This window comes from Streptomyces sp. NPDC052299 (genome assembly GCF_040679335.1).
Lineage (GTDB): Bacteria > Actinomycetota > Actinomycetes > Streptomycetales > Streptomycetaceae > Streptomyces.
The window spans coordinates 1-55,953 of record NZ_JBFAUP010000009.1; the positions used below are offsets into that span (position 1 = coordinate 1).

The window sequence follows — 55,953 nt, forward strand, 5'->3', positions numbered from 1 at the left end:
AAACGCCCGGTTACATTCCGAACCCGGAAGCTAAGCCTTTCAGCGCCGATGGTACTGCAGGGGGGACCCTGTGGGAGAGTAGGACGCCGCCGAACTCCTTTTGGGAAGAGCCCCGTGCCCTTGTGGCACGGGGCTTTTTCGCGTTCAGACCCTCTAAAGTCGTGCCATGCGCTACGAACTTGTCATCTTCGACAACGACGGTGTGCTCGTGGACAGCGAGCCGATCTCCAACACCATCCTGGCCGGCTACCTCACGGAGCTGGGTCACCCCACCTCGTACGAGGAGTCCCTGCGGGACTACATGGGGTCCGCGGTGCACCGCGTCCACGACCTCGTCCAGGAGCGGACCGGGACCAAGCTGCCCGAGGACTTCGACGTCACCCTTCACTCGCGGATCTTCGCCGCGTTCGAGGAGGAACTGGAGCCCGTCCCCGGCGTCGACGACCTGCTGGGCAAGCTGGTCGCCGACGGCGTCCCGTACTGCGTCGCCTCCTCCAGCAGCCACCAGCGCATCCGGGTCAGCCACCGGAAGACCGGGCTCGACCAGTGGTTCGAGGAGGAGTGGATCTTCAGCGCCGAGGACGTCGGCCGGGGCAAGCCGGCGCCCGACCTCTTCCTCCTCGCCGCCGAGCGCATGGGCGTCGCGCCCGAGCGGTGCGTCGTCATCGAGGACAGCCCGCTCGGGGTCGAGGCGGCGCGGGCGGCCGGCATGGACGTCTACGGGTTCACCTCGATGATGCCCGCGGACCGGCTGACCGGTGTGACCGGGTATTTCTCCGACATGAGCCAGCTGCCGGAATTGCTCGCCTGACGCGTCTACCCACGGGTAGAAACTGGCCCTACGCTCGCCGCCATGACAGATGCACGGTTGCGGCACGGCAGGGCGTCCCTCGCGTTGAGCTTCTTCGTGCAGGGGGCCACCTTCGCCCTGCTGGTGACGCGGATCCCCGCGATCCAGGACCGGTACGGGATATCCGACGGCCTGCTGCCCGTGTTCCTCGCCGCCGTCCCGATCCTGGCCGGGGTGGGCAGCGTGCTCACCGAGAAGGTGGTCGCCCGGGTGCGGCCCCGGGTGGTCCTCCGGTGGACGCAGCCCGTCGTCCTCCTCGCGCTCCTCGGCGTCGGCGCCGGCAGCGAGCTCTGGCAGGCCGCCCTCGCGCTCGGGGTGTTCGGTCTTGCCGTCGGCGCGCTGGACGCGTCCATGAACATGATGGGCGTCAGCCTCCAGCGGGCGTACGGGCGGTCCATCATGCTCGGGTTCCACGCCGCGTACAGCCTGGGCGGGATCGCCGGGGCCTCGATGGCCTGGGCGGGGGCGCACTGGGACCTGTCGTTGCCGGCCTCGTACCTTCCGGCGGTCGTGGTGATGCTGCCCGCCGCGTTCGTCGGGAGCCGGTGGTACGTGGAGGGCGCCGAGGAGACACCGGAGAAGGGGGCGACCGGCGGGGCGGTCTCCTTCCGTCTGCTGCTTCCCCTGTGCCTGGTCATGGCGTTCGCGTACATCGGGGACTCGACGGTCTCCAACTGGAGCGCCAAGTACCTCCAGGACGTCCTGGGCAGTTCGGAGCAGCTGTCCACCGTCCCGTACAACGTCTACATGGTGACGACGCTGCTCGGGCGGGCCGTCGGGGACCTCGGGGTGCGGCGGTTCGGGGCGGTGGCCGTGGTGCGGGGCGGGACCGTGCTGGCGGCCGGCGGGTTCGCCGTGGTGGCCGTGGCCGGCGGGGCGTGGACCGGGATGCTCGGGTTCACCCTGCTGGGGCTCGGGCTGTGCGTGATCGTGCCGCAGACCTTCGCGGCGGCGGGGCGGATGTTCCCCGGGGCGAGCGACACCGCGATCGCCCGGCTGAACATCTTCAACTACGTGGGCTTCCTCGTCGGCTCCCCACTCGTCGGGGCGCTCGGGGACGCCTGGAGCTACCGGGGCGCCATGCTCGTCCCGATGGTGCTGGTGCTGGCGACGCTGCTGTACGCCAAGTCGTTCGGGGCGGAACCCGCCCGATACGGTGGCGGGCATGAGCGGCCGCGCACAGTTGATGTGGGATGACGCAGTAACGGGCTACGACTTCGGGGAGAGCCACCCGATGGACCCCGTCAGGCTCGCCCTGACGATGGGCCTGGTGCGGGCGTTCGGCCTCGACCGGGCGGTCGACGTCGTCGCGGCCAAGCCGGCCGGCGAGTCCACGCTGCGGCTGGTGCACCGCCCGGACTACGTGGCGGCGGTGAAGGCCGCCTCGGCCGACCCCCGTTCGGCCGATCAGAAATACGGCATCGGCACCGTGGACGACCCCGCGTTCGCCGGGATGCACGAGGTCTCCGCGCTGATCGCCGGACAGTCCGTGGCCGCCGCCGAGGCGGTCTGGCGCGGCGAGACCCGGCACGCCGTGAACTTCACCGGCGGGCTGCACCACGCGATGCCCGGGGGCGCGGCCGGCTTCTGCGTCTACAACGACCCGGCGCTCGCCATCGCCCGGCTCCTGGAGCTGGGCGCCGAGCGCGTCGCGTACGTCGACGTCGACGTGCACCACGGGGACGGCGTGCAGGCGGCCTTCTGGGAGGACCCCCGCGTCCTCACGATCTCCCTGCACGAGCACCCGCGCACCCTGTTCCCGCAGACCGGCTGGCCGGAGGAGACCGGGGCGGGGAGCGGCGAGGGCGGCGCGGTGAACGTGGCGCTGCCCGCCGGGACCGGGGACGCCGGATGGCTGCGGGCGTTCCACGCGGTGGTGCCCGAGCTGCTGGCGGACTTCCGGCCGCAGGTGCTGGTGACCCAGCACGGGGCGGACACGCACTTCGAGGACCCCCTGGCGCACCTGGCGGTGTCGCTGGACGCGCAGCGCTCGGTGATGGCCGCCTGCCACGACCTGGCGCACACGTACGCCGACGACGGGCGCTGGGTGGCCCTGGGCGGCGGGGGTTACGCGGTGGTGGACGTGGTGCCCAGGTCCTGGACGCACCTCGTGGCCATCGCCGCGCACGCCCCCGTGGACCCGGAGTCGGTGATCCCGTCGTCGTGGCGGGACGAGGTGTACGCGCGGACGCGGCAGTTGGGGCCGGCGCGGATGACGGACGGGCGGACGCCGTCGTGGGCGTCGTGGGAGGACGGCTACGACCCGGCGGACCGGCTGGACCAGGCGGTCCTCGCGACGCGCCGGGCGGCGTTCCCGCTGCGGGGACTGCTGACCTGATCCGGGCGCGGAGGCCCTGATCCGGGCACGACGGGCCCCCGGGGTTACGGGGTTGAGTACGGTTTACGCCGACTGTGGGGCGTAATCGGGCTTTTGGCCCCCGGGCGGGCCGGTTCGGGCAGCATCGGTGGGGTGTTGAGCACCGGAGCGCTGCGTGCGCATCTGCTGGCGGCCCGCCTTGCCGGGCCCGTGGCCACCTCGCGTGAGGTGAGCCTGCGGAGTTATCGGCTGTTCGCGGCCAGGGACCCCCGGGTGACGCTCGGCCTCGACCCCGAACGGGGCTGGGGCGAGCGCGAGTTGCTGGAGCTGATGGCGGACAGGTGCGGGGTCTCGGACGACCCCGCGCATGTGTCCGGGCCCGATGTCATCGATCCGGAGCGGACGGTGGCGGGGCTCGACGCGTTCGCCGTACGGCTGGCGGAGGCGGCGGCCCGGCGGGTGCCGGTGCTGTTCGGCACCGGGCATCCGCACCGGCTGATCGGTTTCTACGCGGCGCTGGCAGACGCTTTGTCGTCGGCGGGCTGCCCCGTCCTCACCCCGGCGCAGGGGCGATGTATCGACATAACGACTCGGTTTGGCGTACGTACCTACCACCTCGACTACGTACGGGGCGTCGCGCTGGTGCGTGAACCCGGCGCGGGGGCGGCCGGTGGTGGCACCGGCGCACACTCCCATTCGCCGCTGCCCGTGCGGGTGGCGCTGGAGGCCGCCGCGGCCGGGCGCGGGCCCGTTCCGGAGCTGGTCGTCGGGGACCACGGATGGGTCTGCGGGGCAGGTCAGCTGGGCATCGAGGCGATCGGACTGGCCGATACGGACGATCCCGCGTTGTTCGTCGGGGAGGCCGAGGGGCGGGTGGCGGTGGCCGTTCCGCTGGACGACGCGGTGCGGTCCGCGTACTACCTGCCGCTCACGCGCTATGTACTCAATCGGGCGTGTCTGTCACAGTAGCGGCCGATCGTCTCTCCTCTTCCCCACTCGCATCACCCGCCCCTAACCTGGGGAGTGAGCGCACAACGACGAAGAGTCACCGGAGGGGAAGCCGGTGCGCGTCTCGTGCGGAAGGTACAGGTGAGTCATGGCTGCTGACAGCGAGAGTCCTCTGAGCGAGGTCAAGTTTCTGACCGTGGCGGAAGTCGCCTCGGTCATGAGGGTGTCGAAGATGACCGTGTACCGCCTGGTGCACAGCGGTCATCTGCCGGCGATCCGGGTGGGCAGGTCCTTCCGGGTTCCGGAGCAAGCGGTTCACGAGTATCTGCGCGAGTCCTTCGTGGGGGTGGCATCGGCCTGACATTCGCCTCGATTACGTCCCTCACGCGGTGGCGGGTAGGCTAGGCCGACGTAGGTCGTGTGGGCCCAGACGCCCCGCACCAGTGAAGAAGAAGTGAGCGAGGGTAGTCGTGGGCTCTGTTATCAAGAAGCGGCGCAAGCGGATGGCCAAGAAGAAGCACCGCAAGCTGCTCAAGCGCACGCGCGTTCAGCGTCGCAACAAGAAGTAAGCGAACGCAGTTCGTGAATCCGCAGCCCTTCCGCCGTTCCCGGCGGGAGGGCTGCGGTGCTGTGTGCGGGGGGTGTCCACCGGTTACGGTGACGTCCTGACCGACCGAACACGGGAGACCGACGGAAGGCGCTGATCTTGGGGAAGGTCGTGCTCGTCACGGGAGCGGCCCGGCAGCTGGGCGGCCGTTTCGTCCGGCGCGTCCAGCGTGACCCGGACGTGGAGCGGGTGATCGCCCTCGACGCGGTCGAGCCGGAACACGAACTGGGCGACGCCGTCTTCGTGCGGGCGGACATCCGCGGGCCCGCCGTCGCCAGAGTGCTCGCCGAGCACGACGTGGACACCGTCGTGCACTTGGACGTCAGCGGTTTCGCGCTCGGGGCCCAGGGGCGTGCGGCGGTCAAGGAGACCAACGTCATCGGCACCATGCAGCTGCTCGGCGCCTGCCAGAAGGCCCCGGCGGTGCAGCGGCTCGTGGTGAAGTCCAGCACCGGGGTGTACGGCTCGGCGCCCCGCGACCCGGCGGTGTTCCACGAGAACACCCCGCCCAAGTCGCTGCCCGGCGGCGGCTTCGCGAAGGACGCGGCCGAGGTCGAGGGATACGTACGGGGCTTCGCCCGCCGCCGGCCGGACGTGGCCGTGTGCGTGCTGCGGTTCGCGAACATCCTGGGGCCCGACGCGGACTCGCCGCTCGCCGACTACCTGTCGCTGCCGGTGCTGCCGACCGTCTTCGGTTACGACCCCCGGCTCCAGTTCGTGCACGAGGACGACGTGTTGGACGTCCTGTCCATCGCGGCGACCGAGCCCAGGCGCGGGACGCTGAACAGCGGCACGTTCAACATCGCGGGCGACGGGGTGCTGCTGCTCTCCCAGTGCGCGCGGCGGCTCGGGCGGCCGACGGTGCCGATGCTGCTGCCCGCGGTCACCTGGGTCGGGCAGGCGCTGCGGGCGGTGGGCATGACGGACTTCTCGCCGGAGCAGATCCGGCTGCTCACCCATGGCCGGGTGGTCTCCACGGTCCAGATGCGCGAGACGCTGGGCTTCTCGCCGCGGTACACGACGGGGGAGACGTTCGCGGCCTTTGCGCGCAGCCGGGCGCCGGGTCTGCTGCCGCCCCGCGTGGTGGGCCGGGCCGTGGACCGCGTGGCCGAGGCCGTGCCGCGGATCGCCGGGCCCGGCTCCGGCGACGACACCCACCCGACCCCGAGCGCCAGGTAGAGGAGCGCAGCGACGATGGCGGATGCCAAGGTCATTCCGTTCGACGACGACCGTTCGCGGTCGGGGGCCGTGCCGCGCGCCGCGCGCCGGCGGCCCCCGGTACGCGGTACGGGGTCGGTGAGCGCCCTGCCGGGGCCCTCGGGCTCCCCGGACGCCCCGCCGGAGCCGGAGGAGCCGCACGGGCCCGACGCGTCCGGGCGGGGCGTCTGGGACCGCCGGATCGCGGGCGGGCTCGCCTTCCTGCGGCGGCGGGTCACCGGTGAGTACGACGTGGACGAGTTCGGCTACGACGAGGAGCTGACCGACCAGGTCCTGATGTCGCTGCTGCGGCCCGTGTACGAGAAGTACTTCCGGGTCGAGGTGAAGGGCATCGAGAACATCCCGGCCGAGGGCGGGGCGCTCATCGTGTCCAACCACTCCGGGACGCTGCCGCTGGACGGGCTGATGCTCCAGGTCGCGGTGCACGACCACCATCCGGCGGACCGGCATCTGCGGCTGCTCGCGGCGGACCTGGTCTTCATGCTGCCCGTGGTCAACGAGCTGGCCCGGAAGGCGGGGCACACGCTGGCGTGCGCGGAGGACGCGGAGCGGCTGCTGCGCCGGGGCGAGGTCGTCGGTGTGATGCCGGAGGGCTTCAAGGGGATCGGCAAGCCGTTCGGCGAGCGGTACAAGCTCCAGCGCTTCGGGCGGGGCGGCTTCGTGTCGACGGCGCTGAGGGCCGGGGTGCCGATCGTGCCGTGCTCGATCGTGGGCGCGGAGGAGATCTACCCGATGATCGGGAACGCGAAGACGCTGGCGCGGCTGCTGGGGTTCCCGTACTTCCCGATCACGCCGACGTTCCCCTGGCTGGGGCCGCTGGGGGCGGTGCCGCTGCCGACGAAGTGGACGATCCAGTTCGGTGAGCCGATCCCGACGGACGGCTATCCGCTGGAGGCGGCGGAGGACCCGATGCTGATGTTCAACCTGACGGACCAGGTGCGGGAGCAGATCCAGCACACGCTGTACAAGCTGCTGGTGCAGCGGCGGTCGGTCTTCTTCTGACGGCCGCCGCCGCACCGGGCGGGCCGGTCAGCCCTTTTCGTTCTCCGCGTCGATGCCGAGACCGCCGATGAGGCCCGGGAGCAGCGGCGGGATGGTGATGTCCGGCGACGGCGTCGAGCTCGGCGCCTCCTTCGACGGGCTGGTCGCGTCCGGGGACGGCGGGTCGAAGAGGCCGTCCGTACCGCCGCCGATCAGGCCGTCCGCCGGGCTGGAGGCGGCGTCCGAGGGGCGCGGCGAGCTGCTGGAGCCCGTACCGCCGTCCTCGTGGCGGGCGGAGGAGGGCGACGGGGTCCGCGTGTCGGTGGAGGGGGCCGCGCCGGTGCCCGTGGAGTCGGAGCGGCCGGACTCGCGGCCCTTCTCCGGGGCGCGCGGGAACAGCGACTGGAGCGGCGCGACCTCTTCGTCTATGGCGTCGAACACCGAACTGACCTGGTTGCCCACGTCGGTCAGCTGGACGGGGAGGCGGTCGCGGAGGCTGCTCCAGGTGTCGCGGTGGGAGCGGGAGAAGGAGTCCAGGGTCTGGATCGGACCGAGGGCGCCGTCCCGTTCGTACGCGGCGTGGAGGAGGCGGTGGCCCTCGGTGGCGTCGTGCGACATGCCGTTGAGCGTGCGCCTGATCTCGCCGAGCTGTTCGTGGTCGAGGTCGCCCGAGCGGGCGCGCTCCATGAGGCGGCGGGCCTCGCCGAGGCGGGTGGACGCCTGGTCGAGGTAGATCTCGCCGCGGTCGGTGTCGTCGCGGGTGAGGCCGAGGTGAAGGTCCTCCATGCCGCGCTTCAGGCCGTAGAGCGAGTCACCGGGGAGGGCGTCGGAGCTGGCCGCGGCCACTCCGCCGAAGGCGCCTGCGGCCACCCCGACGGTGAGCCCGCCCGCGGCAAGGCCCTTGGACCAGCGGGATCTGGGGCGCAGTTTGCGGAGCGGGGAGGCGCGGTGGCTGCCCCTGCTCCGTTGTACGGGCACCGTAGGGTCCGCGGACGCGCTCCCCTCGGCGAACATGGCTTCCATGGCGGCGACGAGCTGGGCTCGCTGCACCACTTTGACCTCGGGGTCCAACTGCGGCTTCGGCAGCTCACCGAGGCCGTTCGCCAGGGCCAACAGCGGTCCTTGGTCGGCCTGTTCGGCCGGGTCCTCGGGCTGTACGGCCGCCGCACCGCGGAGCGACTGCTCCTCCAGGGCCTGGGCGAAGGCGTTCGCCCGCCGGTGTGCCGAAACGTTTGCGATCACTGGCGGCACCTCCTCTCGTCATGACGGTCGACTCCCCTGGGCATCCGGAAGGTTGCACACCTTGAGCGCTTCCACACGAACGAGTGAGTGTCTGCGGACATGGTGTGACGACAGGGGGCCTGCAACCGGCACAACGAGTGGCGCGGCACTTGGGTTACGCACGAAAGATGATCGGACCAGTGCGTGATGAACACGACGCCGGGACCGGCCCGGCGGGGGGTGCCGTCAGCGGGCATCGTCCGGGAGGAGCCGGGCGAGGGTGCGGACGGCGCGGTACTGGAGGGTCTTGATCGCGCCTTCGTTCTTGCCCATGACGCGGGCGGTCTCGGCGACCGAGAGCCCCTGCAGGAAGCGCAGGGTCACGCACTCCTGCTGCTGGGGGTTGAGGCGGCGCACGGCCTGGAGCAGCGCGGCGTTGGAGAGGGACTCCAGGACGGAGTCCTCGGGGCTGCGGGCGACCTCGTTGGCGTCGAGCATTTCGCCGGTGGTCACTTCCAGCCGGAACCGACTGGATTTGAAGTGGTCGGCGACCAGGTTGCGCGCGATCGTGACCAGCCAGGCGCCGAAGTCGCGGCCCTGCCAGGTGAAGGTGGAGATGCGGCGCAGCGCGCGCAGGAAGGTCTCGCTGGTGAGGTCCTCCGCCGTCGCCTTGCTGCCCACGCGGTAGTAGATGTACCGGTAGACCGTGTCGCTGTACTGGTCGTAGAGGCGTCCGAAGGCGTCGGCCTCGCCGGCCTGGGCGCGCTCGACGAGCTCCATCATGCGCGCGCTGTCGCTGTCGGCGGCGGGCCGCCGGACGGGGGCGGCGGTGGTCGCGGCCCCGCGGCTGCCGCGTTTTCCCACCGCCGCGGCGCGTTCAGCCAGGGCGTAGCAGGGGCCGGCAGGTACAGGGGCGGCGAATGCGGGTACGGCGTACGCGGTGGGGACGAAGCCGCGCATGCGTTCGGCTACTGATGCGCGCAGCGTAGCCAGGCCCGAGGCGTCAACCCCGACGTGTGGGTACACGGGACTCCCAGAGGCAGAGCTTCCATCACGAGCAGTGCGAAACCATCACTCGTCGTAGTGAGTGGCGGGTCCGGAATGCGTCTGAGGAGAATAACGCTTCGTACAGGCCGCACTACGCCCAGTTGCACAAATCGCCGATTGCGTCGCTTCTGTGCCTACTTTTCGGCGCATCAAGTCGCAGGGCGTGATCGCTTGTTGATCGAATTGCTTCGGAATCTGTCTGCGGGGGCGACGGGTTGTGGCCGGTGAAAAGGGTGTGCCGTGTTGACGCACGCGGGCGCGGAGAGTCAGCGGTCGCGGCGGGGTCAGCGGCGGCGGCGGTGCAGGGCGACGGCCGCCGCCGTGCCGCCCGCGAGGGCGCCGACCCCGGCGGCGGCCGGGATGCCGACCTTGGCCGCCTTGCGTCCGGTGCGGTAGTCGCGCAGCCGCCAGTCGCGGGCGCGGGCGTACTTGCGGAGCTTGGTGTCCGGATTGATCGCGTACGGGTGGCCCACCAGCGACAGCATCGGGATGTCGTTGTGCGAGTCGCTGTACGCGGCGCAGCGCGCCAGGTCCAGGCCCTCCGCCGCCGCCAGGGCGCGGACCGCCTCGGCCTTCGCGGGGCCGTGCAGGGGTTCGCCGACCAGGCGTCCGGTGTAGACCCCGTCGACCGATTCGGCGACCGTGCCGAGGGCCCCGGTCAGGCCGAGCCGGCGGGCGATGATCGTGGCGGTCTCCACCGGCGCCGCGGTGACCAGCCAGACCCGCTGGCCGGCGTCCAGGTGGGCCTGGGCCAGGGCGCGGGTGCCGGGCCAGATGCGGTCGGCCATGTACTCGTCGTAGATCTCCTCGCCGATGGACATCAGCTCGGAGACGCGGTGGCCCTTGACGATGGACAGCGCGCTGTCGCGGGCGTCCTGCATGTGCTCCGGATCTTCGACGCCGGCCAGCCGGAACCACGCCTGCTGCCAGGCGAACCGGGTGAGCTCGCGGCGCTCGAAGAACTTCCGCTTGTACAGGCCGCGGCCGAAGTGGAAGAGCGCGGCGCCCTGCATCACGGTGTTGTCGAGGTCGAAGAAGGCGGCGGCCCGTTCGTCGCCGACGACGGGGAACTCGGGCTCCTCCGGCTCGCTCTCCTCGACGGCGGATTCGGCTTCCAGCGAGGACTTCCGCGCGGCCTCCGCCGCCGCCTCGCCCGCCAGCACGCTGCGGGCCGTGGCGGAACGCCTGCGGGGGGTGAGCCATCCAAGAGCGGCCATGCGGTCGAGCATAGCCAGTCGGCCCGGCCGTTCCGGTTCCGGCGTGGTGCCGTGGTGTGAACTCCTGGTGTCCGGATGCTCCGGGACGGGGCCGAGAATGAGAGGTATGAGTGCCTTGCTGCGTCGTAGGAAGAAGAATCCCGCCGAGCGCGTGGTGACCCTGGTGGGGAAGCCCGGCTGTCACCTCTGTGACGACGCCCGCGCGGTGGTCCGGGCGGTCTGTGAGGAGACCGGTGCCTCCTGGGAGGAGAAGGACATCACCCGGGACGAGGAGCTGTACCGGGAGTACTGGGAGCAGATCCCGGTGGTGCTGGTGGATAACGAACAGCACACGTTCTGGCGGGTGGACCCCGCGAGACTGCGCAGCGCGCTGCTCTCGTGAGGGAAACCCGGTTACCATCGTGGGCGTTTTGAGTGGTCTCGGGGGCGTAGTCGTGAGGAGTGTGTACCGCTTTGCCCCCTTCGGGCCTGCAACGGGCTGATGCGATCCATGGTTCCTGGATCGCGCGACGGATGTGCGTGACCCCGGTCACTTTGACCGGACAAACCGGACACTATCTTTGTGCACGCGTTCACAAAGACATAGCCTGCATTCGACGGGGCGGTCTTGGGACATACGGCCGCCTAAAGCCCCGCTCATCCCGCAGGAGCACCGTGGCAACTGGCCGAAATCACCGACCGGCGACCCGTAGCCGAGGAATTCCCGAGGCCACCGTCGCCCGACTTCCGCTGTATCTCCGCGCGCTGACCGCGCTCTCCGAGCGCTCGGTCCCCACGGTCTCCTCCGAGGAGCTCGCCGCGGCGGCAGGGGTCAACTCCGCGAAGCTGCGCAAGGACTTCAGCTATCTCGGCTCGTACGGGACACGCGGCGTCGGCTACGACGTCGAGTATCTCGTCTACCAGATCTCGCGCGAGCTCGGCCTCACCCAGGACTGGCCGGTCGCCATCGTCGGCATCGGAAACCTCGGCGCGGCCCTCGCCAACTACGGCGGCTTCGCCTCGCGCGGCTTCCGCGTCGCCGCGCTCATCGACGCCGACCCGGCGATGGCCGGTACGCCCGTCGCGGGCATCCCCGTCCAGCACGCCGACGACCTCGACCGCATCATCAGCGAGAACGGCGTCTCCATCGGCGTGATCACCACCCCGCCCGGCGCCGCCCAGCAGGTGTGCGACCGGCTCGTCGCCGCCGGTGTCACCTCGATCCTCAACTTCGCGCCGACCGTCCTCTCCGTGCCCGAGGGCGTCGACGTGCGCAAGGTGGACCTCTCCATCGAGCTCCAGATCCTCGCCTTCCACGAGCAGCGCAAGGCCGGTGAGGAGGGCGTCGACACCGCGCCCGACCCGGCCGCGCCGCCCGTGCGCGCCACCACCACCCGGAAGGGACCCGACGGGGACATGCCCGCCGTGATGCCGGCATGAGCCTGCTCCTCGTGGGTCTGAGCCACCGCAGCGCCCCCGTCTCCGTACTGGAACGCGCCTCGCTGGCCGCCGACACCCAGGCCAAGCTGCTCCAGGACACCCTGGCCGCCGAGCCCGCCGCCGAGGCCGCCGTCCTCGCCACCTGCAACCGCATCGAGCTGTACGCCGACGTGGACAAGTTCCACGCGGGCGTCGCCGAGCTGTCCACGCTCCTCGCCCAGCACAGCGGCGTCGGCCTCGACGAGCTGACCCCGTATCTCTACGTGCACTACGAGGACCGGGCCGTCCACCACCTGTTCTCGGTGGCCTGCGGGCTCGACTCGATGGTCGTCGGCGAGGGCCAGATCCTCGGCCAGATCAAGGACGCGCTCGCCCTCGGCCAGGAGCTGCACACCGCGGGGCGGCTGCTCAACGACCTCTTCCAGCAGGCCCTGCGCGTTGGCAAGCGCGCCCACAGCGAGACCGGGATCGACCGGGCCGGGCAGTCGCTCGTCACCTTCGGCCTGGAACAGCTCGCCGGCGGCCCCGACACCGCCGCCTGGGCCAAGGGCAAGCGCGCCCTCGTCATCGGCGCCGGCTCCATGTCCTCGCTGGCCGCCGCGACGCTGGCCCGCTCCGGCGTCGCCGAGATCGCCGTCGCCAACCGCACCCGGGCCCGCGCCGACCGCCTGGTCGAGATCCTGAACCAGCCCGGCGGTACGGGGGTGCGCGCCCGGGCCGTGGAGATGACCGAGGTGACCGGCGAACTGACACGTGCCGACATCGCCGTCTCCTGCACCGGCGCCACCGGACTCGTGCTCACCGCCGAGACCGTCGCCGGGGCGATCGGCGTGGACCGCGTGCCCGACCCGGCGAGCGGCCTGATCCCGGCGCAGTCCACCGGACCCGAGCGCCTGGCGCTGCTGGACCTCGCCATGCCGCGCGACATCGACGCGGCGGCCGGCCGCCTCGACGGTGTGCGCCTCGTCGACATCGAGTCGCTCGCGGAGGCGTCGGCCGACGCCCCGATGGCCGCCGATGTGGACCAGGTGCGCACCATCGTCGCCGACGAGGTCGCCGCCTTCGGGGCCGCCCAGCGCGCCGCCCACATCACCCCGACCGTCGTCGCCCTGCGCACGATGGCCGCCGGTGTGGTGGCGGACGAGATCGCCCGGCTGGACGGGCGCCTCCCCGACCTGGACGAGAAGCAGCGCGCCGAGATCACGCAGACCGTGCGCCGCGTGGTCGACAAGCTCCTGCACGCGCCCACCGTGCGGGTCAAACAGCTCGCCAGCGAGCCCGGCGGCGCCGGGTACGCGGACGCGCTGCGCGAACTCTTCGACCTCGACCCGCAGACGGTCGCCGCCGTCTCCCGGGCAGACCTGAACGACCCGAATCGAGGGCGGTCATGACCGACAACTCACCCCTGCGACTGGGGACCAGGCGCAGCAAGCTCGCCATGGCCCAGTCCGGCCACGTCGCCGATGCGGTCAGCGAGGTGACCGGGCGCACCGTCGAACTCGTGGAGATCACCACGTACGGGGACACCTCCCGGGAGCACCTGGCGCAGATCGGCGGGACCGGCGTGTTCGTCGCCGCGCTGCGCGAGGCGCTGCTGAACGGCGAGGTGGACTTCGCCGTCCACTCGCTCAAGGACCTGCCGACCGCGCAGCCCGAGGGCCTGGTGCTGGCCGCCGTGCCGGTGCGCGAGGACCCGCGCGACGCGCTGGTCGCCCGGGACGGGCTGACCTTCGCGCAGCTGCCGTCCGGCGCCCGCGTCGGCACCGGCTCGCCGCGGCGCATGGCCCAGCTCAACGCGTACGCCCGAAGCCACGGCCTCGACATCGAGACCGTTCCGATCCGCGGCAACGTCGACACCCGGATCGGGTTCGTACGCAGCGGCGAGCTGGACGCGGTGGTTCTCGCCGCGGCCGGGCTCAGCCGTCTGGGCCGCAGCGGTGAGGTGACCGACTTCCTGCCGGTCGACACCGTGCTGCCCGCTCCCGGCCAGGGAGCACTGGCGATCGAGTGCGCTGCGAGCAGCGCCGACCTCGCCGCCGCGCTCGCCGAGCTCGACGACCCGTACACCCGGGTCGCCGTGACCGCCGAGCGTGCCCTGCTCGCCGCCCTGGAGGCCGGCTGCTCCGCACCCGTGGGTGCGCTGGCCGACCTCCTCGCCGACGGTCAGGCTGTCAACGAACTGCGCCTGCGCGGTGTCGTCGGTTCCACCGACGGTGCCTCGCTGGTGCAGATGTCCACCACCGGTCCCGTTCCCACGTCGCACGACGACGCGGCGGCGATCGGTCGCGAACTCGCGGCCGAGATGCTTGCCAAGGGTGCGGCCGGTCTTATGGGGGAGCGAGCACTTTGAGCCCCACCGGCCCCGCCGCATCCGATTTCCCGGTCCACTCCGCAGGGCACGTCACCTTCCTCGGTGCCGGTCCCGGCGATCCGGGACTGCTGACCCTGCGCGCCGTCGAGGCGCTCGCGAGCGCGGACGTCCTTGTCGCCGAACCGGATGTTCTCGGCGTCGTCCGCTGCCATGCGCGGGCAGGGGTAAGCACCCCTGAGCTGGCGGTTGTTGACGCGCAGTCAACAGCTGCCGGGGTGCCCGTTCTCAGGGACGCGGCCAATCTTGTCATGGAGGCCGCGAAGGGCGGCAGGCGGGTCGTCCGTGCCGTGGCCGGAGACCCCGGCCTGGACGGGAACGCCGCCGCCGAGATGCTGGCCTGCGCCTCCGCCGGCATCCCCTTCGAGGTCGTCCCGGGCGTCGCGAACGCCGTCGGGGTGCCCGCGTACGCCGGGGTTCCCCTGCGGGACGCGCAGGGCGCGGACGTGCGGTTCGTCGACGCCCGTACGGCCACCGAACGCTGCTGGACCGAGGTCGGCGCGAGCGACGCCACGTGCGTCATCTCGACGTCGCTCGACGCGGTGGCCGCCGCCGCCGGTGAGCTGGTCGCGGCCGGCCGCAAGCCCGACACCCCGCTGACCGTGACGGCCGGCGGCACCACGACGCGCCAGCGCACCTGGACGGCGACCCTCGGGACGATCGCCCAGGTCTTCAAGCAGGGCAAGGTGCTCCCCTCGCCCGAGGGGCACCAGCCGGTCATAGCCGTGGTCGGGGAGCGCAGCTCCGCCGCCCAGCGCGACCAGCTCGCGTGGTTCGAGTCCAAGCCGATGTTCGGCTGGAAGGTCCTCGTGCCGCGTACGAAGGAGCAGGCGGCCTCGCTCTCCGACCAGCTGCGGTCCTACGGCGCCGTGCCGCACGAGGTGCCGACGATCGCCGTCGAGCCGCCGCGTACGCCCCAGCAGATGGAGCGGGCGGTCAAGGGCCTGGTCACCGGCCGCTACGAGTGGATCGCCTTCACCAGCGTCAACGCCGTGAAGGCCGTCCGGGAGAAGTTCGAGGAGTACGGGCTCGACGCCCGGGCCTTCGCGGGGATCAAGGTCGCCGCGGTCGGCGAGCAGACCGCCGCCGCGCTGATCGACTTCGGCGTGAAGCCGGACCTGGTGCCGTCGGGCGAGCAGTCCGCCGCCGGTCTCCTCGAGGACTGGCCGCCGTACGACCCGGTCTTCGACCCGATCGACCGCGTCTTCCTGCCGCGCGCCGACATCGCCACCGAGACGCTGGTGGCCGGGCTGATCGAGCTCGGCTGGGAGGTGGACGACGTCACCGCGTACCGCACGGTGCGCGCCTCGCCGCCGCCGGCCGAGACCCGCGAGGCGATCAAGGGCGGCGGTTTCGACGCGGTGCTCTTCACCTCGTCCTCGACCGTGCGCAACCTGGTCGGCATCGCGGGCAAGCCGCACAACGTGACGGTCATCGCCTGCATCGGCCCCGCCACGGCGAAGACGGCCGAGGAGCACGGGCTGCGCGTGGACGTCCTGTCGCCGGAGCCCTCGGTGCACAAGCTGGCCGAGGCGCTGGCGGAGTTCGGCGCGCGGCGCCGGGACGCGGCGCGGGAGGCCGGTGACCCGGTGACCCGGCCGAGCGAGCGGCGTCCGGGTGCGCGCAGGCGGCGCACGACGACCTGACCGGTGCTGTGACGCGGGGCCCGGCCACCTCTTCGGAGGCGGCCGGGCCCCGCTGCTTTCCCGGCACCTGTGTCGGTAAGAGCCCGGTCCGCGCGGGTCTACGCTCGAAGGATGACTGTGTACGGAAACTTCCCCGGCTCGCGGCCCCGTCGGCTGCGGACGACCCCCGCGATGCGACGGATGGTCGCCGAGACACGGCTCGATCCGGCCAATCTGATCCTTCCCGCGTTCGTCCGCGAGGGCATCGACGCGCCGGTCCCGGTCTCGGCCATGCCCGGCGTGCAGCAGCACACCCTGGACACCCTGCGGAAGGCGGCCGTGGACGCGGTCTCGGCCGGGGTCTCGGGGATCATGCTGTTCGGCGTCCCGCTGGACGAGAAGAAGGACGGCCGGGGCACGGCGGGCACCGACCCGGACGGCATCCTCCAGGTCGCCCTGCGCGCGGTGCGCGAGGAGGTCGGCGACGACCTCATCGTCATGTCGGACCTGTGCCTGGACGAGTTCACCGACCACGGCCACTGCGGCGTGCTGACCGGGGACGGCCGCGTCGACAACGACGCCACCCTGGAGCGGTACGCGGAGATGGCCCAGGTCCAGGCCGACGCGGGCGCCCATGTGGTCGGCCCCAGCGGGATGATGGACGGGCAGGTCGGCGTCATCCGCGACGCGCTCGACCAGACGGGGCACGAGGACGTCTCGATCCTCGCGTACACCGCGAAGTACTCCTCCGCGTTCTACGGCCCGTTCCGCGAGGCCGTCGGCTCCTCGCTCCAGGGCGACCGCAAGACGTACCAGCAGGACCCGGCCAACATCCGCGAGTCGCTGCGCGAGCTGGCGCTCGACCTCGAAGAGGGCGCGGACATGGTCATGGTCAAGCCCGCCGGTCCCTACCTGGACATCCTGGCCAAGGTCGCGGAGGCGTCGGACGTGCCGGTGGCCGCGTACCAGATCAGCGGCGAGTACTCCATGATCGAGGCCGCCGCCGAGAAGGGCTGGATCGACCGGGACGCGGCGATCATGGAGAGTCTGACGGGCATCCGCCGCGCGGGCGCCCAGCTGATCCTGACGTACTGGGCGACGGAGGTCGCGCGGCGGCTGCGGGGCTGAGCGGCGGCCGCCCATTGTCGTACCCCGCCCCTACGATCGGGCCATGAGAGCTTCCGGAACCTTCACCGTCGACTCCTTCGTCCCCTCCGAGCTGAAGCCCGAGCCCGAGGTCGTCACCGCGCTGCCCGTCGGGGTGGCGACCATCGTGAAGACCTTCGAGGGCGAGGTGGCGGGGCGGTCCACGACGGTGTTCACCGCCGCTTTCGACCAGGAGTCGGGGGTCGGTACGTACGTCGCCATGGAGTCCTTCGAGGGCGCGCTCGCCGGGCACGAGGGGACGTTCAACTTCGTGCACTCGGCCGCCACCAGCGGCAGCGACCGGACCCATGAGTTCTTCTCGATCGTGCCGGGGAGCGGGACCGCCGCCCTCGCCGGGATCAGCGGGGGCGGCGGGCTCGCCGTCGACGAGGACGGCACGCACCGGATCTGGTTCGACTTCGAGCTGGGCGGTCAGTAGGTGAGCGCGTCGGCCATCTCGCTCTGCCAGTAGGTGACGAAGCCGTTGTCGTCCCAGTAGGTCCCGGCGGGCAGGGTCAGCTCGACCGGGGAGCCGTTGAGCGGGGCGTCGGCACGGTCGGCGAAGGTGACGCCGAGGTGCTTGCTCGGGTACGGCTTCTGGCCGTTCGGCTCGCCCGTCAGGCCGATCGAGGCGTAGGCGGACCGGCCCGGGGCGAGCGTCACCACCGCCTGCGGCTTGCTGTCCTGGAGCACCCGGAACACCGCCTGCGCGCCGTCGAAGCGGAGCATCGGCGCGTGGTACGCGTAGCAGGGGCGGTCGCCCGTGTTGGTGACCGTGAGCAGCAGGTGGTTGAGCGGGCGGCTCACCTTGGTGACGGTGACCTTCGTGTTCGCGCCGGTGCAGGTGACCGCGGACTTGGGCTGCGGCTTCGGCTGGGGCTTGGACGCCGGCTTCCCGGCGGGCTCCGCGGTCTTCCCGGCAGGCTGCTCGGCGGGCTTCGTGGTGTCGGCGTCCGGGTCGGTGTCCGTGGTGGCCGTCGAGTCCTTTTCCGGCGTGGCCGTCGACGTGTCGTCGGTGGCCTGGACGGACGCCGCGGGCTTCTTCGCGTCGGTGCCGTCGTCCCCGCCGCACGCCGTGAGCGAGAGGGCGGCGAGCACGGCGGTTGCCGCGAGGACGGTGGTGCGGATGCGGTTGCTGCGCATGGTGGTACTCCCCGTGTGTTCGGTCGTGAAGGTGTTCGGTCGTGCCGGCGTGGTCAGTTCCGGCAGATCAGGAGCAGGACGATCGCGGTCGTCACGATCAGCACTCCGATCGCCAGCGCATCGGCCAGCTCGATGCGGAAGAGGGTTCGCACTGGTCGGCCCCCGTTGTCGCTGTGGTGTGGTCCGAGCTTGTGGCACGACGGATTCCGGCCGCAACGCCCGCCACACCATTGGGGATGCTGGAATGCCTGCGCGTACTGTGACCTGGGCAGATTCCACGTCCCTGGAACGGTGATCCGGGACGGACCAGGAGGGGGAACGCCGCAGTGGCGACGCCGGAGGCCGAGGAACTAGCGGGCCTGCTGAAGAAACTGAAGGACCGTTCGGGGCGCAGCTACGGGGTGCTCGCGGGCCGTTTGCACGTCAGTACGTCGACGCTCCACCGGTACTGCAACGGGGATGCCGTGCCGGGTGAGTTCGCGCCGGTGGAGCGGTTCGCGCGCCTCTGCGGGGCGACGGCCGACGAGTTGGTGGAGGTCCACCGCCGGTGGATTCTGGCGGACGCGGCGCGGGGGCGGGGGAGAGCGGAGGCGTCCGCTCCGGCGCAGGCGTCTCCTCCGGCGGAGGCGTCTCCTCCGGCGGCGCCGCCTGCTCCGGCGGAGGCGTCCGCTCCGGCGGAAGCGCCGGTTCCCGCAGAGACGGCCGAGCCCGCGCCCGCGGAGCCGGAGACGGTGGAGCCCGAGCCCGCGTCGGTGCCCGGCACCGCGGCCCCCGAGCCCCTACGCGAGGACCCCGCCCCCTCCCGCTGGCGCCGGGCCTCCGCCCGTACGCGCGTCCTTCTCGCCGCCGCGGCCGTCGTCGCGCTCACCGTGCCCACCGCCGTCGTCATCGGCCGGCTCAAGCAGACCGGTTCGGAGGCGGCCGGGGGCGCCCCCGGTGTCAGCGCGACCGCGGGGGAGACGGCCGACGCGGTCTCCCCGTCCCCGTACAGCCCCTCGCCCTCGGTCAGCGCGTCGAAGCGGCCCAGCGCCTCCGCGACCACGGGTTCGGCCAGTCCTCCCGTACGGACGTCGCCGTCCGCCTCCCGCACCACCGGGGCGCCCGCGGGCGGGCCGGGGCGGCCGCCCACGGTGACCATCAGCTCGTACAACTGGGAGGAGCCGTGCGGGCAGTTCTATCTGCTGGGCCAGGACCCGGCGACCGTGCCGCCCCCGCCGCCGCCCAAGGGCACCCGGGGCTGGGCCCAGGCGCTCGGCGGGGTGGACGGGGGCTCCATGAAGCTGGAGCTGACCGTGCAGGGCACCTCCGCGCAGGCCGTCGTCCTGACCGGGCTCCGGGTGAAGGTGCTGAGCCAGCGGGCGCCCGTGCAGCAGCCGGCGTTCTCGATGGGCGAGGGCTGCGGCAGCGGCATCGAGCCCCAGTCCTTCGACATCGACCTGGACGACAGCCGCCCGATGCTCAAGCCGGTCGCCGGGCAGCAGGGCGACGAGACCGTGCCCGCCAAGGACTTCCCGTTCCGGGTGTCGTCCAGCGATGTGGAGGTCTTCGACCTCGACGCGCACGTGGAGGGCCACGACGTCAGCTGGTATCTGGAGCTGGACTGGTCCAGCGGCGGCCGTACGGGGACCCTGCGCGTGGACGACGGCGGCAAGCCGTTCCGTACGAGCAGCATCGCGGGGCGCCCGGAGTACTACTACCGCTACGACACCTCGGTCTGGGAGAAGCGCTGAGCGGCACGCGACCCTTCCCGGGTCGCGTGCCGCTCAGCCGGGTCAGGCGCGCTTGCGGCGGCGGGCCATGACCACGAGGCCCGCACCGGCGGCGACGACCACGGCGCCTCCGACGGTGATCGGGACCATGTTGCCGCTACCGGTCGTCGCCAGGTCGCCCTCGGGCTGAGAGGGGCTCGCGGACGGGACCGGGGCGCCCGGGGTCGTCGTGCCGGACGGGGTGCCGGACGGCGTCGTGCTGCCGGACGGGGTGGCCGAGGGCGACGGGGTGGTGGTCGCCGGGGGCGTCGAGGAGGGCGTGCCGCTCGGCGTCGTGCCGGGCTTCGGGGTGCCGGGTACCTCGGGCAGGCAGCCGGTGAACGGGAAGTGGTGCGTCTCCGCGCCGCCCGAGCCGTGCAGCGAGGCGACCCACACCGAGCCGTTGACCGGGGCGGCGTTGCCGAGCTCCAGGTGCGCGTACGGAGCGAGCACGCTGCCCGGCCAGGCAGCCTGGCTGTTCTTGACGATCTTCGTGGCGTTCGGGAAGTTCCACAGCAGCTTGGCGCGGATCGCGCCGTCCTGCGCGCTCTGGAGCTTGTCGTCCAGGACGAAGTCCTGACCGCCCGACAGGAAGAAGCCCGTCGTGCCGGCGGTCGCCATGTCGTACGTCTGGCCCGTGACGTTGACGATCGTCGTCGCCCCGGCCGGGACCTTGACGAAGACCTCCTTCGCCTTCTCCAGCTGGGACGCCTCGACCGAGAACACGTTCCGGCCGGTGTCCGTGCCGGTCAGCGTCAGCCGGTCGCCCTCCGGGCTCACCGTGGCGCCGGAGGTCGCCGACTCCTTGGCCAGCGCGTCCGAGTACGACCGGAGCTTCGCGAACTCGCCGTCGAAGTCGATCAGGTCGGCCTTCTTGCTGAAGGTGCCGTTGTGCAGATCCACGGGGCGGTCCTTGACCGTGCCGCCGACGACTGCGTTCCCCTTCATCACGACGGTGTCCGAACCGCCGTTCTCCAGGTTGCCCCGGACGACGAGCGACGCCCGGCCCGGCAGGGCGTCCACCTGGGCGGCCGTCAGCTCGTTGCCGACGCTGAACCCGCCCCTGAAGTCGGCGTTCCCGCCGACCGCCACGGCGCCTTCCGCGTCGGGGGAGTGGACGTCGTCCCCGAGGACGAACTCGCCGTATTTCCCGGCGATTCCGAAGGCGTCGGTGGTGCAGTCCGCCGAGGCGGGGGCGGCCTGGGCGGCCGGAGCGACGGTGAGCCCGAGAACGAGGGCACCGCCGAGCGCCGCGAGTGCGGCGGAGGTCGGTATGCGCATGGTGCGTGGGTCTCCTGCGGAGCAGTTATGAAGGTTCTGTGGCGACTCCGGCCATGATTCTCATACTTGGGGAAATTGGTCAAGACCAATGGGGTCATCGGCCCCCATTGGTTACGGAGTTCAGCGACCCATGTGCCCGGTGAACGCCATATCGCCCCCGTCGCGGGGAAGACGGTCTCTGCCCCGAGCGACCGACCACCCCCGAGGAGCGACGACATGACCAGCGGCACCGACGACAGACCGGAACTGCGGGCAGCCGACCCCGTTGCCGACACCGCCCTCGTGGAGCGCGCCCACCGGCTCAGGCGGCGGCTGGAACGGCTCATCGGGATCGCCGCCACCGAGGGGAACGAGCTGGTCCCGCTGCGGAACGGGGACGCGATCTTCGCCGCGATGCTGGACAGCATCCGCCGCGCCGAGCACACCGTGGACATGATGACGTTCGTCTACTGGCGCGGCGACATCGCGCGGGAGTTCGCCGTGACCCTGGCCGAGCGGGCCCGCGCCGGGGTCCGGGTGCGGCTGCTGCTCGACGGGTTCGGGAGCAGGCTCATAGAGAAGGACCAGCTGCGGGCCATGGAGGCCGCGGGCGTCCAGGTCGCGTGGTTCCGCAAGCCGCTCTACCTGTCGCCCCTGAAGCAGAACCACCGCTGCCACCGCAAGGTCCTCGTGGTGGACGAGGAGACGGCGTACACCGGCGGCGTCGGGATCGCCGAGGAATGGTGCGGCGACGCGCGCAACGAGAACGAGTGGCGGGACACGCACGTCCGCGTACGGGGCCCGGCCGTCGACGGGCTCGCGGCGGCCTTCGCGCAGAACTGGGCCGAGTGCCACGACGAACTCTTCGACGCCCGCGACCGGTTCCGGCACATCCCGCCGCGGGGCGACGCCGTGGTGCAGGTGGTGCGGGGCTCGGCCAGCGTGGGCTGGCAGGACATGCAGACCCTGCTCCGGGTCGTCCTGGAGACCGCCGAGGAACGCGTCAGGGTCGCCACGGCCTACTTCGCCCCGGACGCCTTCTTCGTGGAGCTGATGTGCGCGGCGGCGCGGCGCGGGGTCGAGGTCGAGATCCTGCTGCCGGGCCCGCACACCGACAAACGGGTCTGCCAGCTCGCCGGGCAGCTGTACTACGAGCGGCTGACGGCGTGCGGCGTGAAGATCTACCAGTACCGGCCGACGATGATGCACGCCAAGATCGTCACCGTGGACCGGGTCGCCGCGCTCATCGGCTCCACGAACATCAACCGCCGCTCCCTGGACCACGACGAGGAGGTCATGCTCGCGGTCCTGGACCGGGAACTCACCGCGACGCTCGACGCCCACTTCGCGGAGGACCTGGAAGTGAGCGAGCGGATCGAGGGCCGCAGGTGGCGGCGCAGGTCCGTGGCGCAGCGGCTCCGCGAGACGTCGGTGCGACCGCTGCGCCGCTTCCTGTGAGTCAGCGCGCCATCGCGACGAGGATGACCTTGCCCTGCGGCGGGTGATCGCGGATGTCGGTCCTCTTGGACAGCCGCAGCACCAGGGGCCAGCCGAAGCCCCCGGTGCCCCCGCGCAGGTCGGGGGTCCGCTGCCGCGGCCGGGCGGCACTGGGGTCGGTGACCTGCACGTACAGCGTGTCCGCGTCCGCCCCGAAGGCCAGCGCGGTCACCGCGCCCGCGTGCCGGATCGCGTTCGTCACCAGCTCGGACACCAGGAGCAGCAGATCCTGAATGGTCGTCGCAGCCGGTCGCGGGTCCAGCGTCGCCACGAACGCCTTGGCCGCCGCCCGGGCCTCGGCGGCCCGGGACGGCGGGGGCTCGGTCGCTGTCATCGTGTGCGGCGAGGGAGACACCGCCGCGGAATCGAGGTCAGTCATTTTCTCCCCCGGAGAATGATCGTCGAGCAGTCTGATCCTTCTCCTTCCCCCGGGAGACGGGCGTAGGCGTCGTCCGCCCGCGCGCTCAGAGCCGCTCGGGCGTCCGGATGCCGAGCAGCCCCATGCCCCGGTGCAGGGTGCGGGCGGTCAGCTCGACCAGGAAGAGCCGGTTCTCCACGACCTCGGCCGGGTTGTCGTCGCTCAGCACGTGGCACTGGTCGTAGAACGTCGTGAGGTGCGACGCGAGCTGGTAGAGGTACGCCGCCAGCTTGTGCGGCTCGTACTGCGCGGCCACCTCGGCCAGCACCTCGCCGAACTGGTCCAGGTGCAGGCCCAGCGTCCGCTCCGCCGGGGCCAGCTCCAGCTCCGGGTGCGCGACGGGCTTCGCGTCGCCCGCCTTGCGCAGGATCGACTGGATGCGGGCGTACGCGTACTGGAGGTACACCGACGTGTCGCCGCTCAGCGACACCATCTGGTCCAGGTCGAACTTGTAGTCCCGCACGGCGGAGGTCGACAGGTCCGCGTACTTCACGGCGCCCACCCCGACGTACCGGCCGTTCTCCACGATCTCCTGCTCGGACAGGCCGACCTTCTCGGCCTTCTCCCGGACCACGGCGGTCGCCCGCTCGACGGCCTCGTCCAGCAGGTCCTCCAGCCGGACCGTGACGCCCTCACGGGTCTTGAACGGCTTGCCGTCCTTGCCGAGCACCGTGCCGAACGCGAGCTGGTGCGCCTTCACGCCGTCGCTCAGCCAGCCCGCCCGGCGGGCCGTCTCGAAGACCATCTTGAAGTGCAGGGACTGGCGTACGTCCACCACGTACAGCAGGGCGTCCGCCTTGAGGTTCTGCACCCGGTCCCGGATCGCGGAGAGGTCGGTCGCCGCGTAGCCGTAGCCGCCGTTGGTCTTCTTGACGATCAGCGGGACCTTGTTGCCGTCGGGACCCAGCACGTCGTCGAAGAAGACGCAGAGCGCACCCTCGGAGCGGACGGCGACGCCCGTCTCCTCCAGGATGCGGCAGGTCTCCTCCAGCATGTCGTTGTAGCCGGACTCGCCGACGATGTCGGGGTCGCTGATCTCCATGTCGAGCTTGTCGAAGACCGAGTAGAAGTAGATCTTCGACTCGTCCACGAACCGCTGCCACATGGCCAGCGTCTCCGCGTCGCCCGCCTGGAGCGCGACCACCCGGTCCCGGGAGCGCGCCTTGAACTCCTCGTCCGAGTCGAACAGGGCCCGCGACGCCTTGTAGAGCCGGTTCAGCGAGGACATCGCGGCCTCGCCGTCCTCCTTGCCGCCCTCGTGGTCCAGCTCGTGCGGGTGCTCCACGAGGTACTGGATGAGCATGCCGAACTGCGTGCCCCAGTCGCCGATGTGGTGGCGCCGGACCACGGACTCGCCGGTGAACTCCAGGATGCGCACCATCGCGTCACCGATCACCGCGGACCGCAGGTGGCCGACGTGCATCTCCTTGGCCACGTTCGGCTGGGCGTAGTCGACGACGGTCGTGCCCGCCGCCTTGTTCGCCGGGACGCCGAGCCGGTCGCCGTCGGCGGCGCGCGCCGCCAGGGTCTCCGTGATCGCCCGGTCGGTCAGCGTGACGTTCAGGAAGCCGGGGCCCGAGACCTCGATGTCCTTGATCAGCTCCGAGGCCGGGAGCGCGTCGGTGACCTTGGCCGCCAGCTCGCGCGGATTGCCCTTGAGCTTCTTGGCGAGCGCCAGGATGCCGTTGGCCTGGAAATCGGCCCGGTCGCTTCGGCGCAGCAGCGGATCGGCGGTGCCGGCTTCCGGCAGTGCTGCCGTCAGGGCGTCCGCCAGCTGCTGCTGGAGCGTGGAAGCGAGGGAAGTGACCGAGGCCATGAGCCGGCTGCCGTTTCGGTAGAGGACGAGGGATCGCTCCAGTATCCCACGGGCCGTAAAGCCGTTTTCGTGCTGCGGCCCGCACCTGGGAGAATGGGCGGTGCCCCTACGAGTCCCACACGAGAGAAGGACGTGCCGACCGTGGCTCAGAGTCAGAGCAGCACCGAGACCGACTGGGTCTCCCGCTTCGCGGACGAGGTCATCGCCGAATCGGAGCGTCGTGCGCCTGGCAAACCGGTCGTCGTCGCCTCCGGCCTCTCTCCGTCGGGCCCGATCCACCTGGGCAACCTCCGCGAGGTCATGACCCCGCACCTGGTCGCCGACGAGATCCGCCGCCGCGGGTACACCGTGCGCCACCTGATCTCCTGGGACGACTACGACCGCTACCGCAAGGTGCCGAACGGCGTCCCCGGCGTCGACGAGTCCTGGGCCGAGCACATCGGCAAGCCGCTGACCTCGGTGCCCGCCCCGGCCGGGTCCGCGTACCCGAACTGGGCCGAGCACTTCAAGGCCGCCATGACCGCCTCCCTGGCCGAGCTGGGCGTCGAGTACGACCCGATCAGCCAGACGGAGCAGTACCTCGCGGGCACGTACCGCGAGCAGATCCTGCACGCCATGCGCCACCGCGCGGACATCGACGCCATCCTCGACCGCTACCGCACCAAGAAGGACCCGGCGGCGGCCGGCAAGGGCGGCAAGAAGCCGCAGCAGAAGAAGGTGGACGAGGCCGAGCTGGAGGCCGAGGCCGGCTCCGGCGCGGCCAGTGAGGACGACGGCAGCGGCGGCTCCGGCGGCTACTTCCCGTACAAGCCCTACTGCGGCAACTGCGAGAAGGACCTCACCACCGTCACCTCGTACGACGACGACACCACCGAGCTGAACTACACCTGCACCGCCTGCGGCTTCGCCGAGACGGTCCGGCTCAGCGAGTTCAACCGCGGCAAGCTCGTCTGGAAGGTCGACTGGCCCATGCGCTGGGCGTACGAGGGCGTGGTCTTCGAGCCCAGCGGCGTCGACCACTCCTCGCCCGGCTCCTCGTTCGTCGTCGGCGGCCAGATCGTCCGCGAGGTCTTCGACGGCGTCCAGCCGATCGGGCCCATGTACGCCTTCGTCGGGATCTCCGGCATGGCCAAGATGTCCTCCTCGAAGGGCGGCGTGCCCACCCCGGCCGACGCCCTGAAGATCATGGAGGCCCCGCTGCTGCGCTGGCTCTACGCCCGCCGCAGGCCCAACCAGTCCTTCAAGATCGCCTTCGACCAGGAGATCCAGCGGCTCTACGACGAGTGGGACTCGCTGGCCCGCAAGGTCGCCGACGGCACGGTCCTCCCGGCCGACGCCGCCGCGTACAGCCGTGCGATCGGCACCGCCGCCGGTGAGCTCCCGAGCACGCCGCGCCCGCTGCCGTACCGCACGCTCGCCTCGGTCGCCGACATCACCGCGGGCGCCGAGGACCAGACGCTGCGCATCCTCAGCGAGCTGGACCCGGCGAACCCGCTCACCTCGCTGGACGAGGCCCGCCCGCGCCTCGACCGCGCGGAGAGCTGGATCACCACGCAGGTCCCGGCCGAGGCCCGCACCATCGTGCGCGACGAGCCGGACAAGGAACTGCTCGGCTCGCTGGACGACGAGGGGCGCGAGTCGCTGCGGCTGCTCCTGGAGGGCCTGGACACGCACTGGTCCCTCGACGGCCTGACCACGCTGGTCTACGGCGTGCCGAAGGTCCTCGCGGGGCTCGAACCCGACGCCAAGCCGACGCCGGAGCTGAAGACCGCCCAGCGGTCCTTCTTCGCCCTGCTCTACCGGCTGCTCGTCAGCCGCGACACGGGGCCGCGGCTGCCCACGCTGCTGCTCGCGGTGGGGGCGGACCGGGTGCGCCGGCTGCTGGGCGCCTAGGGCGTGTTTCGAAAGTAGCGCCGTCCGCCCGTAGGGCGGGTCCGGCGGCGTCTGGTGCGTGCGATCGCAAGGCGGAGGGTCGCCCCGATACTGGTTGTATCGGGGTGATCCCGACAACGCGGCGAGCGATGGGGCCTCCCCTGCTCGAACGGAGTTGAGAGCTTGGGGAAGTGCCAGGCGTCGCCGGACAGGCGGGACTTTCGAAACACGCCCTAGCCACGGACGCGCCGAGGGGCCGTCTCCCGTCCGGGAGGCGGCCCCTCGTGCGTCGCGCGCTCACGCGATGTGGTCGGCTTCCAGCTCCTGGTGGTAGCGCTGCTTGAACGCCGGCATCAGCTGCCGGATCAGCGCCTCGCTGCGCGGGTGGCGGACGTTGTGCCCGTCGGTCAGGTGTATGTCCAGCACCGCGACGCTCGGGTAGTCGTTGTTCTCGGCGATGAACGCGGAGAACACCTCGTACGCGATCTCGGCGAACTCCTCGTCCTCCTGCGACCACTGCTGCGCGGTCTCCTGGACGGGTTCCGGCACGGGGATCTGCTCGGGCTGCCCGCCGGGGACGGTGCTGCCGACCGTGCCCACGTTGCCCAGCGGGCGGGTGCGTCCGCCCGGGCCCGTCGGGACCTGGTGCGGGACCGGGACGCCGACCTCGAAGTCCGGGTCGTACGTGCCCTCGTACACCTTGGCGGTCGCCCGCTCCGGGAACCACGGGTTGTCGTTCTCGTCGGCGGCGGGCGCGGGGGCGTGCTGGGAGGGGGCCTGCTGCTCGGGGGCCTGCTGCCATTCCTCCGGGGTCGCCGTCTGCGGCAGCTCCGGGTGCTGCTGGGCCGTCTCCACGGCCGGGGCGGCCTGGGGCAGCGGCTCCGGCACGGGCTCCGGCAGCGGTGCCGGGTCCGGGGCCGGGGGCAGCAGGGCCGGTTCGATGCCCGCGGCGGCCAGGCCCGCGGGGCCGGTCTCGGCGAGCGGGACGCCGTACTTCGCGAGGCGCAGCGGCATCAGGGACTCGACGGGGGCCCGGCGCCGCCAGGAGCGGCCGTAGCGGGCCTGGAGGCGGGCCTGGTAGATGAGCCGGTCCTGCTCCAGCTTGATGACCTGCTCGTAGCTGCGGAGCTCCCACAGCTTCATGCGGCGCCAGAGCCGGAAGGTGGGGACGGGCGAGAGCAGCCACCGGGTGAGGCGGACGCCCTCCATGTGCTTGTCGGCCGTGATGTCCGCGATCCGGCCCACCGCGTGGCGGGCGGCCTCGACGGCGACGACGAAGAGGACGGGGATGACCGCGTGCATGCCGACGCCGAGCGGGTCGGGCCAGGCGGCGGCGCCGTTGAACGCGATCGTCGCGGCCGTCAGCAGCCAGGCGGTCTGGCGCAGCAGCGGGAACGGGATGCGCAGCCAGGTGAGCAGCAGGTCCAGGGCCAGCAGGACGCAGATGCCCGCGTCGATGCCGATCGGGAAGACCAGCGAGAAGTCCCCGAACCCCTTGCTCAGGGCCAGCTCGCGCACCGCGGCGTACGAACCGGCGAAGCCGATCGCGGCGATCAGCACCGCACCGGCCACGACCAGGCCGATCAGCACCCGGTGCGTGCGCGTCAGCTGCATCGCAGCCACCCCCCATCCCCTCCCTTTTCCCTTGTCCTCGTCGCCGGTGGCTTGTTTCCGGCGGGCACAGCCTGGCACATGTGTGCGAGAGGTGTCGCGGGGGGAGGGGGCGGGGCGGCCTCCGGCGTCAGTCCGAGGACTTCGACTTGGCCGACGAACTGGGCTTCTGGGAAGGCTTCTTGGACGATTCGTCGGACGCCTTGTCAGTCGCCTTGCCGGTCGCCTTGTCGGTCGCCTTCGGGCTCTCCGCGCTTGCGGCGTTCGCGTCGGCGACGGCGGCGACCGCGTCCTTGGCCGCCATCGTGGCGCCCTTCAGGATGGTCTCGGCGTCCGGCGTCTTCGAACCGGCGTAACCCGCCCCGTTGTAGTTGACGACCACGACGACGTTCCCGGTGCGGGCGACGATCGTGGTGAACCGGAAGTCCTCGTCCGTCTTGGACTGGTCGTACGCGATCTTCGTCGCCTGGTCGCCGATGCCGCTGACCGACCCGGTCTTGACGTTCTTCGCGCCGTCGGCCCCCTCGGTCTTCTTGACCTGCTTGTCGAACTCCTCGGCTGCGCGGTCCGCCCCGCTGCCCAGGGTCTGGTCCGAGGCGAAGCGGGTGAAGCCGACGTCCAGCCAGCGGTACTGGGAGCCCTTGACGCCCTTGTCGGCCAGCCCGTTCCAGGAGCAGCCGCCGCGGACGGACGTGTCGCTGGACTTGCTGCGCGTGCCGTTCTTGCTCTTGGCCGACGGCACCAGGGACTTGACGGTCTTCGCCTCGACCGCCTTGCAGGGGTCGGGCAGCTCGGCGAACTTCGCCGCCTCGACGGCCGGTTCCGACTTCGTCGCGTCCGGCGCGGCGGAGGCGGAGGAGTCCGCCTCCTTCTTGTCGTCGGAGTCCGACGAGCAGCCGGCGACGACGAGCATCACCGGGACGGCGGCGCAGGCGAGTATGCGGGTGAGTCGCGGGGCTGATCGGTGCATGGTTCCTTCACTCGGATGGCGCGGCGGTCGGGGGACGGTGGTGCGGCGGTAGCCGTGCGGAGACAGGCCGCGGCGCTCGGCCGCCGGTGGCTCCGGAGGGCCACGGTACGACGGACGGCGACCGGATGCCGCCTTCGCCGACGGGCGCGGGGAGCGGGGCGCGGGGGCCCGGGCGGGCCGGGAGGCGGTGTCAGTCGTTGAACGAATCGACCAGCTGACGGGCCAGTGCCTGGGCCTTCTCCTGGAGTTCCATGCTGTCGGGAACCTCGCTGGGCATGGCCGGCTGGGCGGTGTACTCGACGGTCACGATGACGTTGGATGTGCGGAACACCACGCTCACGGTGCGGTGGCGGGCGGGGGCGCCGGCCCGGCTGAGCGCGTCGTCCAGGAACGCGCTGTCGCCCAGCTTGTCGAGCAGCCGGGGCTGGAGGCTGCCGGCGGGGCTGCCGGAGGCGGCGTCGCCGGACCCCTTGCCGTCGTCGGTGCCGGTGTCGTCCGTGCCGTTGCCATCCGTGCCGGTGTCGTCCGTGCCCGCCGCGCCGTCCGGGTCCTCCGTGCCCGTGTCCGGGTCGCCGGAGCCGGACGGGGAGGCGTCGGGGGACTCCGGCGGCAGGCCCGCGTCGGGCAGGTCGGCGGCGGTCTCCTTCTTCGCGTACACCTCGCGGGCGCGGTCGTCGTCGCTCACGGCGGTGTCGTAGGAGACGACGCGCTCGAAGTCCAGGTGGATGCTGCGGGTGCCCTCGGGGGCGTCGGACTTCCAGCGGCAGCCGATCCGCCGGTCGGTGTCGTACGTGACCGTGGCGGCGCCCTCGAACACCTTGTCCTGCTGGGCCTCCGGCATGTCGGCGGTGCCGGGCAGCAGGTCCTTGAGGGTGGCACGCGGGATGGCGCGGCAGGCGTCGGGGAGGGTGCGGTACTTGCCCGGGGGAGCGGACGAGGCGGCCAGGGTGCCCGGCTTGCTGTCGGGTGCGGAATCGCCGCTTCCGGAGTCGCTGGTGCAGCCGGCGGCGAGCGCTGCGATGAGCACGGCGCCGGTCGCGTACGCCATTCGTCGCACGGTCCTGGGCTCCCTTCGTGCGAAAAACGGTTGCCGCCCGATGGCGGCCGGTGGACACAATGTGTATCGCACGCGCCGCTGTGAACGCCGGTCGGCCGACTCATTTGCCGATCTTGGCGCCGGTTTTGCGCTTTCAGACTTTTTCGGGGGAATCGAGGAGCTATGTCGTATGTAGAGGTACCGGGTGCGAAGGTCCCCATCCGGATGTGGACCGACCCGGCGTCGGTCGAGGACGTGGCGATGCAGCAGCTGCGCAACGTCGCCACGCTGCCCTGGATCAAGGGCCTGGCCGTCATGCCCGACGTCCACTTCGGCAAGGGCGCCACGGTCGGCTCGGTGATCGCGATGCACGGCGCGGTCTGCCCGGCGGCGGTCGGCGTGGACATCGGCTGCGGCATGTCCGCGGTGAAGACGTCGCTGACCGCGAACGACCTGCCCGGCGACCTGTCCCGCCTCCGCTCGAAGATCGAGCAGGCCATCCCGGTCGGCCGCGGCATGCACGACGACCCGGTCGACCCGTCCGGCCTGTACGGCCTGGCGGCGGGCGGCTGGGACGACTTCTGGTCGCGGTTCGACGGGGTGGCCGAAGCGGTCAAGTTCCGTCAGGAACGTGCCACGAAGCAGATGGGAACGCTCGGAAGTGGAAACCACTTCATCGAGTTCTGTCTCGATGAGTCGGGTTCGGTCTGGCTGATGCTGCACTCCGGCTCGCGGAACATCGGCAAGGAACTCGCCGACTTCCACATCGGCCGGGCGCAGGGGCTGCCGCACAACCAGGGCCTGGTCGACCGTGACCTCGCGGTCTTCCTCGCGGACACCCCGCCGATGCGGGACTACCGCAACGACCTGTTCTGGGCGCAGGAGTACGCGAAGCACAATCGCGCGGTCATGATGGCGCTGTTCCAGAACGTCGTCCGCAAGGAGTTCAAAAAGGCCAAGGTCACCTTCGAACCGGTCATCTCCTGTCACCACAACTACGTGGCGGAAGAGCGGTACGACGGGATGGACCTGCTGGTCACCCGCAAGGGCGCGATCCGGGCGGGCTCCGGCGACTACGGGATCATCCCGGGCTCCATGGGTACCGGCTCGTACATCGTGAAGGGCCTCGGGAACGAGAAGTCCTTCAACTCGGCCTCGCACGGCGCCGGCCGCAAGATGAGCCGGAACGCCGCGAAGAAGCGGTTCTCCACCAAGGACCTGGAGGACCAGACGCGGGGCGTCGAGTGCCGCAAGGACTCCGGGGTCGTGGACGAGATCCCGGGCGCCTACAAGCCGATCGAGAAGGTCATCGACCAGCAGCGCGACCTGGTCGAGGTCGTCGCCAAGCTGAAGCAGGTCATCTGCGTGAAGGGCTGAGGCCGGGGCCGGGCCGCCCCGGCCCCGCCGTCCTCACGCCGTGCGGTGCACCTTCGAGTTGGACGCCTGGGCCCGGGGGCGGACCACCAGGAGGTCGATGTTGACGTGGCTGGGGCGGGTGACCGCCCAGTTGATCGTGTCGGCCACGTCGTCGGCGGTGAGGGGGGCGTCCACGCCCGCGTAGACCTTGGCGGCCTTGTCCGTGTCGCCGCGGAAGCGGGTGGTGGCGAACTCCTCGGTCTTGACCATGCCCGGGGCGATCTCGATGACGCGGACCGGGGTGCCGACGATCTCCAGGCGCAGGGTCTCGGCCAGGACGTGTTCGCCGTGCTTGGCGGCCACGTAACCGCCGCCGCCCTCGTAGGTGGAGAGGCCGGCCGTCGAGGAGAGGATGACGACCGTGCCGTCGCCGCTCGCGGTGAGCGCGGGAAGCAGGGCCTGGGTCACGTTGAGCGTGCCGATGACGTTCGTCTCGTACATCTGGCGCCAGTCCTGCGGGTCACCCGTGGCGACCGGGTCGGCCCCGAGCGCGCCGCCCGCGTTGTTGACCAGGACGGCCAGGCTGCGGAACGCGGTGGCGAACTCGTCCACCGCCGCGCGGTCGGTGACGTCCAGCGCGTAGGCCGTCGCCTGGTGCCCGGCCGCCGTGATCTCGGCGGCCAGGGCCTCGATGCGGTCCTTGCGGCGGGCGGTCAGCACGACGCGGTAGCCGGAGGCCGCCAGCTGCCGGGCGGTCGCGGCGCCGATGCCGCTGCTCGCTCCGGTGACGACGGCGATGGGGGTTGCGGCCATGGTCGGGCTCTCCTCGGACGGCTGAACGGTACGGTCGAACGGGGTCAGGATAGGCAGGCCGGGCCGGGATCAGTGGTTGCGGGGGGCGTACATGATCAGGGCCATCCCGGCCAGGCAGACCAGCGCGCCGGTCACGTCCCAGCGGTCCGGCCGGTAGCCGTCGGCGGCCATGCCCCAGGCGATCGAGCCCGCCACGAAGACCCCGCCGTACGCCGCGAGCACCCGTCCGAACTCGCCGTCCGGCTGGAGCGTCGCCACGAAGCCGTACGTGCCGAGCGCGATGATCCCCGCGCCGATCCAGGCCCACCCCCGGTGCTCGCGCACGCCCTGCCAGACGAGCCAGGCGCCGCCGATCTCGAAGAGTGCGGCGAGGACGAACAGGGCGACGGAGCGGAGCACGGACATGGGAGCAGGGTGTCACGGGCCGCGTGGGCCCGTGCGGTGACCTGGGGCTTCGTACACTCTCCGCATGCCGCCGAAGCCGTCCCCCCGCCGCAGCGCCCTGCTGGCCGAGATGTCCGTCGTGTCGCGGCGCTACATGGCCGCGTACGCGCTGTTCAACCAGGCCGTCGCCGACCGGCTGGGGCTGCACCCGACCGACCTCCAGTGCCTGAACCTGCTCAGCCTGGAGGACGCGCCCGTCACCACGGGGCGCGTCGCCGAGCTGACCGGGCTCACCACCGGCTCGGCGACCCGGCTGGTGGACCGCCTCGTGCGGGCGGGTTACGTGACCCGGGCGCGGGACACCGCGGACCGGCGGCGGGTGCTCGTGGCGACGGTGCCCGAGCGCATGGCGGAGTTCGGCGCGGTGTGGAAGCGGCTGAACGGCGGCTGGGACGCGCTGTTCGACGCGTACGGCGACGACGAGGTGGCCCTGTTGCTCGGCCACATGCGGCGGACCGTGGAGCTGAGCACGGCGCAGATCGCGCGGCTGCGGGACGGCGACGCCTGAGCCCCGGCCCTCAGCCCGCCACGGGGCCGAAGTCGCGGACCGCTTCCGCGACGATCGCCTCCAGGCGCGCGTGGTGCGCGCCCCGCCAGTAGACCCGCCCGCACTCCGCGCACTGCGCGAACACGTCGTACGTACGGCGCGTCCCGTGCTCCAGGTGCGGGCCGACCGTGTCCTTGTCGGCCGCCGCCAGCGGGCCGTTGCAGGCGGTGCACCGGGTCCACGGGGCGAGCGCCGGGGCGAACCGCTCCAGGACGTCCCGCAGCTGCTCGTCGGGCCGGTCGCTGTAGACGTACGCCCCGGCCCAGATCTCCCGGCGGTGCAGCAGCCCCCGGTCCCGGGAGAGCAGCACGCGCCGCTCCTTCGCGGAGAGGGCGGCCAGGGCCGGGTCGCCGATGTCCTCGCTCTCGTACGCGGCGTCGACGCCGAGCAGCCGCAGCCGGCGGGCGAGGGTGCCGAGGTGGACGTCGAGCAGGAAGCGCAGGGGCGCTCCCGGCACCTGCTGCGGGCGGGTCACGGGGCGGACCTCGACCAGTTCCCCGGCGGCCGGGACGTGCGAGGCGGGGGTGGGGCGGCCGTCCACGAGGAGTTCGCCGGCCTCGGTGAGCGGGATGCCCAGGGACTCGACGACATGGCCGAGCGTGGACGAGCCGTCGGTGGTCACCGGCGTCCGCCCCTGCCGGCGCCCGTGCGCCACGAAGAGCCTGAGCTCGGGGGCGACTTCGAGGTGGATCTCCGGTCCGTTCACCCGGTCAGGATGCCATCGGGGGCGGGCGTGCCGCCTGCGGATTTCAGGGCCGGAAGGCGGCGGCGTGCTCGGCGGCCCAGGTGGCGAAGGTGCGGGCCGGGTGGCCGGTCAGCTTCTGGACCCCGTCGGTCACCTCGGCGGGGACGCCGTCGGTGGCCGCCCAGTAGCCGAGCAGTCCTTCGGCGACCCCGGCGGGCATGTGGGACGCCATGGCCTCCTTCCAGGCGGCCGGGGTCACCTCGTTGACGGCGGCCGGGGTGCCGGTGGCGTCGGCCAGGACGCGGACCTGCTCGGCGGCGCTGAGGGATTCCGGCCCGGTGAGGTGGTGGGCGGCGCCCTGGAGGGCGGGGTCGGCGAGTGCGGCGAGTGCGGCCTCGGCGAGATCCGTCTCGTGGACCGGGCTGCCCTCGCTGCGGGGGTAGGGAAGGTCGACGGGGCGCCCTGAGCGGAAGGCCGCCGACCACCCGTAGGCGTTGGTGGCGAAGGCGCCGGGGCGCAGCAGGGTCACGGTGAGCGGCGAGGCGAGGAGCGCCTGCTCGACCGCGTGGTGCGCGGCGGCGATCGGGTTGGCAGCCGGGTCGGGGACCAGGACCGAGCTGGAGGACAGCAGCACGACGTGGCGTACTCCGGCGGTCCGGGCGGCGGTGACGAAGGCGTCGATGTGCGCGGGCTCGGCGTACAGGAAGACGGAGTCGACGCCCTCCAGGGCGGCGGGGAACGTGCTGGGGTCGCCGAGGTCGCAGTTCACGGCGGGGACGCCGGGCGGCAGGGAGAGCTCGGCGGCGTTGCGCGAGGCGGCGCGGACGGGGTGGCCGCCCTGGTGGAGCAGGGCGGTGAGCGCGGCGCCGACGCGGCCCCGGCATCCGGTGACGAGCGTGAGCATGGGTCTCCTCGTGGTAGATGCGTCGCGCATAGGTTGCGTGACGCAGATAAATATCCAGGAGGTGGCGGTACGCGTCAAACGCATAAACCCGGGCCCGGCTTCAGGCGCCCGCGCGCAGGTCCAGCCGCCAGTCGTTGGTCAGGAGCGGGTGGCCCGGCGGGTACTCGATCTCGCACGCGCCGAGCAGCGTGAAGCCCGCCTTGCGGCAGACGCCGTTCGACGGGCCGTTCTCCACGGACGGATAGGCGTGCAGATGGCGGTGCTTGCGCTCGGCGCGCGCCGCCTCGGCCACCGCGCGGGTCGCGGCCGATGCGATGCCCCGGCCCTGGAACTCCGGCAGGACCGTCCAGCCCGTCTCGTACACCTCCTGGTCCCGCCAGGTCCGCTCCCAGAAGCCGATGGTGCCCACCGCCTCCGCTCCCTCGGCCAGGGCGACGCGGAACATCCGGCCCCGGCCCGTCCGGTCGGCGCTGAGCGCGACGTAACGGGCGTGGCGCGCCCTCAGCTGCTCCTCCCTCTCGGGTCCGCCGAGATGGCTCATCAGCTCCGGTGCGTTGGCCCGGCGGAGCAGGTCCAGGTCGTCGTCGGACCAGGGCTCGATGCGTACGGACGAGCCCGGGGCGCGCTGCGCAGAGGTCATGACCGCACTGTAGGACGCGGCACTGACAGTCAGCGGGTGCCCAGCGCCGTGGGCGGTACGCCGAGCGTCGCCGTGAAGTCCCGTACGAGGTGCGCCTGGTCGCTGTAGCCGAGGTCGGCGGCGAGGGCCGCCCAGTCCACGTCCGGGGCCGCGCCGGCGCGCTCCAGCGCCTCGTGGATGCGGTAGCGCAGGATGACCCACTTGGGGCCGACCCCCACATACGCGGCGAACAGCCGTTGCAGCGAGCGCGCCGACAGGCCCTCGGCGCGGGCGAGTCCGTCGACGCGCAGGATCGTGCGGTCGCTGCGCACGAGGTCCACCAGGGCCATCGCGAGGTCGGCACGGGGGTCGGGCTCGGGGGCGAGCGCCAGCAGATACGCGTCGAGCGCGGCGACCCGGCCGTCCTCGTCCGCCGGGTCGAGCACGGCGGCGGGCGGGGCGGGCGGCGGCCCCAACACGTCGGTCGCGGGGAGTCGTCGCCCCGTCCACCGCGAGACGGGCGCCCCGGGTGCGAAGGGCCGGAATCCGCCCGGCCGGAACTGCACCCCGCAGACCCGCCCGCGCCCCTCCAGCTTCTGCGTGAACAGCCCCAGGCCGACGCCCGCGACCTCGGCGTATCCCGCGTCCTCGTCGCCACAGCCCGCGTAGCGCTCGAAGACGAGGTTGACGCTCGGGTGCGGGACGAGATGCGAGGCGTACGGCTGGGAGAGGTCCCAGTCGATCAGCCAGTAGTGCTCCAGATGGCGCCGGAGCCCGGGCGCGGGCTCGCGGCGCCGGAACTGTACGTGCGCGAACAGCTCGGGCGCGTCGACGATGCCCCGGGTGTCCCGCCGGGGGCCGTGGTGACCGGCCACGACGGCAGATCCTACGAGCGCTCCCGGTCCTCGGCCAGCCCGGCGGCCTGCTGCGTGTACGGGGACGGCGGCGCGGGGTGCCTGCGCCGCCACCAGGTGCTCGCCACCGTGTAGAGGCCGCTGGCGAGGAGCAGCGCGGGGATGGACAGGGTCAGGAGTGTGTCGCCCATGGCAGCCTCCTTCGGGAGGGCGGTGCCTCCTGCATCGGCAGGGCGGGCGGGGCGACTGAAGATCACTCTTCGGCCATTGAGTGGCTGGATGTGGGTGGCCTACAGGTGTCCTTCGAGCGTGTGTGCTTCGAGCACGTCAGTGCCGGTGGGGCGTTGGCGGTGCTCGCTCGTCACCGCCGCCCTCGCGGTCACCGGGGCGCCGGGTGCGGCAGCCGGGCCCCGGCGCGCCGTCAGCAACCGGACGCCGGTGCGGCGCTCAGGGCCTGCGTGCCCCAGGCGAGGGTGCGCAGGGAGGCCTTGGGACCGCCGCCGCCCGACGCGGCGGCGCCGCCCGCCTTGACGCGGACGGTGACGCCGGAGGGGTCGAGGGACACCAGCTCACCGCAGACCGTCCCCTCGCGGGTGTGGACGGTGACCGCCGCGCCGCCCTTCTCGCTCGCGGGCGCCACCCAGGTCGCCAGCACCCCGGCCGCCGTCGCCAGCACCCCGGCAACAGCGAGCCAGCGGGCGAGGTTGACATACCGGGGGGTGCGCGCGAGTTCCCGCTTCTCCCACTTGATGAGCTGGATCTCGTCCGCGTGCTCCAACGCGTCCTTCGGCCGCCCGTGCGCGGCCGAGGCCGCGGTGAAGGCCGACGACAGCAGGGCCAGCAGGCCGACCGCGATGGCGCCGACGACGCTCCACCGGTAGACGGGCGTCAGCTCGGCGACGTTCTCGCGCCCCTTCAGCACCAGGACGGCGGCCAGGAGCGCGGTCGCGGTGGCGAGGAAGTTGCGCCAGCCCTCGGCCTGGTGGCGGGCGATGGCGAGCTGCGACTGGAGCATGTCGTACAGGCGCTGGCGCGCCTGGAGGCGGATCGCCCGCGCGGACAGGCGGGGAAGTCCGGGCATCAGGCGCCCTGTGCCGTGGCGGACCCCGGAACCACCGGCCACCACGCGCCGCAGCCCACCTCCTCCAGACGATCGTCGGGGTGCGTCACCGGGCATTCGCAGTACATCGGGCGCGGCTCGGGGGCCGGAGCGGCGGAACCGCCGTCCCGCTTCCAGGGCCAGCCCTTGGGCACGGCACCGGGAGAGATTTCTGGGAGCGCGAACTCGCTCGGGCCGTGGCAGACCGGACAGGTGCCCGTGAACTCGATGGCGCCGACCTCGCTCATGCGTTCCCGCAGATCGGCGGGCGGCGCGACCTGCTGCTCGCGGTACGGCACGTCCTGGTGGGTGGTCACGTGGGCTCCTTCTCCGTGTCGGTGGTACGGGGTGCCTCTGCGGCGGGGACGCGGAGGCCGAACCACGGCGCGTAGTGCGCCAGGCGGCGGCGGACCTCGGAAACGTCCAGCCCGGTCTCCTCGGCGGCGAGCTCGATGTGCTCGTGCGTCACGTCCCCGGCGAGGACCGGTTCGCTGCCGGTGAGGTGCCGGGTGAGGAGGACGACGTCCAGGTGGTCGGGGGTGTGGTCGTCGTCCGGTGCGGGGTCGTCGGGTGCGATGCGGTCCGCGAACAGCCCGAGCTCCGGGTAGGCGGCGAGGGCGTGGTGGGTCGCGTTGAGGCCGAGGCCGAGGCGTACGGCGGTGATGGTGAGGGCGAGGGGGGTGAGGGGGCCCTCGTTCAGCGGATGGAACTGGAGCAGTTCCTCCAGGGGTGCCCGCACGGCCGGGTCGAGCGCCTGGCTGGGCGCTTCACCGCCGGGTATGTCCGGGGCGGCGGGGAAGGCAGGAGCGCCGAGGAGCTCGTAGGTGCGGAGTTCGGACACCGCTTCGGCCAGCCCGGTGCCGCGGTTGCGGGCGAGAGCGATGACCTCCCTGCGGGTGATCTTGGTCCTCCACTCCTTCACTCGGGGCACGTAGAGGGCCCAGGCCCCGCCGTGAGATGGCCGCAGGGCTCGGGCCTCCTCGGGCACAGGAGCGACATCGATGCCGTAGGGCGCGGCCTCCCGACGCAGGAGGTCGGCGGTCTCACCGACGGTGGCGCCACGGTGAGCCGCCAGGACCACGAGGAACTGAGTGTCGACGCAGTTCGACATGGAGTCGAAGGAGGCCACGAACTGCCAGCTGCTGTGGGGGAAGTCGAGCATCCGGGTGTCGTCGAGCAGGACATTCGGACGGTCTTGGACCGGGGTGTTCCACCAGGTGCGTACCGCTTCCGCGGCTTCGGCGCTCACCACCCCTGCCGCGGCCAGGGCTTCGGCCGCCTCGATGTCCTCCGCCACCGACTCCGGTTGCGGCATGTTCCGCAGGGCACGCAGCACGGTCCAGGTGCTCAACGGGCCGTCGACCGGTTCCATGTCCGGCCCGAGCCTGGCCCACCAGGAAGGAGCCTTGACCGAGGCGAGGGGACCACCCGAAGGATCGTCCATCCGCAGGCGCAGCCTCTCGACGGTCTCGCGTACGGATCGGGCAGTGAATCCCACCGTCGGGTCGCCGCGCCGTGCCGACAGCCGGACCAGCCTCAGAAGGTCGATGGACGGGTAGGCCAGCAGCCCCTGCGTGAGCGAGAAATGTCTGGGGCTCAGGGCGGAACGGTCGCCGTCCAGTATCCGGACCTCACTCGCTTCCTCACTCACCCGAAAGCCCAGGCGTTCGTAACGCCGCGCGATGGCCACGACGTCGGCGGGTTCGATACCCAGCTCCCGGGCGAAGCAAGCAGCGACGAGAGGTGTGACGACTGCGGGCAGCCCATGGAGGTCGGAATCATGCTCGGCATCAAGGACAGCGAGTTCCTGCTGGTCCGGAATGCGCCGGGCGAGTTCGTCGAGTTCCGGTGGCTCGGGGATCTCCGGGTGCAGGATGCGGAGCGGGCGGACCAGCGCGGCGACCTCTTGGATCGTCTTTCCCGCTCGGCCGGCGACGAGCAGGAGGGGCAGGTGAACCGGTGGCCGCAGGGCCTCGGCACGTGCGCCGTAATGGTGCCGCTCGGCGTACGCCTCGAACGTCCGGACCAGCAGTGAGCTGACTTCGATGTCGGCCAGGTGCGGGATGTCGGCCGCCTCGGGAACCGGGACACCGATGACGGCGTAGCGCCGAAGAGCGCGGATCACGGTTCGTAGGCCGTGCCCGCTGTCCGCCGCCGCCCTCAGAGCAGCACTCATGGGGTCCCACTCCCGGGTGGGCATCTCACGGAACAACAGCCCGTCGAGGGGTTCGAAGGCGGGGAATCCGGCGGGGTGGCCGATGCCTGCGCGAGCGGCCGGCAGCCGGTGGCCCGGACCCGCGGCGTTCACGAGCTGGGACCGCCACCAGTGGAAGAAGTGGGTGGGATCGGGATCCTCTTCGGTGTCGTCGGACACGTAATGCCGCGAACCCTTCTCATCGGCAGGGAGGCAGCCGAGCGCAGCCAGGGGCATGACGGTGACCGACGGGTCCGCGGTGTTCTCGTACCAGCCCTCGAACGTGACCCGCGCGTCGTTGGCCAGCAGGTGCCGTATCGCCATCTCGCCGGTCCGGGCATCGTCCGCGATCAGTTTCCACAGCCAGGCGAGCGGGAGGGGATTCCACAGCTCCAGATTGCCGACAGCCCGTGCCAGGTCCTGGCGGACCACGTCGGCTGCGAATCGCTGAAGCCGGTTACGGTCGACCCTGAGCTCCGCGGCGTGTCGGCTGCACAAGTTGATGACGTAGCCGTGGGGCCTCTCGTCGTCCCCCACGAAGATTCCGTCCACCAGACGGGCGCCCTTGTCCCGGACCCACCACGGCCCGTCCGGCGATTCCGGGGGAACAACCGGGGTGATCGACTTCAGCACCCCCGGTTCCCAGACGTCGGGCTCCGACGGAGCGGTGAGGTTGTCCTGCACGGACAGCCGCACCGGCGTGTGCCACACCTGCTCCCGCATGATCCGTACGACCGAGGGCGGCGACTCGGCGAACTCGGGCCGCAGATACAGGCGGACGCGGGTACCGGGCCTCTCCCTGGACCAGTCCCGGGACGAGCGCATCAGCCCGGAGTCCGAGGTCACATGGACGTGGTGGCCCGCCTCGACGCTGCCGAATCCGCTGGCGTTGGCGGGGAGCGTGGTCACCTCGATCGTCTCGGCCAGCATGAAGTAGCTGAAGACGCCGATCCCGAAGCGGCTGTTCAGCTCCGGCCGCACCCCCTTGCGGCGCCAGCGCCGCAGCTCGCGTACGTGCTGCGGCGACTGCTCGAAGCGGCGCCCGGCCCGCGAGAAGAGCTGGTCGAGCTCGTCCTCGGTCATGCCGATGCCGTTGTCCGTGCACTCCAGATAGACCCGTCCGTCGTCGCTGCGGCCGAGGACGAAGGTGACCTCGTACGTGGACAGCTCATTGACGGGCCTGCCGGCGCGCAGGCCGCTCTCTTGCGTGACGGCGACGGTGTACTTCTGGCGGGCATGACGGCGCCGGCAGGCGTCCAGCGCGTTCTGGTACAGCTCGCGGAGGGCGAGCATGTGGTCGCCGTAGAGCTGTGTGCCCATGATGAGCGGCTTGACGCCGTCCTCGGAGAGCTGGAAGCGGGGCGGCGGGGACTTGTAGCTCTCGTCCCGGGGCTCCATGCCGCCGGTGCCGACGTGGCGGGGAAGCCGGGCGTAGAGCGGATGCCTGCGATCGCCGTCGCGGAGTTCCTGCGCGGCGGCGGCCGCGGACTGCGCCTGGCGGTCCAGCGCCACGTGCAGCGCAGGTCCGGGGCACTCGAAGACCAGGCCCCAGTCGTGGTCGCCGGAGGGGGCGAAGCCACCGTCGTCCAGGCCGGCGAGGAGCGTCGCGGGGTCGGTCACGTCGTCGCCGAGGTGGTCGACGACGATCCCGTCCAGCATCCGGGGGTCGATGGCCAGCAGCTCGGCCATGTGCAGCAGACCGGCCAGCTGGGCGGGGCGCCAGGCCGTGGTGTCGGCGAGTGCCAGGCGTTCGGTCAGCTCGTTCTCCCACTTCCTCCCGTCCGGGGCCTTCGTCCCGGGGCGGGTGTGCATCTGGGAGACCACCTGGAGGAGCGCGTCGCTCAGCCGGTCCCGTCGGGTGGGCTTCGACGTGATCTCCAGGAACGCGGCGTACTCGGCGACGTCCGTCATGAGCCGGAGGACGTCCGCCATGCTCTTCAGGGCGCCGATGCTCTTCTCCCCGTCCTGCGACTGGCACCAGAGCTGGTCCCAGTCGGCCGGGAGCCGGTGCCTCAGCCACTGTTCGGCGGCGACCGCCGCGGTGCCCGGCCCGGCGGACCGCAGCCTGAGGCGCTTGGCGTCGATCTGCCGGTAGGCCCGGCGGACGTCGTCCATGTCGTGGGCGAGGTGCTCCCGGTACGTGTCGCCGGAGCCGGGCCGTCCGTGCTCGTCCTCGTCCTCGCCGGGCCCCGCCGGCGGGTACAGCTCCGCCAGGGCCCGGCGGCTGCACGCCAGGGCGGCCTCGCGGACGAACGGGGCGGCCAGCAGGACGACCACCTCGAGGGGGCTCAGCCGCCCCTCCGGGCCATTCGGGACGAGCCGGTCGAGCTGGACGAGCACGCGCTCGGGGAACTGAAGGTCCTCCCAGAGGTCCGGGCCCGCCTTCTGCCTGCGGTCGGCGTCGTACTTGATCCGCAGGACCCGGTCGATCAGGAGGCTGATCCGGTCCTTGAGCCGGCCGGTCACCACCTCGTCGCCGGTCACCCGGGTCCACAGCGGCGAGTCGTGCATGGCCGAGGTCCAGCCGCCGGTGCCGCGTCCGGACGCGCAGATCTCCCGCCGGGAGGGCTCGACCGGAGCGGCCCCCAGGGGACTGCCCAGCCAGGTCACGTCCACCGGGTGCCGGCTCCCGTTGTCCCGGGCGATCTGCTCGGTCCGGTGCTTCACATGGGTGAGAACTTCGGAGACCGTGCGCCACGGAGTGTCCGGGGCCAGCGCCTCGGCCAGCGCCCGGCCCATGAAGCTGCCCTCCTCGGTGCCCATCGCCCGCTCACCCGCCACGCACGCCTGCACCAGCACGACGTTCCGGCGCTCGGGCGACGCCTCCGGCCGGGGCGGGGTCCCGATGTCCGGATCGGCCTCGTCCCGGCAGGCATCCAGACAGAGCATCACGGTGGCGGCGGAACGCAGCTTGCCCAGCAGCTCGTTGGGTGCCACCTTGATCAGGCTGCGCAGCAGCTCCGGATGCGCCTTGGTGGGCACCAGGTAGTCGGCGTCGGCCCTGCGCACCCCGTGGCCGGTGAAGTACACGAGCGCGAAGTCGTCGTCCCGGCACTCGGCGAGAAAGGCATCGAGGGCCAGCACGATCTCGTCGTCGGTCGCCGCCTCCTCCGCGTCCAGCACGGTGACCGCCGATTCCGGGTAACCGGACCGGATCAAGGCGTCCCGGATCAGGGCCAGGTCCCGGCGGACGAATTCCAGGTCCGGCTGAGGGGCCGCGATCAGCAAAGCCCGTGATACGCCCATGACGGAGCGGTCTCCTCCCCCTGCGCCACGGAGCACCGGCCCCCTGGCGCCGCACTGTCGTCAGCGCAACAGTACGACTCGAACCCCCTCCGTCACGGCCAGACCAGGCAGTACGCCTGATGCCCCGCGTCGTGCAGCCGGTGGCTGAAGTCCTGCCACTCGTGGAGCAGCTGGTAGACGTTGAACGCGTCGCTCGGGCCGCCGCGGTCCGGGACCGTGGACCAGATGAAGGCGGCGGCGCCCACCGACTCCTCGCCGATGCCGCGCAGCGGGTCGACCACGGTCATGGGGAGCTTGACCACCGCGTAGTCGGGGTGCAGGACGACCAGTTCCAGCGGGGGGACCTTGTGCAGAGGTATGCCCTGGATGCCGGTGAGGACCATCGCGGCCACCGTCTCCGGCTTGATCTTGGTGAACATGCCACCCATGCCGAGCTCGTCGCCGCCGAGCTCCTCGGGACGCATGGAGATGGGCACGCGTGCCGCGGTGGCTCCGTCGGGCGCACCGAAATACTTGTAGGTCACCCCCACCCGGCCACCACTCCCGCTCCCGGCTCCGCCGCCTGTCTGCGTCTCACCGGCCTGTATGCCCTGCGTGTGCTCGGTCTCGCGCCGCCGGTGCCGGCCGCGCCGGGCAGGCTCGGGCCCCGGGCCGTCCGTCCCTTCGCCCACTCCGCCACCGCGATGCATATCTCATCCACCCGACTACTCACTGGGAGGCACAGCCCCCGCCGTGCAACCCGATCATCGTGTCAGTGACCTCCCCCACGGGCGTGCGGTGAAACACCTGTCCGCAAAGACCGTCCGTGGCTCTGACACCATGGCATGTGTGAGCTTTCCCTATGACGCCCCAGTTTCGCAGACGCTTTTCGACCGCGCGTCCCTCGTGACGCCCGGCGGCGTGAACTCTCCTGTCCGTGCCTTCCGGGCCGTGGGCGGTACGCCCCGGTTCATGGTGTCCGGTACCGGTCCGTATCTGACCGACGCCGACGGGCGGGAGTACGTCGACCTCGTGTGCTCGTGGGGGCCGATGATCCTCGGCCACTCCCACCCCGAGGTGATCGCCGCAGTCCAGGAGGCCGTCGCCCGCGGCACCTCGTTCGGTACGCCGGGCGAGGGCGAGGTCGCGCTCGCCGAGGAGATCGTCGCGCGCGTCGAGCCGGTCGAGCAGGTGCGGCTGGTGTCGTCGGGGACCGAGGCGACGATGTCCGCGATCCGCCTCGCCCGCGGGTTCACCGGCCGGGCCAAGGTCGTGAAGTTCGCCGGCTGCTACCACGGCCACGTGGACGCCCTGCTCGCCTCGGCCGGGTCCGGCGTCGCCACCTTCGGGCTGCCGGACACCCCCGGGGTCACCGGCGCGCAGGCGGGCGACACGATCGTGCTGCCGTACAACGACCTGGACGCCGTGCGCGCCGCGTTCGCCGCGCACCCCGGCGAGATCGCGTGCGTGATCACCGAGGCGTCGCCGGGCAACATGGGCGTCGTGCCGCCGCTGGACGGGTTCAACGCGGGGCTCAAGGAGCTCTGCGCGGCCAACGGGGCGCTGTACATCTCCGACGAGGTGATGACCGGATTCCGTACGTCGAAGGCAGGCTGGTACGGCGTCGACGGGGTCCGCCCGGACCTGATGACCTTCGGCAAGGTCATGGGCGGCGGCTTCCCGGCCGCGGCCTTCGGTGGGCGCGCCGACGTGATGGCGCACCTGGCCCCGGCGGGCCCGGTCTACCAGGCGGGCACGCTGTCCGGGAACCCGGTCGCCACCGCCGCCGGGCTCGCGCAGCTGCGGCTGCTCGACGACGCCGCGTACGCGAAGGTGAACGCGGTCTCCGCCGAGATCCGGGGTCTGGTGAGCGCCGCCCTGGACAAGGAGGGCGTCGCGCACACCGTGCAGGCGGCCAGCAACATGTTCTCCGTGTTCTTCACGGACGGACCCGTCCGCGACTACGAGGACGCCAAGCGGCAGGACGCCTTCCGCTTCACCCCGTTCTTCCACTCGATGCTGGCGCAGGGCGTCTACCTCCCGCCGTCCGCGTTCGAGTCGTGGTTCGTGTCCACCGCCCACGACACGCAGGCCGTCGAGCGCATCGCCGCCGCCCTGCCCGCCGCCGCCCGCGCCGCCTCGGAGGCCACCGCATGAGCGAGAAGAATCCCGACGACATCACCGTGGTCCACCTGATGCGCCACGGCGAGGTGCACAACCCGGAGGGCGTGCTGTACGGCCGCCGGCCCGGCTACCACCTCTCCGAGCTGGGCCGGCAGATGGCCGACCGGGTCGCCGAGCACCTGGAGAAGCGCGACATCACGTACGCCGTCGCCTCCCCGCTGGAGCGCGCCCAGGAGACGGCGACCCCGATCGCCAAGGCGCACGGCCTGGACCTCGCCACGGACGAACGGCTCATCGAGGCCGCCAACGTCTTCGAGGGCAAGACCTTCGGCGTCGGTGACGGCGCGCTGCGCAAGCCGGACAACTGGAAGCACCTGACGAACCCGTTCCGCCCGTCCTGGGGCGAGCCGTACATCGAGCAGGTCGTCCGCATGATGGGCGCGCTCGACGCGGCCCGGGACGCGGCCCGGGGGCACGAGGCGGTCTGCGTCAGCCACCAGCTGCCGATCTGGATCGTCCGCAGTTTCGTGGAGCGGCGGCGGCTCTGGCACGACCCGCGCAAGCGGCAGTGCACCCTCGCCTCGCTGACCAGCTTCACGTACCGGGGCGACAAGATCGTCTCCGTCGGGTATTCGGAGCCGGCCCGCGATCTGGTTCCCGCGCATCTGCGGGCCGGTGCGAAGCCGGTGAAGGGCGCGTCGAAGGGGTTCGGCGCGTAGGCAGACCCCCGCTCCAGCTCCGGATTCGGTTCTTTGTTCGGTCAACGTCGGGTCTGGTTTCGTAAAGAATTTTGTGCTATCCGGGGGAACCCCCGTGTGGCTCCTCCCATCTAAGCGATTGCCAGTTTGTATGGACTTAAGGCAAAACGACCGCAGATGGGAAGCCGCATGCGTGAGATCAGCCGAAGGGGATTGCTCGGAGCCGGTCTCGGTGCCGCGGCCGCCGCCGGAATGGCGGGGTGCGGCACCACCGGCTCCCCCGGCGCCGGAGACGGAAGCCCGGGTCCCGACAAGGGCGCGGCCGGGCAGAAGGCGGCCGGCGGAACCTCGAAGGGCACCGGAAAGAAGAAGGACGTCCGCGCGATCGGGGACGGTTCCACCGCCTACACCGGGAAGCAGCCGAAGCAGCCGCAGGCCCCCGTGCCGCTGGAACCCGGGCAGAAGCCGCCGCAGTTCGTGATCTTTTCCTGGGACGGCGCCGGAGAGGTCGGCAACGGGCTCTTCCCGCGCTTTCTGGAACTCGCCCGGGAACACGACGCGTCGATGACCTTCTTCCTCTCCGGCCTCTATCTCCTGCCGGAATCGAAGAAAACGCTCTACCGCCCCCCGAACAACCCCGTCGGCGCCTCCGACATCGGCTATCTCACCGACGGCCACCTCAAGGAGACGCTGAAGAACGTCCGGCAGGCGTGGTTCGACGGCCACGAGATCGGCACCCACTTCAACGGGCATTTCTGCGCAGGCTCCGGATCGGTCGCCAACTGGACGCCCGACCAGTGGCAGAGCGAAATCGACCAGGCGATCTCCTTCGTCACCCAATGGCGCACCAACACCGGCTGGAACGACGAGGAATCGCTCCCCTTCGATTACCGCAAGGAACTCGTCGGCGGCCGCACTCCCTGTCTCCTCGGCCAGGACAACCTGCTGCCCACCGCCAAGAAGCTCGGCTGGCGCTACGACGCCAGCTCGCCCGGAGGCACCCAGGTCTGGCCGGTCAAACGCCAGGGAGTCTGGGACCTGCCGCTCCAGGGCATCCCCTTCCCCGGGCACACCTTCGAAGTCCTCTCCATGGACTACAACATCCTCGCCAACCAGTCGCAGAACTCGACCAGGGGAATGCCCTCCCGCTATCCCGGCTGGCGCGAACAGGCCACGCAGTCCTACCTCAGCGGATTCAAACGCGCCTACGAGACGAACCGCGCGCCCTTCTACATCGGAAACCACTTCGAGGAGTGGAACGGCGGCATCTATATGGACGCCGTCGAGGAGACGCTCAAGCAGATCGCCGGGAAACCGGATGTGCGCCTCGTCTCCTTCCGGCAGTTCGTGGACTGGCTCGACGTCCAGGACCCGGCGGTCCTCGACAAGCTCCGTACGCTCCAGGTCGGCGAAGCGCCCGCGGGCGGCTGGAACACCTTCTTTAAACGAGCCTGACAACGGGCTTTACGGGCACCGAGGGGGGTGCCCAAGATCCCCGGAACGGCCATGCGAAACTTTTCACATGAGCCATGGCCGCGCACCCCGACGCCGCTTCACGCTGCTCGCCGCCCCCCTGGCGGCCGCCGCCCTCGCACTGACGCTGACCGCGTGCGACTCCGGCGACAAGACCAGCGGCGGCGGCGACACCAACTTCGTCACGGGCAACAGCGGAATCGCCACCGCGCCCAAGGGCGAGCGCGCCGACGCGCCGGAGCTCGACGGCGAGACCGTGGACGGCAAGCAACTCGATCTCGCCGACTACAAGGGCAAGATCATCGTCCTCAACGCCTGGGGCTCCTGGTGCGCCCCCTGCCGGCTGGAAGCGAAGTACTTCAAGCAGGTCGCCGAGGCCACCAAGGACAAGGGCGTGCAGTTCGTGGGCATCAACACCCGCGACAACTCCAAGAGCAACGCCCTCGCGTTCGAGAAGAGCCACGAGACCCCCTACCCCAGCTTCTACGACCGGACCGGGAAGCTCCTGCTCCGCTTCCCCAAGGGCACCTTCAGGCTCCAGTCCATCCCGTCGACCGTCGTGATAGACCGGGACGGCAAGCTCGCCGCCCGCTTCGTGGGCCCGATGGACGACACCGACCTGCACAAGATGCTCGACCCGCTGATCGCGGAGAAGTGATCAGGTGAGCACCCTCGCCGCCGCCATGCAGAACAACACCGTCCTCAACGGTGCCCTGCTGGTCGCCCTGCCCATCGCCCTCCTCGGCGGGCTCGTCTCCTTCTTCTCGCCCTGCGTCCTGCCGCTCGTCCCCGGCTACCTCAGCTACGTCACCGGGGTCAGCGGCGCCGACCTCGCCGAGGCCCGGCGCGGCCGGATGGTCGCGGGCGCCTCGCTCTTCGTCGCCGGCTTCACCGCCGTCTTCGTCTCCGGCGGCGCCCTCTTCGGCTACTTCGGCGACACCCTCCAGGCCAACAGCGGGCCGCTCACCAAGGTGCTCGGCGTGCTGATGATCCTCATGGGCGTCTTCTTCATGGGCCTCATGCCGTGGATGACGCAGCGCGAATTCCGCATCCACAAGAAGCCGGTGACCGGACTGGTCGGCGCCCCGCTGCTCGGTGCCCTCTTCGGCATCGGCTGGACCCCGTGCCTCGGGCCCACGCTCAGCTCGGTCTCCATCCTCGCGATGAACCAGGGCACCGCCGGACGCGGCGCCATACTGACCGTGGCCTACTGCCTGGGCCTGGGCATCCCCTTCGTGCTCGCCGCCGTCGCCTTCCGCAAGGCGCTCGGCGCCTTCGGATGGGTCAAGCGCCACTACGCCTGGGTGATGCGCATCGGCGGCGGAATGATGATCGTGACCGGGCTGCTCCTGCTCACAGGCGCGTGGGGCAGCATGATGCAGGAACTACAGGGCTGGTCGGACGGCTTCCAGGTGGGGATCTGAGTACCAATGAGCAACACCACCTCCAACCGCTCCCCGGAGCGGGACCAGGAGAACACCGCTGAGCTCGGCGCCGCCGGCTCCCAGCTCTCCACCGCCCCCCGCGAGGAGACCCTGGCGAACCTCCCCGCCATGGGCGTCATCGGCTGGGCCCGCTGGTTCTGGCGCCAGCTCACCTCCATGCGGGTCGCGCTGATCCTGCTCTTCCTGCTCTCGCTCGGCGCCATCCCCGGCTCGCTGATCCCGCAGAACAGCGTGGACGAGCTGAAGGTGCAGACGTTCAAGGACGCGCACACCGTCGTCACGCCGATCTACGAGAAGCTCCAGTTCTTCGACGTCTACAGCTCGGTGTGGTTCTCCGCGATCTACATCCTGCTGTTCGTCTCGCTCATCGGCTGCATCGTCCCGCGCACCGCCACCTTCGTCGGCCAGCTCCGCAGCCGCCCGCCGGGCGCCCCCAAGCGCCTCACCCGGCTGCCCGCGTACACCACCTGGCGCACCGAGGCCGAGCCGGAGAAGGTCCACGAGGCCGCGCTCGCGATCGTCCGCAAGCGCCGCTACCGGGCCCACCTCACCGGTGACGCCGTCGCCGCCGAGAAGGGCTATCTGCGCGAGGCCGGGAACCTGATCTTCCACGTCGCGCTCATCGTGATGCTCGTCGCCTTCGCCTGGGGCCAGCTCTTCAAGTACGAGGGCGCCAAGCTGGTCGTCGAGGGCGACGGCTTCTCCAACACGACCACGCAGTACGACAACTTCAAGTCCGGCTCGCTCTACGACGACGACGAGCTGACCCCGTTCAGCTTCACCCTGGACGACTTCATCGGCACGTACGAGCGCAAGGGGCCGCAGATCGGCACCCCGCGCACGTACGAGGCGCGCGTGACCTTCTCCGACGGCGCGTACGGCAAGCCGCAGAAGAAGGTCATCAAGGTCAACGAACCCCTCGTCGTCCACGGCACCAAGGTCTACCTCAACGCCCACGGCTACGCCCCCGTCATCTCCGTCAAGGACGGCCGGGGCAAGGAGATCTTCAAGGCCGCCGTCCCGCTGCTGCCCCTCGACAACAACGTCACGTCGAGCGGCGCCATCAAGGTGCTCGACGGCTACCGCGACAAGAACGGCAAGACGGAACAGCTGGGCTTCCAGGCGTTCTTCGTGCCGACCTTCGCCGGCAACGGCAAGGGCACGATGTTCTCCCAGTTCCCCGCCGCCGACTTCCCCGTCCTCGCGCTCAACGGCTTCCACGGCTCGATCGGCGTCGACTCCGGCATCGCGCAGAACGTGTACCAGCTGGACACCAGCAAGATGAAGGAGTTCAAGACCGCCGACGGAAAGCAGCTCAAGCAGCGGCTCCTCGTCGGCGAGACGATGAAGCTGCCCGACGGGGCCGGTTCCATCACCTTCGAGGGCCTTCAGGAGTGGGCGAGCTTCCAGATCTCCGAACAGCCCGCCAGCGGCTGGGCGCTCACCGGCGCCGTCGCCGCCATCGCCGGACTCGCCGGCTCCCTGTTCATCCAGCGCCGACGCGTCTGGATCCGGGCCGTACGCGGCGCCGACGGCGTCACCGTGGTCGAGATGGCCGGGCTCGGCCGCAGCGAGTCCGCGAAGCTTCCCGAGGAGCTGGCCGACCTCGCGGTCACGCTCAACGCCGAGGCGCCCACCGCGCCCGGCACCGACAGCGACGTCGCCGAGGCGTCCTCCGTAGAACCCGCCGAAGGGGCTGAGAAGTGAATCTCGCCGCCGCAACCAACGAGAATCTGGCACACACCAGCAATGTGCTGATCTATTCGTCGATGGCCGTCTACACCCTGGCCTTCTTCGCGCACATCGCGGAGTGGGTGTTCGGCAGCCGCAGCAAGGTCGGCCGCACCGCCGCCGCGCTCACCACCGAGGAGGCCGCCGCGGCGGCCGGCACGGTGAAGGTCCAGGTCGCCACCAAGGGCGGCGGCACCGCCGTCCTGGAGAAGCCCAAGGTCGTCACCCGGTCCGCCACCGGCTCGCGGGACGTCCCGGACGGGCCCGGTGCCGCCGGCGGCACCTTCAAGGGCGACCTCTACGGGCGGATGGCGGTCTCGCTGACCGTCCTCGCCTTCCTGGTCGAGGCCGGCGGCGTCGTCGCCCGCGCGCTCTCCGTGCAGCGCGCGCCCTGGGGCAACATGTACGAGTTCTCCATCACCTTCTCCACGGTGGCGGTCGGCGCGTACCTGGTCCTGCTCGCGCTGAAGAAGAACGTCCGCTGGATGGGCCTGCTGCTCGTCACCACCGTCCTGCTGGACCTCGGCATCGCGACCACGGTGCTCTACACCTCCAGCGACCAGCTGGTGCCCGCGCTGCACTCGTACTGGCTGTGGATCCACGTCTCCACCGCCATCATCTGCGGCGCCGTCTTCTACATCGGCGCGGTCGGCACCCTGCTCTACCTCTTCCGCGACAGCTACGAGAACAAGCTCGCCAACGGTCAGGAGCCCGGCGCCTTCGCGCAGTCGGTGCTCTCCCGGCTGCCGTCCGCGTCGACCCTCGACAAGTTCTCGTACCGGGTCAACGCGGCCGTCTTCCCGCTGTGGACGTTCACGATCATCGCGGGCGCCATCTGGGCGGGCGACGCCTGGGGCCGCTACTGGGGCTGGGACCCCAAGGAGGTCTGGTCCTTCATCACCTGGGTCGCGTACGCCGCCTACCTGCACGCCCGCGCCACCGCCGGCTGGAAGGGCCGCAAGGCCGCCTACCTGGCCCTGGTCGCCTTCGGCTGCTGGCTGTTCAACTACTACGGCGTCAACATCTTCGTCACCGGCAAGCACTCGTACGCCGGCGTCTGACACCCATCACGACGACACCTGCCCGCCACCGGTCCGCCGGGGCGGGCAGCGGTCTTTCCCCGGGGGGCAGCGCATGACCATGCACGACGACCAGGTGGACGTGACCACGGAGACCGTCGCGGCCCTGATCCGCGACCAGTTCCCGCAGTGGGCCGGCGAGGCCGTCCGCCCCCTGGCCTCCACCGGCACGATGAACACCATCTTCCGCATCGGCGACCGCCTCTCCGCCCGCTTCCCGCTGCACCGGGCCGCCCCCGCCGAGGCACTGGCCACCCTGGAACGGGAGGCCCGGGCCGCCGCGGAACTGGCACGCGCCACCCGCTTCCCCGCGCCGGAACCGGTCGCCCTCGGCGCGCCCGGCCCCGGCTACCCGATGCCCTGGGCCGTCCAGACCTGGCTGCCGGGGACCAACGCCTTCGACGCCGATCCGGGCGGCTCCGACGCCTTCGCCCAGGACCTCGCGGACTTCGTCGCCGGCCTCCGGGAGACCGGCACGCGCGGGCGGACCTTCGGCGGCGGCGGGCGCGGCGGGGTGATCGCCGACCACGACGGCTGGATGGCCACGTGCTTCGAGGGGAGCGAGGGCCTGCTCGACGTGGCCCCGCTGCGCGCGCTGTGGACCGGCTTCCGGGAGCTGCCGCGTACGAGCCCCGACGTGATGAGCCACGGCGACCTGATCCCCGGCAACGTCCTGGTCCTGGACGGCCGGCTCGGCGGCGTCCTCGACACCGGCGGCTTCGCCCCGGCCGACCCGGCGCTGGACCTGGTGGGCGCCTGGCACCTGCTGGGCCCGGGCCCGCGCGAGGTGTTCCGTCGGGCGCTGGGCTGCGACGAGCTGGAGTGGGAGCGCGGCAGGGCGTGGGCGTTCGAGCAGGCGATGGGCCTGGTCTGGTACTACGCGAAGAGCAATCCGCCGATGAGCGCGCTGGGCCGCCGCACGCTGGCCCGCATCCTGGACCCGGCGGATGCCGCCTAGGAGGCTTCCTCCGTGCCGTTCTCGCGGCGCTTCAGCTCCTCCTCGCGGCGGCGCAGGTCCGCCTCCCAGTCCTTGAGGAGCGCCTCGTCCTTCTTGTTCTCCTCCTTCAGCGACTTCAGGAAGTCCGGATTGTCGTCCGGAGCGACCCACTGCTGACGGTGGTTGCGGTGCCACTCGGAGGGCGTACGGCCTCCGGCGGGCGGCTGCCGGACCTTGCCCGCGGCCAGCCATACGATCGGGCCGACGATCCAGAACAGCAGGATGATGAAGACCCAGGCGATCTTCGGCAGGTGCCTGGCCTCGTCCTCCGGGGTGTTCAGACAGTCGATGAACGCGAAGATCGTCAGCGCCAGCGGCAGGAGGTAGATCAGGGCCCGGAGCATGGTGGAAAAGTCCCCCCGAGGAGAGTTGGCGGGGCATTCCCCCGCCCCGGTGACGGGCCCAGAGTAGCGGGTGGCCGATACTTGTCCTCATGGCTTACGACGATCTTCGATCCCTCCTCCGGGCTCTGGAGCGCGAGGGCGAGCTCAAGCGCATCAAGGCCGAGGTCGACCCGTATCTGGAGGTCGGTGAGATCGTCGACCGGGTGAACAAGGCCGGCGGGCCCGCGCTGCTCTTCGAGAACGTCAAGGGGTCCTCGATGCCCCTGGCCATGAACGTCTTCGGCACCGACAAGCGGCTGCTCAAGGCGCTCGGGCTGAAGTCCTACGGAGAGATCAGCGAGAAGATCGGCGGGCTGCTCAGGCCCGAGCTGCCGCACGGCTTCGTCGGGGTCCGGGAGGCCTTCGGGAAGCTCGGGTCGATGGTGCACGTGCCGCCCAAGAAGGTGAAGGGCGAGAACGCGCCGGTCCAGGAGGTCGTCCTCACCGGCGACGACGTCGATCTGGACCTGCTCCCCGCGCTGTTCACCTGGCCCAAGGACGGCGGCTCCTTCTTCAACCTGGGGCTCACCCACACCAAGCACCCCGAGACCGGCATCCGCAACCTCGGGCTGTACCGGCTCCAGCGCCACGACCGGCGCACCATCGGGATGCACTGGCAGATCCACAAGGACAGCCGCAACCACTACCAGGTCGCCGCCCGGCGCGGGGAGCGGCTGCCCGTCGCCATCGCGTTCGGCGCGCCGCCCGCCGTCACGTACGCCTCCACCGCGCCGCTGCCCGAGGACATCGACGAGTACCTGTTCGCCGGGTTCCTCCAGGGCAAGCGGATCGAGATGGTCGACTGCAAGACCGTCCCGCTCCAGGTCCCGGCCCATGCCGAAGTCGTCATCGAAGGCTGGCTGGAGCCCGGCAAGACGCTGCCCGAGGGGCCGTTCGGCGACCACACCGGCTTCTACACCCCGCAGGAACCGTTCCCCGCACTGACCATCGACTGCGTGACCATGCGGAAGAGGCCGCTGCTCCAGTCCATCGTGGTCGGCCGGCCGCCGACCGAGGACGGGCCGCTGGGGCGGGCCACCGAGCGGTTCTTCCTGCCGCTCCTCAAGATCATCGTCCCGGACATCGTGGACTACCACCTGCCGGAGGCCGGCGGCTTTCACAACTGCGCGATCGTCTCGATCGACAAGAAGTACCCGAAGCACGCGCAGAAGGTGATGAGCGCGATCTGGGGCGCGCACATGATGTCGCTGACGAAGCTGATCGTCGTCGTGGACTCGGACTGCGACGTCCACGATCTGCACGAGGTCGCCTGGCGGGCGCTCGGCAACACGGACTACGCCCGCGACCTGGTGGTCAGCGAGGGCCCCGTCGACCACCTCGACCACGCCTCGTACCAGCAGTTCTGGGGAGGCAAGGCGGGCATCGACGCGACGAAGAAGTGGCCCGAGGAGGGGTACACGCGGGACGGGGGCTGGCCGGACATGGTCGAGTCGGACCCGGAGACGGCGGCCCTGGTGGACCGCCGGTGGAAGGAGTACGGGCTGTGAGCGCCGCCGAAGCGACCCTGGGATCGGGGCCCGCGCAACCCAGCAGCAAGGTGAAGGCCTTCCTGCGGCTCGTGATGATCGAGCACTCCGTCTTCGCGCTGCCGTTCGCGTACATCGCCGCCCTGACCGCGATGTTCCTCGACGGCGGGGAGATCCAGTGGGTCACGCTGCTGCTCGTCACCGTCGCGATGGTCGGGCTGCGGACGTTCGCCATGGCCGCGAACCGGATCATCGACCGCGAGATCGACGCCCGCAATCCGCGCACCGCGGGCCGTGAGCTGGTGACCGGCGCGGTGTCGGTGAAGTCGGCGTGGACCGGGGCGCTGGTCGCCGTCGTCGTGTTCCTCGGGGCCGCCGCCCTGCTGAACCCGCTCTGCCTGGCGCTGGCGCCGGTCGCGGTGGTCCCGATGGTCGTCTACCCGTACGGCAAGCGGTTCACGAACTTCCCGCATGCGATCCTGGGGCTCGCCCAGGCCATGGGCCCGGTCGGGGCCTGGCTCGCGGTGACCGGCAGCTGGTCGTGGGACGCGGTCATCCTGGGGCTCGCCGTCGGCGTCTGGATCGGCGGCTTCGACCTGATCTTCGCCTGCCAGGACGTGCAGGCGGACCGGGCGCACGGGGTGCTGTCCTTCCCGGCGCGCTTCGGCATCCCGGCCGCGCTGTGGGGCGCGCGGGTGTGCCACGTGGTGACGACGGGCCTGCTGGTCTGGTTCGGCCTCGCCACGGACGCGGAGGTCTTCTACTGGATCGGCATGGCGATCGTCTCGGTCGCCTTCGTGTACGAGCACCGGGTGGTGCGCCCGCACGACCTGTCGCGGCTGAACCGCGCGTTCTTCTCGGTCAACGGCTTCATCGGGATCGCGCTGTTCGTGTGCGCGCTGCTCGATCTGGTGGTGCGCGGGCTCACGGTGTGAGCGGTGCCGGATAGGCTCGGGGGTGTGGATTCCCGGTCTTCAGTGAGTCAGCGGCAGCGAATGCCTTGGATTGTCGGGGTTTCCGGCGCTTCGGGCACCCCTTTCGCCGCCGCGGTGCTGCGCGGGCTGCTGGCGGCCGGGGAGAGCGTGGACCTGGTCGTGAGCCGGGCCTCGCGGCTCACGCTGCTCGACGAGACCGGGATCGGCTACCGCGACGCGCACTGGCGCGAGGACCTGGCGGCCTGGCTGGCGCGGGGCGCGGACGGCAAGCCGGAGACCTTCGACGTGGACCTTTCGGGGGTGCGCCACTGGGCGGCCGGTGATCTGGCCGCGGGGCCGTCCTCGGGGTCGTATCCGGCGAAGGGGATGCTGATCGTCCCGGCCTCGACGGCGTGCGTGGCGGGGGTGGCGCTCGGGCTGTCGAAGGACCTGCTGCAGCGGGCGGCGAGCGTCACGCTCAAGGAGCGGCGGAAGCTGGTCGTCGCGGTCCGGGAGACGCCGTTGAGCGGGCAGACGCTGAAGCAGC

53 protein-coding genes and 1 rRNA gene (1 of these 54 only partly in view) are annotated in these 55,953 nt (G+C 71.4%); 32 read left to right on the forward strand and 22 right to left on the reverse strand.

The features are described 5' to 3' along the window. The 9 genes from rrf to AB0L33_RS16800 form a co-directional block, all read left to right on the forward strand. A 5S ribosomal RNA gene (rrf, locus tag AB0L33_RS16760) occupies positions 1-95 on the forward strand; the annotation flags it as partial. A gap of 71 nt (positions 96-166) precedes the next feature. After that, positions 167-811, forward strand: coding sequence for an HAD family hydrolase (locus AB0L33_RS16765; RefSeq protein ID WP_018104380.1), 645 nt, complete (start codon positions 167-169; stop codon positions 809-811). Between the two features lie 42 nt (positions 812-853). Further along, positions 854-2,047 (forward strand): MFS transporter, encoded by a 1,194-nt coding sequence (locus AB0L33_RS16770; RefSeq protein ID WP_365682012.1) that lies wholly within the window; start codon positions 854-856, stop codon positions 2,045-2,047. Continuing rightward, positions 2,016-3,188 (forward strand): acetoin utilization protein AcuC, encoded by a 1,173-nt coding sequence (locus AB0L33_RS16775; protein WP_365682014.1) that lies wholly within the window; start codon positions 2,016-2,018, stop codon positions 3,186-3,188. Before AB0L33_RS16770 ends, AB0L33_RS16775 begins: the two co-directional genes overlap by 32 nt. A gap of 132 nt (positions 3,189-3,320) precedes the next feature. Beyond that, positions 3,321-4,136 carry a phosphatase gene (locus tag AB0L33_RS16780; RefSeq protein ID WP_365682016.1) on the forward strand — a complete coding sequence of 272 codons (816 nt, stop codon included), beginning with the start codon at positions 3,321-3,323 and terminating at the stop codon, positions 4,134-4,136. Positions 4,137-4,263: 127 nt separating this feature from the next. Beyond that, the gene (locus tag AB0L33_RS16785; protein ID WP_018104376.1) at positions 4,264-4,476 is read left to right on the forward strand and encodes a helix-turn-helix domain-containing protein; all 213 of its coding nucleotides are present in this window, start codon (positions 4,264-4,266) and stop codon (positions 4,474-4,476) included. 109 nt (positions 4,477-4,585) lie between these two features. Further along, entirely contained in the window at positions 4,586-4,684 is a 99-nt protein-coding gene (locus AB0L33_RS16790; RefSeq protein WP_003948845.1) for an AURKAIP1/COX24 domain-containing protein, read from the forward strand. A gap of 137 nt (positions 4,685-4,821) precedes the next feature. After that, positions 4,822-5,901, forward strand: a complete 1,080-nt coding sequence (locus tag AB0L33_RS16795) for an NAD-dependent epimerase/dehydratase family protein (RefSeq protein ID WP_365682018.1) — start codon at positions 4,822-4,824, stop codon at positions 5,899-5,901. A 15-nt stretch (positions 5,902-5,916) separates the two neighbouring features. Then, complete coding sequence (locus AB0L33_RS16800; RefSeq protein ID WP_365682020.1) at positions 5,917-6,942, forward strand: lysophospholipid acyltransferase family protein; 1,026 nt, start codon at positions 5,917-5,919, stop codon at positions 6,940-6,942. A gap of 27 nt (positions 6,943-6,969) precedes the next feature. Here AB0L33_RS16800 and AB0L33_RS16805 read toward each other — a convergent pair whose 3' ends face one another. From AB0L33_RS16805 to AB0L33_RS16815, 3 genes are all read right to left on the reverse strand, one after another. Further along, positions 6,970-8,163: a DUF5667 domain-containing protein gene (locus AB0L33_RS16805; RefSeq protein ID WP_365682021.1), complete on the reverse strand. Its 1,194-nt coding sequence runs from the start codon at positions 8,161-8,163 to the stop codon at positions 6,970-6,972. A 225-nt stretch (positions 8,164-8,388) separates the two neighbouring features. Then, positions 8,389-9,168: an ECF subfamily RNA polymerase sigma factor, BldN family gene (locus AB0L33_RS16810; RefSeq protein ID WP_365682023.1), complete on the reverse strand. Its 780-nt coding sequence runs from the start codon at positions 9,166-9,168 to the stop codon at positions 8,389-8,391. A gap of 305 nt (positions 9,169-9,473) precedes the next feature. Continuing rightward, positions 9,474-10,406 (reverse strand): HAD-IB family hydrolase, encoded by a 933-nt coding sequence (locus AB0L33_RS16815; protein WP_365682025.1) that lies wholly within the window; start codon positions 10,404-10,406, stop codon positions 9,474-9,476. Between the two features lie 106 nt (positions 10,407-10,512). Here AB0L33_RS16815 and AB0L33_RS16820 point away from each other — a divergent pair, with 106 nt between their 5' ends. The 7 genes from AB0L33_RS16820 (at position 10,513) to AB0L33_RS16850 (ending at position 17,403) form a co-directional block, all read left to right on the forward strand. Continuing rightward, complete coding sequence (locus AB0L33_RS16820) at positions 10,513-10,788, forward strand: glutaredoxin family protein (protein ID WP_136203094.1); 276 nt, start codon at positions 10,513-10,515, stop codon at positions 10,786-10,788. A 272-nt stretch (positions 10,789-11,060) separates the two neighbouring features. After that, on the forward strand, positions 11,061-11,825 hold the full coding sequence (locus tag AB0L33_RS16825; protein ID WP_365682027.1) for a redox-sensing transcriptional repressor Rex: 765 nt from the start codon (positions 11,061-11,063) through the stop codon (positions 11,823-11,825). After that, the gene (locus AB0L33_RS16830) at positions 11,822-13,216 is read left to right on the forward strand and encodes a glutamyl-tRNA reductase (protein WP_365682029.1); all 1,395 of its coding nucleotides are present in this window, start codon (positions 11,822-11,824) and stop codon (positions 13,214-13,216) included. The genes AB0L33_RS16825 and AB0L33_RS16830 overlap by 4 nt, the downstream gene beginning before the upstream one ends. Beyond that, on the forward strand, positions 13,213-14,175 hold the full coding sequence (hemC, locus tag AB0L33_RS16835; protein WP_365682030.1) for a hydroxymethylbilane synthase: 963 nt from the start codon (positions 13,213-13,215) through the stop codon (positions 14,173-14,175). Before AB0L33_RS16830 ends, hemC begins: the two co-directional genes overlap by 4 nt. After that, positions 14,172-15,839: a uroporphyrinogen-III synthase gene (locus AB0L33_RS16840; RefSeq protein WP_365682032.1), complete on the forward strand. Its 1,668-nt coding sequence runs from the start codon at positions 14,172-14,174 to the stop codon at positions 15,837-15,839. Before hemC ends, AB0L33_RS16840 begins: the two co-directional genes overlap by 4 nt. A 111-nt stretch (positions 15,840-15,950) precedes the next feature. Further along, positions 15,951-16,946 (forward strand): porphobilinogen synthase, encoded by a 996-nt coding sequence (gene hemB, locus AB0L33_RS16845; RefSeq protein WP_365682034.1) that lies wholly within the window; start codon positions 15,951-15,953, stop codon positions 16,944-16,946. A gap of 43 nt (positions 16,947-16,989) precedes the next feature. Continuing rightward, complete coding sequence (locus AB0L33_RS16850) at positions 16,990-17,403, forward strand: DUF3224 domain-containing protein (protein WP_365682036.1); 414 nt, start codon at positions 16,990-16,992, stop codon at positions 17,401-17,403. Here the strand turns inward: AB0L33_RS16850 and AB0L33_RS16855 are convergent. Continuing rightward, positions 17,397-18,107 carry a DUF4232 domain-containing protein gene (locus tag AB0L33_RS16855; RefSeq protein WP_365682038.1) on the reverse strand — a complete coding sequence of 237 codons (711 nt, stop codon included), beginning with the start codon at positions 18,105-18,107 and terminating at the stop codon, positions 17,397-17,399. The genes AB0L33_RS16850 and AB0L33_RS16855 overlap by 7 nt on opposite strands. A 326-nt stretch (positions 18,108-18,433) precedes the next feature. Between AB0L33_RS16855 and AB0L33_RS16860 the strand changes: the two genes are divergently transcribed. After that, positions 18,434-19,837 carry a helix-turn-helix transcriptional regulator gene (locus tag AB0L33_RS16860; RefSeq protein ID WP_365682040.1) on the forward strand — a complete coding sequence of 468 codons (1,404 nt, stop codon included), beginning with the start codon at positions 18,434-18,436 and terminating at the stop codon, positions 19,835-19,837. Between the two features lie 42 nt (positions 19,838-19,879). On the opposite strand, the gene AB0L33_RS16865 is transcribed toward AB0L33_RS16860, so the two are convergent. Further along, entirely contained in the window at positions 19,880-21,136 is a 1,257-nt protein-coding gene (locus AB0L33_RS16865; protein ID WP_365682042.1) for a choice-of-anchor A family protein, read from the reverse strand. A gap of 216 nt (positions 21,137-21,352) precedes the next feature. Between AB0L33_RS16865 and AB0L33_RS16870 the strand changes: the two genes are divergently transcribed. Continuing rightward, entirely contained in the window at positions 21,353-22,573 is a 1,221-nt protein-coding gene (locus AB0L33_RS16870; RefSeq protein WP_365682044.1) for a phospholipase D-like domain-containing protein, read from the forward strand. 1 nt (position 22,574) lies between these two features. On the opposite strand, the gene AB0L33_RS16875 is transcribed toward AB0L33_RS16870, so the two are convergent. Together AB0L33_RS16875 and argS are read right to left on the reverse strand one after the other, a co-directional pair. Then, positions 22,575-22,991 (reverse strand): ATP-binding protein, encoded by a 417-nt coding sequence (locus AB0L33_RS16875; protein WP_365682046.1) that lies wholly within the window; start codon positions 22,989-22,991, stop codon positions 22,575-22,577. An 85-nt stretch (positions 22,992-23,076) separates the two neighbouring features. Further along, a complete protein-coding gene (argS, locus tag AB0L33_RS16880) occupies positions 23,077-24,846 on the reverse strand; it encodes an arginine--tRNA ligase (protein ID WP_365682048.1) in 1,770 nt (589 codons plus the stop codon). A gap of 132 nt (positions 24,847-24,978) precedes the next feature. Here argS and lysS point away from each other — a divergent pair, with 132 nt between their 5' ends. Continuing rightward, complete coding sequence (lysS, locus tag AB0L33_RS16885; RefSeq protein ID WP_365682050.1) at positions 24,979-26,739, forward strand: lysine--tRNA ligase; 1,761 nt, start codon at positions 24,979-24,981, stop codon at positions 26,737-26,739. Between the two features lie 276 nt (positions 26,740-27,015). Here lysS and AB0L33_RS16890 read toward each other — a convergent pair whose 3' ends face one another. From AB0L33_RS16890 to AB0L33_RS16900, 3 genes are all read right to left on the reverse strand, one after another. After that, entirely contained in the window at positions 27,016-28,332 is a 1,317-nt protein-coding gene (locus AB0L33_RS16890) for a DUF2637 domain-containing protein (protein ID WP_365682555.1), read from the reverse strand. A 127-nt stretch (positions 28,333-28,459) separates the two neighbouring features. After that, positions 28,460-29,299, reverse strand: coding sequence for a DUF3558 domain-containing protein (locus AB0L33_RS16895; protein ID WP_365682052.1), 840 nt, complete (start codon positions 29,297-29,299; stop codon positions 28,460-28,462). A gap of 190 nt (positions 29,300-29,489) precedes the next feature. After that, a complete protein-coding gene (locus AB0L33_RS16900; protein WP_365682053.1) occupies positions 29,490-30,347 on the reverse strand; it encodes a DUF3558 domain-containing protein in 858 nt (285 codons plus the stop codon). A 171-nt stretch (positions 30,348-30,518) separates the two neighbouring features. Here AB0L33_RS16900 and AB0L33_RS16905 point away from each other — a divergent pair, with 171 nt between their 5' ends. Next, positions 30,519-31,712, forward strand: coding sequence for an RtcB family protein (locus AB0L33_RS16905; RefSeq protein ID WP_365682055.1), 1,194 nt, complete (start codon positions 30,519-30,521; stop codon positions 31,710-31,712). A gap of 33 nt (positions 31,713-31,745) precedes the next feature. Here the strand turns inward: AB0L33_RS16905 and AB0L33_RS16910 are convergent, their stop codons facing one another. Both AB0L33_RS16910 and AB0L33_RS16915 read right to left on the reverse strand, forming a co-directional pair. Continuing rightward, complete coding sequence (locus AB0L33_RS16910; protein ID WP_365682057.1) at positions 31,746-32,504, reverse strand: SDR family NAD(P)-dependent oxidoreductase; 759 nt, start codon at positions 32,502-32,504, stop codon at positions 31,746-31,748. Positions 32,505-32,573: 69 nt separating this feature from the next. Next, positions 32,574-32,909 (reverse strand): YnfA family protein, encoded by a 336-nt coding sequence (locus AB0L33_RS16915; RefSeq protein ID WP_365682059.1) that lies wholly within the window; start codon positions 32,907-32,909, stop codon positions 32,574-32,576. Positions 32,910-32,973: 64 nt separating this feature from the next. Here AB0L33_RS16915 and AB0L33_RS16920 point away from each other — a divergent pair, with 64 nt between their 5' ends. Next, positions 32,974-33,456, forward strand: a complete 483-nt coding sequence (locus AB0L33_RS16920; protein WP_365682061.1) for a MarR family winged helix-turn-helix transcriptional regulator — start codon at positions 32,974-32,976, stop codon at positions 33,454-33,456. A gap of 10 nt (positions 33,457-33,466) precedes the next feature. On the opposite strand, the gene AB0L33_RS16925 is transcribed toward AB0L33_RS16920, so the two are convergent. From AB0L33_RS16925 to AB0L33_RS16965, 9 genes are all read right to left on the reverse strand, one after another. After that, the gene (locus AB0L33_RS16925; RefSeq protein ID WP_365682063.1) at positions 33,467-34,201 is read right to left on the reverse strand and encodes a Mut7-C RNAse domain-containing protein; all 735 of its coding nucleotides are present in this window, start codon (positions 34,199-34,201) and stop codon (positions 33,467-33,469) included. A gap of 43 nt (positions 34,202-34,244) precedes the next feature. After that, the gene (locus AB0L33_RS16930; RefSeq protein ID WP_365682065.1) at positions 34,245-35,084 is read right to left on the reverse strand and encodes an NAD(P)H-binding protein; all 840 of its coding nucleotides are present in this window, start codon (positions 35,082-35,084) and stop codon (positions 34,245-34,247) included. 100 nt (positions 35,085-35,184) lie between these two features. Next, on the reverse strand, positions 35,185-35,724 hold the full coding sequence (locus AB0L33_RS16935; protein ID WP_365682067.1) for a GNAT family N-acetyltransferase: 540 nt from the start codon (positions 35,722-35,724) through the stop codon (positions 35,185-35,187). Positions 35,725-35,753: 29 nt separating this feature from the next. Then, the gene (locus AB0L33_RS16940) at positions 35,754-36,578 is read right to left on the reverse strand and encodes a helix-turn-helix domain-containing protein (protein WP_365682069.1); all 825 of its coding nucleotides are present in this window, start codon (positions 36,576-36,578) and stop codon (positions 35,754-35,756) included. Between the two features lie 11 nt (positions 36,579-36,589). Beyond that, positions 36,590-36,748 (reverse strand): hypothetical protein, encoded by a 159-nt coding sequence (locus AB0L33_RS16945; RefSeq protein WP_365682071.1) that lies wholly within the window; start codon positions 36,746-36,748, stop codon positions 36,590-36,592. Positions 36,749-36,978: 230 nt separating this feature from the next. Further along, entirely contained in the window at positions 36,979-37,638 is a 660-nt protein-coding gene (locus tag AB0L33_RS16950; protein ID WP_365682073.1) for a hypothetical protein, read from the reverse strand. Further along, complete coding sequence (locus tag AB0L33_RS16955) at positions 37,638-37,973, reverse strand: hypothetical protein (RefSeq protein WP_365682075.1); 336 nt, start codon at positions 37,971-37,973, stop codon at positions 37,638-37,640. The genes AB0L33_RS16950 and AB0L33_RS16955 overlap by 1 nt, the downstream gene beginning before the upstream one ends. Beyond that, positions 37,970-43,096: a caspase family protein gene (locus AB0L33_RS16960; protein ID WP_365682077.1), complete on the reverse strand. Its 5,127-nt coding sequence runs from the start codon at positions 43,094-43,096 to the stop codon at positions 37,970-37,972. The genes AB0L33_RS16955 and AB0L33_RS16960 overlap by 4 nt, the downstream gene beginning before the upstream one ends. 92 nt (positions 43,097-43,188) lie before the next feature. After that, entirely contained in the window at positions 43,189-43,785 is a 597-nt protein-coding gene (locus AB0L33_RS16965; RefSeq protein ID WP_365682078.1) for a hypothetical protein, read from the reverse strand. A 130-nt stretch (positions 43,786-43,915) separates the two neighbouring features. On the opposite strand from AB0L33_RS16965, the gene hemL reads away from it, so the two are divergent. The 8 genes from hemL (at position 43,916) to AB0L33_RS17005 (ending at position 52,583) form a co-directional block, all read left to right on the forward strand. Beyond that, on the forward strand, positions 43,916-45,232 hold the full coding sequence (gene hemL / locus AB0L33_RS16970; RefSeq protein WP_365682080.1) for a glutamate-1-semialdehyde 2,1-aminomutase: 1,317 nt from the start codon (positions 43,916-43,918) through the stop codon (positions 45,230-45,232). Then, a complete protein-coding gene (locus AB0L33_RS16975; protein ID WP_161211123.1) occupies positions 45,229-45,918 on the forward strand; it encodes a histidine phosphatase family protein in 690 nt (229 codons plus the stop codon). The genes hemL and AB0L33_RS16975 overlap by 4 nt, the downstream gene beginning before the upstream one ends. Positions 45,919-46,086: 168 nt before the next feature. Then, positions 46,087-47,352, forward strand: a complete 1,266-nt coding sequence (locus AB0L33_RS16980) for a hypothetical protein (protein WP_365682082.1) — start codon at positions 46,087-46,089, stop codon at positions 47,350-47,352. 67 nt (positions 47,353-47,419) lie between these two features. Continuing rightward, positions 47,420-48,028, forward strand: coding sequence for a TlpA disulfide reductase family protein (locus AB0L33_RS16985; protein WP_365682084.1), 609 nt, complete (start codon positions 47,420-47,422; stop codon positions 48,026-48,028). A gap of 4 nt (positions 48,029-48,032) precedes the next feature. Further along, complete coding sequence (locus tag AB0L33_RS16990; RefSeq protein ID WP_365682086.1) at positions 48,033-48,794, forward strand: cytochrome c biogenesis protein CcdA; 762 nt, start codon at positions 48,033-48,035, stop codon at positions 48,792-48,794. A gap of 6 nt (positions 48,795-48,800) precedes the next feature. After that, a complete protein-coding gene (locus tag AB0L33_RS16995; RefSeq protein ID WP_365682088.1) occupies positions 48,801-50,522 on the forward strand; it encodes a cytochrome c biogenesis protein ResB in 1,722 nt (573 codons plus the stop codon). Beyond that, positions 50,519-51,607 (forward strand): c-type cytochrome biogenesis protein CcsB, encoded by a 1,089-nt coding sequence (gene ccsB, locus AB0L33_RS17000; protein WP_365682090.1) that lies wholly within the window; start codon positions 50,519-50,521, stop codon positions 51,605-51,607. The genes AB0L33_RS16995 and ccsB overlap by 4 nt, the downstream gene beginning before the upstream one ends. 73 nt (positions 51,608-51,680) lie before the next feature. Further along, on the forward strand, positions 51,681-52,583 hold the full coding sequence (locus tag AB0L33_RS17005; protein ID WP_365682092.1) for a phosphotransferase: 903 nt from the start codon (positions 51,681-51,683) through the stop codon (positions 52,581-52,583). On the opposite strand, the gene AB0L33_RS17010 is transcribed toward AB0L33_RS17005, so the two are convergent. Further along, positions 52,580-52,966 (reverse strand): PLD nuclease N-terminal domain-containing protein, encoded by a 387-nt coding sequence (locus AB0L33_RS17010; RefSeq protein ID WP_365682094.1) that lies wholly within the window; start codon positions 52,964-52,966, stop codon positions 52,580-52,582. The two genes, AB0L33_RS17005 and AB0L33_RS17010, sit on opposite strands and share 4 nt — an antisense overlap. Positions 52,967-53,055: 89 nt before the next feature. On the opposite strand from AB0L33_RS17010, the gene AB0L33_RS17015 reads away from it, so the two are divergent. The 3 genes in view from AB0L33_RS17015 to AB0L33_RS17025 are tightly spaced (at most 42 nt apart) and all read left to right on the forward strand, a layout consistent with a single transcriptional unit that may run on beyond the window. Further along, entirely contained in the window at positions 53,056-54,513 is a 1,458-nt protein-coding gene (locus AB0L33_RS17015) for a menaquinone biosynthesis decarboxylase (RefSeq protein WP_365682095.1), read from the forward strand. Beyond that, positions 54,510-55,427, forward strand: a complete 918-nt coding sequence (gene mqnP, locus AB0L33_RS17020) for a menaquinone biosynthesis prenyltransferase MqnP (protein ID WP_365682097.1) — start codon at positions 54,510-54,512, stop codon at positions 55,425-55,427. The genes AB0L33_RS17015 and mqnP overlap by 4 nt, the downstream gene beginning before the upstream one ends. Before the next feature lie 42 nt (positions 55,428-55,469). Further along, positions 55,470-55,953, forward strand: the 5' portion of a protein-coding gene (locus AB0L33_RS17025; RefSeq protein WP_365682099.1) for a UbiX family flavin prenyltransferase. The gene runs 182 nt beyond the window's last position; the window shows 484 of its 666 coding nt (coding positions 1-484); its start codon is at positions 55,470-55,472; its stop codon lies off the right edge, out of view.

Excerpts from the sequence above, each read along its gene's own strand:
- AB0L33_RS16765 (WP_018104380.1), top strand. The coding sequence starts at position 167 with ATGCGCTACGAACTTGTCATCTTCGACAACGACGGTGTGCTCGTGGAC.
- AB0L33_RS16770 (WP_365682012.1), top strand. The coding sequence starts at position 854 with ATGACAGATGCACGGTTGCGGCACGGCAGGGCGTCCCTCGCGTTGAGC.
- AB0L33_RS16775 (WP_365682014.1), top strand. The coding sequence starts at position 2,016 with ATGAGCGGCCGCGCACAGTTGATGTGGGATGACGCAGTAACGGGCTAC.
- AB0L33_RS16785 (WP_018104376.1), top strand. The coding sequence starts at position 4,264 with ATGGCTGCTGACAGCGAGAGTCCTCTGAGCGAGGTCAAGTTTCTGACC.
- AB0L33_RS16800 (WP_365682020.1), top strand. The coding sequence starts at position 5,917 with ATGGCGGATGCCAAGGTCATTCCGTTCGACGACGACCGTTCGCGGTCG.
- AB0L33_RS16815 (WP_365682025.1), bottom strand. The coding sequence starts at position 10,406 with ATGGCCGCTCTTGGATGGCTCACCCCCCGCAGGCGTTCCGCCACGGCC.
- AB0L33_RS16820 (WP_136203094.1), top strand. The coding sequence starts at position 10,513 with ATGAGTGCCTTGCTGCGTCGTAGGAAGAAGAATCCCGCCGAGCGCGTG.
- AB0L33_RS16830 (WP_365682029.1), top strand. The coding sequence starts at position 11,822 with ATGAGCCTGCTCCTCGTGGGTCTGAGCCACCGCAGCGCCCCCGTCTCC.
- hemC (WP_365682030.1), top strand. The coding sequence starts at position 13,213 with ATGACCGACAACTCACCCCTGCGACTGGGGACCAGGCGCAGCAAGCTC.
- hemB (WP_365682034.1), top strand. The coding sequence starts at position 15,951 with ATGACTGTGTACGGAAACTTCCCCGGCTCGCGGCCCCGTCGGCTGCGG.
- AB0L33_RS16850 (WP_365682036.1), top strand. The coding sequence starts at position 16,990 with ATGAGAGCTTCCGGAACCTTCACCGTCGACTCCTTCGTCCCCTCCGAG.
- AB0L33_RS16855 (WP_365682038.1), bottom strand. The coding sequence starts at position 18,107 with ATGCGCAGCAACCGCATCCGCACCACCGTCCTCGCGGCAACCGCCGTG.
- AB0L33_RS16865 (WP_365682042.1), bottom strand. The coding sequence starts at position 21,136 with ATGCGCATACCGACCTCCGCCGCACTCGCGGCGCTCGGCGGTGCCCTC.
- AB0L33_RS16870 (WP_365682044.1), top strand. The coding sequence starts at position 21,353 with ATGACCAGCGGCACCGACGACAGACCGGAACTGCGGGCAGCCGACCCC.
- AB0L33_RS16875 (WP_365682046.1), bottom strand. The coding sequence starts at position 22,991 with ATGACTGACCTCGATTCCGCGGCGGTGTCTCCCTCGCCGCACACGATG.
- argS (WP_365682048.1), bottom strand. The coding sequence starts at position 24,846 with ATGGCCTCGGTCACTTCCCTCGCTTCCACGCTCCAGCAGCAGCTGGCG.
- AB0L33_RS16890 (WP_365682555.1), bottom strand. The coding sequence starts at position 28,332 with ATGCAGCTGACGCGCACGCACCGGGTGCTGATCGGCCTGGTCGTGGCC.
- AB0L33_RS16895 (WP_365682052.1), bottom strand. The coding sequence starts at position 29,299 with ATGCACCGATCAGCCCCGCGACTCACCCGCATACTCGCCTGCGCCGCC.
- AB0L33_RS16900 (WP_365682053.1), bottom strand. The coding sequence starts at position 30,347 with ATGGCGTACGCGACCGGCGCCGTGCTCATCGCAGCGCTCGCCGCCGGC.
- AB0L33_RS16905 (WP_365682055.1), top strand. The coding sequence starts at position 30,519 with ATGTCGTATGTAGAGGTACCGGGTGCGAAGGTCCCCATCCGGATGTGG.
- AB0L33_RS16910 (WP_365682057.1), bottom strand. The coding sequence starts at position 32,504 with ATGGCCGCAACCCCCATCGCCGTCGTCACCGGAGCGAGCAGCGGCATC.
- AB0L33_RS16915 (WP_365682059.1), bottom strand. The coding sequence starts at position 32,909 with ATGTCCGTGCTCCGCTCCGTCGCCCTGTTCGTCCTCGCCGCACTCTTC.
- AB0L33_RS16920 (WP_365682061.1), top strand. The coding sequence starts at position 32,974 with ATGCCGCCGAAGCCGTCCCCCCGCCGCAGCGCCCTGCTGGCCGAGATG.
- AB0L33_RS16930 (WP_365682065.1), bottom strand. The coding sequence starts at position 35,084 with ATGCTCACGCTCGTCACCGGATGCCGGGGCCGCGTCGGCGCCGCGCTC.
- AB0L33_RS16935 (WP_365682067.1), bottom strand. The coding sequence starts at position 35,724 with ATGACCTCTGCGCAGCGCGCCCCGGGCTCGTCCGTACGCATCGAGCCC.
- AB0L33_RS16945 (WP_365682071.1), bottom strand. The coding sequence starts at position 36,748 with ATGGGCGACACACTCCTGACCCTGTCCATCCCCGCGCTGCTCCTCGCC.
- AB0L33_RS16950 (WP_365682073.1), bottom strand. The coding sequence starts at position 37,638 with ATGCCCGGACTTCCCCGCCTGTCCGCGCGGGCGATCCGCCTCCAGGCG.
- AB0L33_RS16960 (WP_365682077.1), bottom strand. The coding sequence starts at position 43,096 with ATGGGCGTATCACGGGCTTTGCTGATCGCGGCCCCTCAGCCGGACCTG.
- AB0L33_RS16965 (WP_365682078.1), bottom strand. The coding sequence starts at position 43,785 with ATGCATCGCGGTGGCGGAGTGGGCGAAGGGACGGACGGCCCGGGGCCC.
- hemL (WP_365682080.1), top strand. The coding sequence starts at position 43,916 with ATGGCATGTGTGAGCTTTCCCTATGACGCCCCAGTTTCGCAGACGCTT.
- AB0L33_RS16975 (WP_161211123.1), top strand. The coding sequence starts at position 45,229 with ATGAGCGAGAAGAATCCCGACGACATCACCGTGGTCCACCTGATGCGC.
- AB0L33_RS16980 (WP_365682082.1), top strand. The coding sequence starts at position 46,087 with ATGCGTGAGATCAGCCGAAGGGGATTGCTCGGAGCCGGTCTCGGTGCC.
- AB0L33_RS16985 (WP_365682084.1), top strand. The coding sequence starts at position 47,420 with ATGAGCCATGGCCGCGCACCCCGACGCCGCTTCACGCTGCTCGCCGCC.
- AB0L33_RS16995 (WP_365682088.1), top strand. The coding sequence starts at position 48,801 with ATGAGCAACACCACCTCCAACCGCTCCCCGGAGCGGGACCAGGAGAAC.
- AB0L33_RS17005 (WP_365682092.1), top strand. The coding sequence starts at position 51,681 with ATGACCATGCACGACGACCAGGTGGACGTGACCACGGAGACCGTCGCG.
- AB0L33_RS17010 (WP_365682094.1), bottom strand. The coding sequence starts at position 52,966 with ATGCTCCGGGCCCTGATCTACCTCCTGCCGCTGGCGCTGACGATCTTC.
- AB0L33_RS17015 (WP_365682095.1), top strand. The coding sequence starts at position 53,056 with ATGGCTTACGACGATCTTCGATCCCTCCTCCGGGCTCTGGAGCGCGAG.